A 56738-nucleotide genomic window follows, 5' to 3' on the forward strand; every position below is an offset into this window, starting at 1 on the left:
GGTTCCGGACCGCGTCGGTGATCTCCACGCGGCCGTCGTAGCCGATCGCGACGGTGAGGTGGAAGCCCCGGTCCCGGTCGCGGGTGGCGTCCTCGGCCAGCTTCAGCGCGTGTCGGGTCGATTCGGGCAGGACCTCGGTGCGGCCGGCCACGTGCAGCCGCCACGGGCTGTCCGGTCGGAGCAGCGGCTCGGCGATCACCTCCTCGACCAGCCGCATCAGGTGGGCCACCTCGCCGGATTCACGCTTGCGCACGTTGTCGACGGACGCGACGAACAGGGTGATCTGGCGGATCCCCAGCTCGGCACACCAGCCGGCCACCTCGTGCAGGTGCGCGGCGCCGTACCGGTGGCCCACCGACGGGTCGTCGAAGCCCATCTGCCGGGCCCACCGGCGGTTGCCGTCCATCACCATCGCCACGTGCCGGGGCAGTGCCGCGCCGACGAGCCGCGCCCGCAGGCGGCGGGCGTGCAGCCGGCGAACCAGGTCGGTCAGCACGGTCACCGGGGGGAGGAGAGGGAGCGGTACCAGGTCTTCTCGGTGCCGGCCAGGCTGAACGTCTGCTTGCCGTCGGTCTGCTCGACCACCACCAGGCCCGGGCGGTCGACCAGGCGGGTGGTGCCCGGCGGGGCGGCGAAGGAGGCGTCCCGGGTCCGCCAGGACAGCACCGCGAGCGACTGCCCCGGCAACGGCAGGTGATAGGCCTGCAACGTGGTGGAGCGGTCGGCGGGGGAGACCACCGGGGTGCCGCCACCGGCCGGGCGGTAGAGCACCGCGGTCATCGTCCCGCTCGGGGTCTCCCAGGTCAGCTGCTCCAGGTCGCCCGGCTCCCCGCCACCGAGGGCCACCGAACCCAGCGACCGGGTCGCGATCTTCGCCATCGGCCAGGACTCCGGTGCGGAGCGAGGCGCCTCGCGGTCGCCGATGCGGCGCGGCGCACTGCCGAACGGGCCCCGCTCACCGGCCAGCACGCAGGTGTCCAGGCCGGTCAGGGCACGCTTGCCGGCGCCGGTCTCGTCGCGAACCAGCGGGTAGCGGGGCGCCTCGGTCGCCGTACCCAGGTCGAGGACGCGGTCGGCGGCCCGGCCGCGCGGCAGCGACGGCGTGGGCCGCAGCGTCGCGGTCAGCTCGACGGCCCGGCAGGCCGGCACGGCGACCGGCTCGGTGACGCCGTCGCCGCCGGCCACCGCCCTGCCGTCCGGACCGAGCAGGCGCTCCACCCGGGCGGAGGTGAGGTAGCGGCGGCCGGTGGGCTCCCGCACCGGCAGCACGTCGGAGTAGACCAGGTAGCCGGGTTCGGTGTACTCGGTGGCGTGGGCCACCCGCCACCGCTGCCCGTCCCGGTCGAGCTGCAGCAGCCAGGAGGTGGAATCCCCGGGCACGTCGGCGGCGACCAGTGCCAGCGGGGCGCCGCCGACCTGGCCGGAGAAGAGGATGCCGGAGGAGGGCAGGTGCGCGCGGTCGTCCACCGGCGAGCGCCAGCCCCGCACCGCGGCGGTGATCGCGGCGGTCGCGGCGGCGTCCTTGGCCAGGCTGCCGCGCGGCGGCCAGACCGCCAACGTGCCGTCCAGGCTGTCGTAGCCGACCCGCAGGTCCGCCGGCTGCCGCTCGGCGACCGGCCCACAACCGACTGTGACCAGGAGCAACGCGGCCAGCGCGGTGCCCGGCACAGCGCCTCGGCGGGCTGAAGCCACCCTGATCCCCTCGCCGGTCGTCGGTCGGAAGCCCACATGGTACGAGACGGCCCGGCACCCGGGCGCGCCCGGCTCTCCCTCTCGTCGCGGAACGTGACGCGCGATTCGTGGGTCAATATCCGGCTCCGGTAGACTCCGCCGACTGTGACGCCTGCCGAGACCCGCGGCGCCTCGACGCCGGCCGCCGACGCCCCGACGGGCTCCCGATCCGTCACCCTCGATCCACCGCCGGTCACTCGCCGTGAACCTCCGGCCGAGCCGCGCGAGCCCGCGGTCCCCACCACCGAACCCGTCGCGCCGGCCGCGCGCCGCCGGTGGCGCTGGCGGTGGACCCGCCGGCGCATCGACCTGGTGGTGTACGCCGGCTTCCTGCTCGCCGCGATCTGGGTGACCAGCGGCATCTGGGCCGACCCGGCCGGCCGGGTGGCCGCGCTCTACAGCAGCGACCCCGCGCAGGTGCAGTTCTTCCTGGCCCACTCGGTGCGGGTGGTGCTGCACGGCGAGTTCCCGTTCTTCACCGAGCAGTTCAACTACCCCGACGGGGTCAACCTGATGGCGAACACCGCCATCCTGGCGCTCGGCATCCCGATGGTGCCGGTGACCCTCCTGTTCGGACCGGCGGTCTCCTTCGTCGCGCTGGTCACGATCGGCCTGGCCGGCACCGCCGCCGCCTGGTACCGGGTGCTCTCCCGACACCTGGTCCGGCACCGGCCGGCCGCCGCGGTCGGCGCCTGGTTCTGCGGGTTCTCCCCGGCCATGCTGTCGCACGCCAACTGGCACCCGAACATCATCAGCCAGTTCCTGCTGCCGTTCATCGTCTGGCGGGTGCTGGTGCTGACCCGGTCGGCCCGGCCGGTGCGCGACGGCGCGCTGCTCGCCCTGCTGGTGGTCGTGCAGGCGTTCATCAACGAGGAGATCCTGCTCTTCACCGCGCTGGCCCTGGGCGTGTTCCTGCTCGCCGTGCTGGTGCAGCAGCGCGAGCGGTGGGCCGCCGCGTGGCGCCCGCTCGGCGTCGGGCTGGCGGTCTGCGCGGTGCTGGCCGGCGCGCTGCTGGCGTACCCGCTCTGGGTGCAGTTCGCCGGGCCGATGGCCTACCACGGACTCAGCGACGCGGTACGCGACTACGGCAACGACATCGCCGCGTTCGTCGCCCCCGGCTCGCCCACGTTCGGCGGCAACGAGCGGGCCAACGTCAACCTCGCCCCGAACTACTCCGAGGAGAACGCCTTCTTCGGCTGGAGCCTGTCGCTGCTGGCCGTGGGCATCGTCGTCTGGCTGCGTCGGGACGTGATGGTCCGGGCGCTCGCCGCGACCGGCCTGTTCTTCGCGGTGCTCTCCCTCGGCGAGCGGATCTCCTGGTGGGACCGGGACCTGGCCGCCGGCCCGTGGGAGCTGCTGGTGCGGCTGCCGCTGCTGGACGCCGTGGTGCCGACCCGGTTCGGCCTGATCACCAGCGTGACCGTCGCGGTGCTGCTGGCGTACGCGGTGCGCAGCGCCTGGGTGTTGCGCGGCGTGGAGCGTCGCACCGCGCGGACGCTGACCGCCGCGGGCCTGGTCTTCGCGCTGCTGCCGATCGCGCCCATGCCGTTGCGGGTCACCACCCGCCCGCCGGTGCCGGAGTTCATCACCGCCGACCGGTGGCGGCAGTACGTCGGACCGGACCAGACCCTGGTGTCCGTGCCGGTGCCCGCGATGGGCAACACCGACCCGATGCGCTGGGCGGCCAGCACCGACCTCGACTTCAAGATTCCCGGCGGCTACTTCCTCGCCCCGCGCAACGGCGTCACCGGCGACCCGGGCCGCTTCGGCGGCCGACGCAGCGGCATCGGCGAGGTGCTGGCCGACGTGGCGTCGACCGGGCGTACCCCGAAGCTCGACGACCGGCAGCGCCGCCGCTTCCTCGACGAGCTGCGGCACTGGAACGCGGCGGTGGTGGTGCTGCCGGTGGACGAGCAGAATGCCGAGCCGCTGCGTCGCACCGTGGAGCAGCTGGTCGGGCCCGCCCGGCAGGAGCTGGACGTGTGGGTGTGGGACGTCCGGACACTGACCGGCCGGTCCGCCTGACGACCGCGGCGGCGGTCCGCCCGGTCACGGCCCGCCCGGCCCCCGAGCCCCGGTGGCGCCCGGTCGACGCGCTGGTGGTGGCCGGCTATGTCGCGCTGGCCGTGCTGCTCACCGCCGACCAGTGGCGCCGGCCGGACCGGCTGTTCCACCAGGCCGGCGACCAGATGCTGTTCGAGTGGATGCTGGCCCGGGCCGCCCGCGCGGTCACCGGTGGCGAGAACCCGCTGCACAGCGCCGCGCTGAACGTGCCGCACGGGGTGAACCTGATGGCCAACACCTCGGTGCTCGGGCTGGGCGTGCCGCTCACCCCGGTGACCGTGGCGTTCGGCTCCCAGGTGGCCTTCCTGGTCGCCGTGGCGCTCAGCCTCGCCGGCACCGCCACCGCCTGGTACGCGCTGCTCGCCCGCCGGCTGGTCCGCTCCCGGGCCGCCGCCGCGGTGGGCGGGCTCTGCTGCGGCTTCGCCCCCGGGATGGTGGCGCAGGCCGGCGCGCACCTGCACATGGCCGCCCAGTTCCTGGTCCCGGTGATCCTCGCGCTGGTGTTCCGGCCGGCCACCGACCGGGTACGCCGCGACGGCGTGCTGCTCGGGCTGGCGGTCGCCTACCAGGTGTTCCTCGGCGAGGAGGTGCTGGTCTTCCTGGCGCTGGCCGCCGGCGTGCTGGCCGGGGCGTACGCGCTGGCCGACCGGGCCGCGGCGCGCCGGCTGGCGCCCGTGGTGGCGCGCCGGCTGGGCGTCGGCGCGGCGGTGGCCGGCGTGCTGCTGGCGTACCCGCTGTGGTTCCAGTTCTTCGGGCCGGGCCACTACACCGGGATGCCGTTCCACACCCGCGGCTACCGGCTGGACCTGGCCTCGTTCACCGCCGCCGCCCGGCAGACCGTGGCCGGGGACGGCCACCGCGCCGGGCTGCTCTCGCCGAACCCGACCGAGCAGAACTCGTTCTTCGGGCCGTTCCTGCCGCTGCTGGCGCTGCTCGTGGTGGTGCGGCTGTGGCGCCGGCCGCTGGTGCGCGCGCTGGCCGCCTGCGGGCTGCTGTTCGCGGCGCTCTCGCTCGGCGCCACGGTGGTGGTGAACCGGCACGACACCGGGCTGCCCGGCCCGTACCGGCTGCTCGCCGGCGTGCCGCTGCTCGACCTGGTGGTGCCGGCGCGGTTCGCGCTGGTCTGCGTACCGGTGGCCGGGGTGCTGCTGGCGCTGGCCGTGGACCGGGTGCGGCGCGGCGCCGTCCGCGCCTGGGCGCCGTGGGCCGGCGCGGTCGCCGCCGCGCTGCTGCCGCTCGCGCCCACCCCGATCCGCACCGTGCCGGTCACGCCGGTGCCGGCCGTGGTGGCCGGCGGCGGCTGGCGGGCGTACGTCCCGCCGGGCCGGACGCTGGTGCCGGTCCCGCCGGTCACCGGCGCGGCCGCCAGCCCGGCCATGTTCTGGTCGGCGCGCACCGGGCTCGCGTTCGACGCGCCGGGTGGCTACTTCATCGGACCGCGCTCGGCCACCGACCCGACCGCCCGGTGGGGCGCGCCGGACCGGCCCACCGCGCTGCTGCTGCGCCGGGCCGCCGAGACCGGTCAGGTGCCGCCGGTCGGCGACGCGGAGCGCCGGCAGGCGGTGGCGGACCTCCGGCACTGGCGGGCGGCGGCGCTGGTGCAGGCCGACTCGTCGCCGGCCGACCCGGTGCGGGCCACCGTGGACGCCCTGGTCGGGCCCGGCCGGGACGTCGCCGGCGGGCACCTGTGGGACGTCCGCCCCCTGCTCGGCTGACGCCCTACACGCGGTCGCGGACGTCCCAGAGCCACACGTCGTCGACCCGCTGCGCGGGGCCGAGCAGCGCGGTCATCAGGTCGCGCAGCACCGCCTCGCGCGGGTTCGCGCCGAGCACCACCACCGACGCCCGCCAGAAGCGCAGGTCCTCGATCGCCTGACGGCGGTTCTCGGGGGTGATCTCGGGGACCTCGTCGGCGTCCATGGTGGAGTAGATCAGCGTGCTGGTCGGGCGGTTCGGCGCGCCGAAGACACCCTCGCCGGCGGCGTTGGGGCCGATGAAGTAGCCGGCCGGGATCGGGAACTCCTGCGCGGTCAGCGCGCTCCAGCGCAGCGTCGGCAGCCCGTGCACGTTGCTGGGGATCGGCACCGGCACCAGCGTCCGGCCGGCCGGCACGTAGGGCCGCCAGCCGCCGGCGGTGATGAAGTGCGGCGGCGGGTCGATCCGCTGCGCCGGCAGCGGGCGCGGGAACAGCGGCAGCAGGGCGGCCACGATCGCGGCGTACCCGACCAGGCGCACCGCCCGCCGTCGGCCCGTCGCGGCCCGGTCCCCGTCGCGCGCGCCGGTCGTGCCGTCCGCGTCGGCCGTGCCGTCGGGGTCGGCGTCGTGAGCGCCGGAGCGGGGCGCGGGCACCGTCGGCCGGGCGGTGCGGGCCAGCGTGTCCCAGGCCAGCGCCAACAGCACGCCGATCGCGCCCACCACCACCAGGCTCAGCCGGGTCGGCATCATCATCTCGACCAGCGGCAGGTCGTCCGGCACGTACGCCCACGGCCCGGCCACGTCGGTCTCCGCGCCGTCGAAGCGCACCACCGGACCGATCGAGGCGACGGTGAAGAGGACCACCAGCACGGCCAGGATCCGGGCCGGCACCGAGCGGCGGACCAGCAGCACCAGCGCGACCAGCGCGACGAGCACCAGCGGCCAGCCGAACCAGGTGTTCTGCTCGGTCAGCCCGATGGTCTTCTCCACCGCCTCGTCCCCGGCGACGGTGTCCCGGGCGAAGGTGACGAAGGCCATCAGGTCCTCGCCCCAGTTGTGGAAGACCCCGCCCTGCAACCCCCGGTAGGACTGCGGGCCGTTGAACTGGAACCAGATCGGGTACGCGGTGAGCAGCAACGCCACCCCGCCACCGACCCCGATCGCGGCGAGGAACGCCCCGGCCCGCTCCCGGGCCGCGCGCGGCCGCTGCACCACGTACGCCACCACGACGACCAGGCAGGCCAGCGCGGTGAGCAGCAGCATCTCCTCGTTGACGAAGATCTGGTACGCCACCAGCAGCCCGAGCGCCAGGCCGTTGCGCCGCCAGCGGCCCGGCTCGCCGAGGCGCAGCACCCGGGCCACGATCAGTGGGAGCAGGAAGTTCGACACGAAGTTCGGCTGCCCGTTGGCGTGGTGCACGATGCCCGGCGCGAAACCGAGGAACGCGCCACCGACGAACGCCGCCGCCCGGGAGCGGACCAGGTGCCGCGACAGCGCCCAGTAGGACGTGGCGGCGGTCGCCGACAGCGCCGCGCCCAGGTAGAGCGCGTACATCACCTGTGGGCCGAGCAGCATGGTCAGCGGCGCCAGCGGCAGCGTCACCCCGAGCAGCGAGGTGTTCGCCATCATGTTCACCCCGTCCGGCGCGTTCTGCCGGGCGGTGAAGAGCGGGTTCTCCAGGTGCCGCACCGAGTACGCGCCGTGCGCGAACAGCCACTCGAACCAGCTGTGGTCGGTCGGCAGGTGCGACGACACCCGGTGCTGCACGTCGCCCCAGTAGTTGAGGCAGACGAGAACACCGAGCAACGCATAGGCTCCGATGGCCAGCACGTCGGCGCGAGCCGGTCGGCGACGGGGCCGTCGTGGCGGATCCGCCACGACGGCGTCCACCTCGACGGACGAGGAGTTCAGAGGGGGATCCACCACCGGCACGGCCACGACGGGCCATCGTACAGGCGGCTCGGCCTCGGTCCGGTCACGGTCGGGCGGCGGCACGGCGGCGCGGGAAGGGATGGTCGTGACCGTCATCGATCTGGGCGAGCTGCGCGACGACGCCCCGGCGCCCGGGCCGCCGGCCCGGCCGCCGCGCGCCGTCGGGCGGCCGTTCCGCGCCGCGGTGGTGCTGCTGGTGGCGCTCGTCACGCTCGCCGCCGCGGCGCCGCCGCCCCGGTCCGCGGCGCACCGGCTCCCGGGCGGCACCGGGGCCTCCGCGTTCCTCTCCGGCGACCGGGTGTACGTGGTGCTGCGGACCACGCAGCGGCCGGGCTGGGAGGTCGTCGCGTACCGCGAGGGCCGTGAGCGGTGGCGGGCCGGGATGCCCGGCACGGGCGACGTCGTCGGGTTGTGGGAACAGGGCGGGCGGGTGCTCGCCGTGGCAACCGGTGACGGCGAGGGATGGGAGACGGTGGCGTTCGACGCCGGCACGGGTGCCCGCCGCTGGCGGCGGTCCGGCTTTGCGTTCCCGGCCGGCGACGCGGTGCTGCTGCGCCCGGTGGGTGGGCCGGGCCCGCAGTCGGTCCGCCGGTTGGCGGTGGCCGACGGGCGGACGCTCTGGACCGCGCCCGCGCCGGACGGACAGGACGTGCAGTTCAGCTATGGACCGTCCGGGGTCGAGAGGATCCTGCTGGTGCCGAACGCCGGCCGGACGGTGGTGCTGGACGCGGTGACCGGCGCCCGGCTGGCCGCCCGGAACCTGCACCCGGAGGAACTGCCCGGCCCGCGCACGATGCAGGGCACCGGCGGGCTCTTCCTGGAAGCCGTCCAGACCTCGGACGCCGGCGCGACAGTGAATGCGTACGAGCTGGACACGCTCCGGTTGCGGTGGACCGTCGAGCTGCCGCTGGTCGATCACCTGGAGCAGTGCGGGGGGCTGCTCTGCGCCGCCCGGCAGAACGGCGGGATACGCGCGCTCGACCCGGGCACCGGCGCGCCGCGCTGGACCGCCGAGCGGTGGCAGAGCGTGCTCCGGGCCGACGCCGGCCGCCTGCTGGTGGCCACCGGCGGCACCACCGGCGACCACCTGGCGGTGCTGGACGAGGCGGACGGGCGGCTGGTCACCGACCTCGGCGACTGGGCGGTGCTGCCGCAGGACGAGTCGACCGGGCGGATCCTCCTGACCCGGCCGTTGGGTGGCGGCCGGCAGCTCCTCGCCGAGCCGGACCTGTCGGGCGGCCCGCCCGTGGTGCGCGACGTGCTGACCGGCACCGACTGCCGGGCCGGTACGACGCTGCTGATCTGCCGGCAGGTCGGTGGCGACTTCACGCTGCGGCGGCTGCCGTGAGCCCGGTCATCGAGCTGGGCGAGCTGCGGCCCGCCGAGGACGGCGACGAGCCGCTTCCCGCGCCGCCCCGGCGACCTCCCGGCCGGGCCGCCCGCGCGGTGGCGCTCGGCTGCCTGCTGCTGCTCACCATGGCCGGCGCGGCGCGGCCGGCGGGGCGGCCGGTGCCGGTCCGGGTGCCCGCGCCGCAGGGTGCCGTCTTCGTGGCGCTGGCCGGCCGGCTGGTGGTGGCCGACGGTCCCGGTGCGGTGAACCGGGGCGGTCGGGAGGTCACCGCCTTCCGGCTGCCCGGTGGTGAGCCGGCGTGGCGGTTCACGCTGCCCGCCGGCGACCACGTGCTGGGGCTGACCGGCGCCGCCGAGGGACTGCTGGTGACGAGCAGTCCGACCGGTGTCGGCGACACGCTCGCCACGCTGCTCGATCCGGCGACCGGCGCGGTCCGCTGGCGGCAGCCCGGTTACCCGATCGCGACCGCGGCGGGCGGGCTGCTGGTCGAGAACCCCCGCCCGGGCGGCACCGGCAGCGTGCGGTCCGTCGACCCGGCGTCGGGCGCGGTGCGCTGGTCGCTGCCGGTGCCCGCGCAGGGCGTGTCGTACCGGCGCGACGCCCGGGGGGTGACGCAGCTGGTGCTGGTCGAGCCGGACGGCCGGGTCGCCGTGCACGACGCCGGTTCGGGCGCGCGGGTGCGCGACGGCCGGGTGTCGTCCGCGCCGGACGGCGTCTCCCACCGGTTCGCGCAGGTCGTCGGCGATCTGCTGCTGGTCGACGACGGCGCCGGCGCGGTCACCGCGTACGGGCTGGACCGGCTGGAGCGGCGCTGGACGGTGCCGGTGGACCCGCGCGCCGGCATCTGGTTCACCGACTGCGCCGGCGTGCTCTGCCAGCGCGACCAGGTCGGCGGGGCGAAAGCCCTCGATCCCGCCACCGGCCGCCCCGCGTGGGCGGAGGAGCGGTGGATCGGGCTCGCGCCGGTCGGCGGCCGGTTGATCGCCGCGGCGACGGGCGACGGCCCCGAGCTGGAGCTGTGGGCGCTCGAAGCGGCCACCGGCCGGGTGCTCGCCCGGCTCGGCCGCTGGCGCGTCACCGGCCGCGACGACGGGTCCGGCACGCTGGCCGGGCTGCTCGGGCTGCGTCGACTCACCGGGGACCGGACGCTCGTCGGCGCGCTGGACGTGCCGGCCGGCGAGGCACGGATCCGGGCGGTCCTGCCGGGTTCCTGGGACGAGTGCGCGGACGCCGGCCAGGCGCTGGTGTGCCTGCGCCCGGCCGGCGGCCTGACGGTCTGGCCGGTCGGCGGGTGATCACCAGTTGGCCTGCCCGGGCGCCGGGGGCAGCGGCACCGACTCCGGCCGCAGCACGTACGTGATCCCGCCGCTGCCCGCCTGCCAGGCCGCCTCGAACGGCGTGCGGGGCACGGTCCGGCGGACCCGCTCGTCGTCCGGCGCGTACGGGTCGTTGAGCACCGGGTCGCCGTCGGCGCTGAAGCCGACCAGCACGATCAGGTGCCCCCGGGTGTCGTAGTCCAGCCCGGGCACCTGCCCCCGGGTGAACGCCGCCGAGACGATCAGCGGGATGCCGGCGGCCACGAACCGTTCCGCCTCGGCCAGCGAGCGCAGCCGGGTGACGAACGCGTCCACCCCGTGCGTCGCCGCGTACGCGGTGTTGAACGGCCAGTTGCCCGCCCCGCCGTAGGCGTGGTCGTAGCAGTGCCGGGCGGCGTGCACCACGACCGGCCGGGGGCCGGGCGGGTCGACCCAGGCGTACCGGTCCGGGGTGGGACCGGCGTGCCAGAAGTCGAGCACCATCGACACGCAGGTGGGACTGCACCAGGAGTCGCCGCCGCCACCCCAGCGGGTCTCGCCGCCGCCGTGCAGCCGTTGCGCGTAGCGCGGCACGTCCAGCACCCGCCCCCACGCCCCGCCGCCCGTGCCGCCGGCCGCGCCGTCGCCCTCGCCGGTTGAGCCGACACCGTCGTCGGCGGCGGCGGCGGCGACCGGGGCCGGATCGGTGGAGGCGACCACGCCGACCGAGCGCAGCACCGGGCCGGCCGGGGCGTCGGCGTGGCGGAACAGCGTCACCCGGGCCTGCCAGCCGGTCACCGTCGCGCCGGTGACCCGGAGCGTGTCCGCGGCCACCCGGGCCCGCCCGTCGGCCTGCCCGGGCACGGAGGAGCGGTGCACCGCGCTGTCGTCGGCCGCCCAGTCGCCCAGCGCGTACCAGCCGGTGGTGGCCGCGTCGGCGCCCCAGCCGCGCAGCTCCACCCGTAGCCAGCAGCCCGGTGGCGTGTCGGCGGTCCACGACGGCACCAGTTCGGTGGCGGCGAAGCCGACCGGCACCACCGGCGAGGTCCAGGCGCCGGCGGCGTGGTCGGCGGTGTTCCCGGAGTGCCGGTCGGTCTGCGTGAGCCGGTCGGCCGCCGCGTCCGGCGCCAGCCCGTCCGGGCCGACCCGGAGCCCGTCGGCGCGGCCCCGGTCCCGGTCGGCGGGGAAGCGGAAACGGCGGTACGCGACGTCCCGGCCGGGGTGCACGGCGCTCATCGGGGCTCCGCTCGGCTCGGCCCGGCCGGTCCGGCGCGGGTGGTGGTCGATCGTTGCCGGCGAGCATCGCGTACCCGAAGGTTTTCTGCAACGCCCGGCGCGTGCCGGCCGTTTGGTCGCCGGCACTAGGTTGTGGGAGGTCACGAGGTGGGAGGCCGGGATGCGGGTACTGGTGGTCGAGGACGAGCGCAACCTCGCCGACGCGATCGCGCGCGGGCTGCGCAAGCGCGGGATGGCGGTGGACGTCGCCTACGACGGCGACGCCGGGCACGAGGCGGCGTTCGTCACCCGCTACGACGTGGTGGTCCTGGACCGGGACCTGCCGGGCGTGCACGGCGACCGGATCTGCGCCGACCTGGCCGCCTCCGGCACGCTCACCCGGGTCCTCATGCTGACCGCGAGCGGGACCGTCGCCGACCGGGTCGAGGGGTTGCAGCTCGGCGCCGACGACTACCTGGCCAAGCCGTTCGCCTTCGACGAGCTGGTGGCCCGGGTGCAGGCGCTGGGCCGGCGGGCCACTCCGGCCGCGCCGCCGGTGCTGGCGGTGGCCGACCTGGAACTCGACCCGGCCCGGCGCGTGGTGACCCGGGCCGGCGTGCCGCTCGAGCTGACCAACAAGGAGTTCGGCGTGCTCGCCGAGCTGCTCAAGGCGCGCGGCGCGGTGGTGTCCAGCGAGGAGCTGCTGGAGCGGGTCTGGGACGCCAACACCGACCCGTTCACCACCATCGTCCGGGTCACCGTGATGACCCTGCGCAAGAAGCTCGGCGACCCGCCGTTGATCGACACCGTGGTCGGCGCGGGCTACCGCGTCGGCGAGCCCGCCTGATGGGCGCCCGGCGGGTACGACCGACGCTGCGGCTGCGGCTGACCCTGCTCAACGGCGTGCTCCTGGTCGGCGCCGGGGCGATCCTGGTGCTGCTGGCCTGGCTGCTGGTCCGCGACGCGCTGCGCCCCACCGACGAGCTGCTGCCCGGCACCACAGTGGTGCTCACCGACGGCCGCACCCTCGACGCCGGGCAGTGGCAGCGGCAACTCGTCGACGCCGCGTCGCGGGAGCTGCTGGTCAAGGGGCTGCTGGCATTGCTGGCGATCAGCGTCGTCGGGGTGGCCGGGGCCTACCTGGTGGCCGGTCGGGCGCTGCGCCCGCTGCACCAGGTCACCGCCACCGCCCGGCGGCTCGGCGAGACCACGCTGGACGAGCGGATCGGCTGGTCCGGGGCGGACGACGAGGTGGCCGAGCTGGCCGAGACGTTCGACGCGATGCTGGACCGGATCAGCGCCGCGTTCGAGGCGCAGAAACGGTTCGTCGCGAACGCCTCGCACGAGCTGCGGACGCCGCTCGCGGTGATGCGTACCGAGATCGACGTGACGCTCAGCGACGACGACGCGGACCTCGGCGAGTACCGCCGGATGGCCGGCGTGGTGCGGGAGGCGTCCGAGCGGGCCAACGGGCTGGTCGACGCGCTGCTGGTGCTGGCCAGCAGCGAGGCGCAGACCGGCCGGCGGCTGGCCCGACGCGCCGAGAGCGACCTCGCCGTGGGCACCGCCAACGCGCTCTCCGCGGTGGCCCGCGAGGTGGAGCGGATCGGCCTGAAGGTGCACACCTCGCTGCGCCCCGCGCCGGTGGTCGGCGACCCGGGGCTGCTCGACCGGCTGGCCGGCAACCTGGTGGAGAACGCGGTCCGCTACAACCACCTGCACGGCCGGATGTGGGTGCGCACCGGCACCGACGGGCAACGGTCCTGGCTGGTGGTGGGGAACACCGGCTTCGAGGTCGCCCCGGCCGAGGTGCCCGGGCTGTTCGAGCCGTTCCGGCGGGGCGGGCAGGAACGCACCGGGGCCCGCGGCTCCGGACTCGGCCTGTCCATCGTGCGGGCGGTCTGCGACGCGCACGGCGGCACCGTGAAGGCGGTCGCCCAGCCCGGCGGCGGCCTGGAGGTGACCGTGACGCTCCCGTCGGCCGACCCGCCGGCGGCCACCTGACCGCCGATCCGCGCCCGTCCGGGCGTACCCCCGGGGTCACCTGATCGTGCGGCCCGGCCCGGCTGTCCCGGCCGGCGCGGCGGGTGGTCGGGCGTGGCGGCGCGGTGGTCGGTCAGAAAGCTTGCCGGGCGCTGGACGGCGGTGCGGGCGTGGCCCAGGGTGAGCGGAGCGACACGCCTCCCCGTCGATCCTACGGAGCTGCCCGTGACCCACCCCTCGGCCCCGCGCCGCCGCGTCCTCGCGGTCCTCGCCGCCGTCGCGCTCACCGCGGCCGGCCTGGCCCCGGCCGCCCCCGCCGGCGCCGCGCCCAACCACACGACAGTGGTCAAGGCCACCCCCTCCACCGCGTCACCGGACATCATGGACGGCACCGTCGACGCGATCCACGACGCCGGCACGAAGATCATCGTGGCCGGCTCCTTCAGCACCGTGCAGAACCGCAACTCCGACACCGACATCCCGCGCAACTACCTGCTCGCCTTCGACAAGGCCACCGGCGTCGTCGACACCGCGTTCGCGCCGACAATCGACAACGAGGTGTACGCGGTGGTGGCCGGCCCCACCGCCGGCACCGTCTTCGTCGCCGGCAAGTTCAACACCGTCAACGGGGTGACCCGGCGCAAGGTGGCGCTGCTGAACGTCGCCACCGGGGCGCTGGTCACCGGCTTCGCCCCGCCGGCGTTCAACGGGCTGGTCAACGACATCGCCGTGGTCGGCAACCGACTGCTGGTCGGCGGCATCTTCACCACCGCCGGCAACACCACCCCGCGCGGCGGGCTGGCCTCGCTCAACGCCACCACCGGCGCGGTGGACACCTATGTCACCACCGCGCTGACCGAGCACCACAACTACGACGGGGTCAGCGGCTCCAACGCCGGCGTCGGGGTGGAGAAGATGGCCGTCTCGCCGGACGGCACGCGGCTCGTGGTGATCGGCAACTTCAAGAAGGCCGACGGCGTGCTGCACGACCAGATCGTCCAGCTGGACCTGGGCGCCACCGCGGCCACCGTCGCCGACTGGAACACCAGCCGCTACACACCGCGCTGCAAGTGGCAGGCCTTCGACTCGTACATGCGGGACATCGCGTACGCGCCGGACGGCGGCTACTTCGTGGTGGTCACCACCGGCTCGCCGTACGCCGGCACGCTCTGCGACGCCGCGGCCCGCTTCGAGGGCGGCACCACCGCCGCCGACGCGCAGCCGACCTGGATCGACTACACCGGCGGCGACACGTTCCTCTCGGTCGCCGTCAGCGAGCAGGCGGTCTACGTCGGCGGTCACTTCCGCTGGCTGAACAACACCGCCGGCGCCGACAACGCCCGGGCCGGCGCGGTCGGCCGGGCCAGCATCGCGGCGCTCGACCCGCGTACCGGCCTGCCGCTGTCGTGGAACCCGGGCCGGCACCCCCGCGGCATCGGCGCCTCCGAGATGCTGGTCACCCCGGCCGGGCTCTGGGTCGGCGGCGACACCTCGTGGATCGGCAACTTCCAGTTCCGCCGCGAGCGGATCGCATTCTTCCCGCTGGCCGGCGGCACGGCGCCGCACCCGACCACCTCGGCCACCCTGCCCGGCAGGGTCTACCAGGCCGGCGTGCCGAAGCCGACGAACGTGCTGTACCGGGTGAACGCCGGCGGCCCGGCGGTGCCGGCCACCGACGGCGGGCCGGACTGGGCGGTCGACGACGGCGGCAACCCCAGCCCGTACCACAACACCGGCAGCTCGGCCGCCGGCTTCGCCGCGGTCGGCTCGCTGGACGCCACAGTGCCGGCCGGCACGCCCGCCGCCCTCTACAGCGACGAACGGTACGACCCGGCCGGCGCGCCGGAGATGACCTGGCAGTTCCCGGTGCCCGCCGGAACCGAGGTGCAGGTGCGGCTCTATCTGGCCAACCGGTACGACGGCACCGCCGCCGCCGGCTCCCGGGTCTTCGACGTGGCGCTGGAGGGCACCACCGTCCTCGACGACCTCGACCTGTCCGCCGGCGTCGGGCACAACGTGGGCACCATGCGGGAGTTCACCGTGGTCAGCGACGGCACCGTCGACCTGGAGTTCCGGCACGTGGTGGAGAACCCGCTGGTCGACGGCATCGAGATCGTCAAGACCGGCCCGCCGCCCGCCGGCACCGGCGACGAGGTGCAGGCCCGCCCGTACGACGGGGCGAGCGCGGTCGGCGCGGCGAGCCCGGTGGCGAACCCGGACGGCACCGCCTGGTCCACCGCGCGCGGCGCGTTCTGGGTCGGCGGCACGCTGTTCTACGGGATGGACGGCGCGCTGTGGCGGCGGAGCTTCGACGGGACCACGTTCGGCACCCCGGCGCTCGTCGACCCCTACCACGACGCCTACTGGGACACGGTGATCACGGACTCCGGGCCGGCCGGTCAGACGTACGTCGGGGTGACCACGAGCTTCTACGCCGAGATCCCGAACGTGACCGGCATGTTCCACGCCGACGGGCGGCTCTACTACACGCTCTCCGGGCAGAGCGGCCTGTTCTGGCGCTGGTTCACCCCGGACAGCGGCACGGTCGGCGCGGACCGGTTCCCGGTCACCGGCTCCGGTGGGCTCGCCGACGCGGGCGCGGTCTTCGTTGCCGGCAACACGCTCTACAAGGTCAACCGGAACACCGGTGACCTGTCCGCCACCGACTGGGCGAACGGCGCGCCGGGCGCCACGTTCACGGTGCGCAGCGGTCCGGCGGTGGACGGCACCGACTGGCGCGCCCGCGCCGTCTTCCTCGGCCCGTGAGGGTGTAAGGAGGGGCCCCTTCTTAACGTTTTCGGTAGAGGAGGGGCCCCTTCTTAACAACCTTGCGAGCGGGCGGCGAGGGATGGAAGGATCATGACGTCAGCCGAGAGGTGGAAGGGGGTGTGGTGATGTCCGTTCGCAACGATCCCGCGCCCCGCGTTCCCCGCTGACCCTCGCACTCCGCCGGGGCGCACCCCCACAGGAGGAAGCACCATGAGTGCAGAGATCCACTGCGTGACCGTCGAATCCGACGACCCCTACACCCTGGCCACCTGGTGGGCCCGGGTGCTCGACCGCAAGCTGGCCGACGACGACGTCCCGGGCGACCCGGAGGCGGTCCTCGTCGCGCCCGGTGGGCACGGTCCCGACCTGCTCTTCGTCGAGGTGGGCGAGCGGCACGGCAAGGGCGCGTTCCACCTCGACCTGCATGCGGCCGAAGGCACCCGGGACACCGAGGTCGCGCGACTGCGTGACCTCGGCGCCACGGTGGTCGCCGACCGGCGCCGACCGGACGGCGCCGGCTGGGTGGTGCTCGCCGACCCGGAGGGCAACGAGTTCTGCGTCTGCCGCAGCCCGGCGGAACGCGCCGCGTCGGCCTGACCCGGACACGGCGCCGGGCCCCCGCCGACGGCGGGGGCCCGGCGCTCCGAGCGGGATCAGTCCTGCTTCTCGACCTCGCCGCGCAGCGTGACGAACTCCGACTGGAACTCGGTGGCGCTCTTGAAATAGACCACCATCATGCCGAGGCTGCCCTTGTCGGCCCAGACGCAGACGCCCACCGGGACGTCCTGCGCCTTGCCGTCGCTGCACTTGGCGTCGCCGCCGAGCGGGCCGGCGTCGACAGTCTTGAAGTCCTTGGTGCCGAGTTGCGGGGTGACCGCCGTGATGGCGTCCGCCATCTCCTTCTTCGGGTCGGCGATGATGCCGGAGACACCGACGACCATGACCAGGTCCTTCTTGGCCGGATCGCCGTAGAAGGCGCCCGCCGTGCTGGTCGCGTTCGGCACGTCCTTGCCGAGCTCGGACTTCATCTGCACGGCCGCGTTCTGCAGCGTCGGCTCGGTCACCTTCGGCCGGCCGCCCAGCGTCGCGGGCTCGACGACCCGGGTCTTGCTGGCGTTGACGGCGTCCTTGACCTCGTCCCCGGCGGCGGCCCAGATGGCGATGCCACCACCGACGCAGAGCACCAGGACGACGGCCAGGACGATCAGCAGGATCTTGCCGACCCCGAACTTCTTCTTCGGCGGCACCGGCGCGCCGAACTGGTCGCCGCCGTACGGCGGCTGAGACGGGTAGTCACCGCCGTACTGGGGCTGTTGCGGCGCCGGCGGGTAGCCGCCGTCGTACTGCGGCTGCTGCGGCGGCTGGTAGCCACCCGGCTGTTGCGAGGGAGGGGGGTTGTTGCCGGGGTAGGGGTTGGACGGCGGCTGGGACATGAAGGCGGCTCCTGTGAGAATTCTGGACGCGTGATGGTAGCCAGGTCCGCCGACACTCCGCTGTCCGCCCAGGACCGGTGTGACGAAACCGGGACCCATCCGTGACCGGGCCCGGAACGCCGATCGCGGCGGCCGAACCGTCCGGAACGGACGGCCCGGCCACCGCGATCGATGGCCTGTCGGTCAGCGCAGGCTGGCCACGCCGCGCGGCAGGAACCGTCGGCCGGTCACCCGCTCGGAGGTCCCGGTCCGGTCCAGGTACGGCGTGACGCCGCCCAGGTGGAACGGCCAGCCGGCGCCGAGGATCATGCACAGGTCGATGTCCGGCGCCTCGGCGACGACGCCCTCGTCGAGCATGAGCCGGATCTCCTCGGCCATCGCGTCGAGCGCGTTCTGCCGCACCTGCTCGGCGGTCAGCGGCTGGTCGCCGACCACCAGCAGCTTCGCGACCTCGTCGTTGATCTGGTCGTCGACCACGATCGGCTGGCCCGAGTCGGCGATCCGCTTGAGGTTCTCGCTGACGTCGAACCGGTCCGGGAACGCCGCGTGCAGCGTGCCGCCCACGTGGTACGCCACGGCCGGCCCGACCAACTGGAGCAGCGCGAGCGGGCGCATCGGCAGGCCCAGCGGGTCCAGCGCGCTGTTCGCCACGTCCAGCGGGGTGCCGGCGTCGACGGCGGCGAAGACGGTGCCCAGGAAGCGGGTCAGCAGCCGGTTGACCACGAACGCCGGGGCGTCCTTGACCAGCACCGACGACTTCCTGAGCTGCTTGCCGACCGCGAACGCGGTGGCCAGGGTGGCGTCGTCGGTCCGCTCACCGCGGACGATCTCCAGCAGCGGCAGCACCGCGACCGGGTTGAAGAAGTGGAAGCCGACGACCCGCTCCGGGTGCTCCAGGTCGGCCGCCATCTCGGTGATCGACAGCGAGCTGGTGTTGGTGGCGAGCACCGCCTCCGGCTTGACGATCTTCTCCAGCTCGGCCCAGACCTGCTTCTTGACACCCAGGTCCTCGAAGACGGCCTCGATGACGAAGTCGGCGTCCGCGAAGACGGACTTGTCGACCGAGCCGCTCACCAGACCGTAGAGCTTGGCCGCGGTGCCCTTGTCCATCCGGCCCTTGCTGACGGCCTTCTCGATCTGGGTGTGCACGTAGCCCACGCCCTTGTCCACCCGGGACTGATCAAGGTCGGTCATGACGACCGGCACCTGGAGCCGCCGGGCGAACAGCAGCGCGAGCTGGCTGGCCATCAGGCCGGCGCCGACGATGCCCACCTTCGTGACCGGCCGGGCCAGGCCCTTGTCCGGCGCGCCGGCCGGGCGCTTGGCCCGCCGCTGCACCAGGTCGAACGCGTACAGGCCGCTGCGCAGCTCCTCGGAGAAGACCAGGTCGGCGAGCGCCTCGTCCTCCGCGGCGGTGCCGGTGGCGAAGTCCGCGTCCTTGGCGGTCTCCAGCAGGTCCAGGGCCTTGTACGCGGCCGGGACCGCGCCGTGCAGCCGCTGGTCGAGGGTCTGCCGCGCGAAGTAGAGCACGCCCGCCCACATGTCCTTGTCGACCTCGGGACGGGTCACGGTGACCTCGCCCCGGACGACCCCGGCGGCCCACTCCAGCGACCGCTCCAGGAAGTCGGCCGGCTCCAGCAGCACGTCCGCGACACCCATCTCGGCGGCCTGCTTCGGCTTGAGCATCTTGTTCTGCATCAGCGGGTTCTGCAGGATCACCTGGGTGGCGGCCGGGATGCCGATCAGGTTCGGCAGCAGCTGGGTGCCGCCCCAGCCGGGCACCAGGCCGAGCGAGACCTCGGGCAGCGCCAGCGCCGCCGCACCCGCCGACAGCGTCCGGTAGTGGCAGTGCAGCGCCAGCTCCAGGCCACCGCCCATGGCCGCGCCGTTGACGAACGCGAACGTCGGCACGTCGCTGTCCTTCAGCCGGGCGAAGACCCGGTGGCCGAGCCGGCCGATCTCCAGCGCCTGCTCGCGGCTCTCCAGCTGCGGCAGGCTGGTGATGTCCGCGCCCACGCAGAAGATGTACGGCTTGCCGGTGACCGCGACGAACGCCGGGTTCGCCGCCAGGGCGGCGGTGATCGCCTCGTCCAGGCTGGTCAGCCCGCCCGGACCGAAGCTGTTCGGCTTGGTGTGGTCGAAGCCGTTGTCCAGGGTGATCAGTGCGGCGGGCCGGTCCAGCCCCGGTACGTTCACCTGCCGCAGCAACGCCTTGGTGACGACCTCGTTCGGTGCGGCCAGGCTCACTTGTCTCCACCCTCCCAGTTCGGGTTCTCCCAGATGACCGTGCCGCCCATGCCGATGCCGATGCACATGGCGGTGAGGCCGTAGCGGACCTCGGGGTGCTCGGCGAACTGCCGGGCGAGCTGGGTCATCAGCCGGACGCCGGAGGACGCGAGCGGGTGCCCGATGGCGATCGCGCCGCCCCAGGCGTTGACCCGGGGGTCGTCGTCGGCGATGCCGAAGTGGTCGAGGAACGCGAGCACCTGCACCGCGAACGCCTCGTTCAGCTCGAACAGGCCGATGTCGTCGATGCTCAGGCCGGCGATGCGCAGCGCCTTCTCGGTCGACGGGATCGGGCCGACGCCCATCACCTCGGGCTCGACGCCGACGAACCCGTACGACACCAGCCGCATGCCGACCGGCAGGCCCAGCTCGCGGGCGGTCTCCTCGGCGACCAGCAGCGCGGCGGTGGCGCCGTCGTTCAGGCCGGCCGCGTTGCCCGCGGTGACCTTGCCGTGCGGGCGGAACGGGGTCTTCAGCCCGGCCAGCTTCTCCAGGGAGGTGTCCCGCGGCGCCTCGTCGACGGTCGCCAGACCCCAGCCGCCCTCGTCGTCGCGGATCGCGACCGGCACCAGGTCGCCCTGGAGCTTGCCGTTGGCGTACGCCTTGGCGGTCTTCTGCTGGGAGGCGAGCGCGAACGCGTCGGTGCGCTCCTTGGTGACGTGCGGGACGCGGTCGTGCAGGTTCTCCGCGGTGGCGCCCATCACCAGGGCGGACGGGTCGACCAGCTTCTCCGCGACGATGCGCGGGTTGGGGTCGACGCCCTCGCCCATCGGGTGGCGGCCCATGTGCTCGACGCCGCCGGCGATGGCCACGTCGTAGGCGCCCATGGCGATGCCGGAGGCCACCGTGGTGACGGCGGTCATCGCGCCGGCGCACATCCGGTCGATGGCGAAGCCGGGCACGGTCTTGGGCAGGCCGGCCAGCAGGGCGGCGGTGCGGCCGATGGTCAGGCCCTGGTCACCGATCTGGGTGGTGGCGGCGATCGCCACCTCCTCCACCTTCTCCGGCGGCAGCTGCGGGTTGCGGCGCATCAGCTCGCGGATGCAGCGGATCACCAGGTCGTCGGCGCGGGTGTTGCCGTACATCCCACCCGCCTTGCCGAACGGGGTACGGACGCCGTCGACGAAGACGACATCTCGAACTTCACGGGGCACTGGGAGCCTCCCTCGGCACTGGCCATTTCCCCGGATGCTACTCGTCAGTAACCAACCGCGTCACCACCCCCCGTGTGGCAGACCCCACACCCCGCCCCGCCGCCGGGTCAGGCGGCGGGCGTGCGCAGCGCCTCGGTGAGCGCGGGCAGGAGCAGGCCGAGCTGCCACTCGCGGGCGCCCATCGTGCGCAGCGTCTCCGCGACCGTCTCGTCGGTGATCTCCTCCGGCGGCTGCCAGGCCAACCGGCGGATCGAGTCCGGCGTGATCAGGTTCTCCGCCGGCAGCCGGCGCGCCGCGGCGGTGCCGACCACCACCTCCCGGCAGCGGGCCAGCCGGCCCGCCGCGACCGGGTCGCGCTCGGCCCACCGGTGCGGCGGGGGCGGGCCCTCCACCGTCGGACTCACCGGCAGCGCGTCGTCCGGCAGTTGGCGTGCGTCGTCCAACGCCGCCAACCAGGTACGCGCCAGCCGGCGCACCGAGCGCCCCCCGAACCCGGGCAGGGTGAGCAGCGTCTTCTCGTCCTTCGGGTCCAGCTCGGCGGCCGCCACGATGGCCGAGTCGGGCAGCACCCGGCCCGGTGCGGCGTCCCGCCGCGAGGCGATCTGGTCCCGGGCGTACCAGAGGGACCGGACCCGGGCCTGGGCGCGGGCCCCGCGGACCCGGTGGATCCCGGACGTCCGGCGCCACGGCTCGGCGCGCACCCGGGGCGGGCGTGCCCCGTTGCGCACCAGCGCGGCGAACTCCTCCGCCGCCCAACCGGACTTGCCCTGCCGGTCGAGCTCGGAGTCGAGCGCGTCGCGCAGGTCCACCAGCAGCTCCACGTCCAGCGCCGCGTACGTCAGCCAGGACTCCGGCAGCGGCCGGCTGGACCAGTCGGCGGCGGAGTGGTGCTTCTCCAGGCTGAAGCCGAGCAGCTGTTCGGTCAGCGCGGCCAGGCCGACCCGCTCGAAACCGGCCAGCCGGGCGGCCAGTTCGGTGTCGAACAGCCGGCGCGGGCGCAGCCCCAGCTCGGCCAGGCAGGCCAGATCCTGGCTGGCCGCGTGCAGCACCCACTCGGCCTCGGCGATCGCCGCGTCGAGGGCGGACAGGTCGGGCAGCGGCAGCGGGTCGACCAGCGCGGTGCCGGCGCCGGCGCGGCGCAGCTGCACGAGGTAGGCCCGCTGGCTGTAGCGGTATCCGGAGGCGCGTTCGGCGTCCAGGGCCACCGGGCCGGTGCCGGCCGCGAAGCGGGCCACCACCTCGTCGAGCTGGGTCGAGGTGGCTACCGGCGCGGGGGTGCCCTCGCGCGGGGCGGTCAGCGGGACGGCTGCGCCCGTGTCGGTCTCGGTCCCCGCGTCCGCCGGCTCCGGCACGGCCGACGACGGATGCGGAGACACCTCTCCCGTACGGCTTTCGGCGGCCCGACGGCGCAGGGGTGGTTCGTCGGTCACCTGACAACCCTAGTGGGCCGGACGATCCGGTGCGCGCAGCCGGTCCGGTGCGTGTCGACGAGATGTCCGCCGGGTGTCCGGAACGGGTCGGGTTGCGCGGGGGTGAGAGGGTCGGACAACGGGGGAGACAAACCCCGTTCCCGCCGGTACGGTCCATCGAGCCGTGAGCGGAGCGGGGGCGACCGGGCGGCGGTCGGTGCGCCGGCGGAGCCGGCGGGGAGGACGGACGATCATGGCAGGCGGCTACGGAACCGGCGACGGCGTCCCGGGGCGGGACGGCGACGGAACGGCCGACCGGCCGGGGCCGCTGCCGCCGCGCATCGCCCCACCGGGCGCGAGCCGTCCGGCGGCCTACCCGACGTCCGGCGCCGACCACCCGACCGCGTCGCCGTACCCGGCGGCCTACCCGACGTTCGGCGCCGGCCACCCGGGCGCGTCGCCGTCCCCGGCGGCCTTCGGCGCGACGTACCCGGCCCGGAACGCCGCCGCCGGCCCCTCGCACGCCGCCACCGCCCGCGCGGCCTCACCCGTCGTGCCGGCCCAGCCGAACCCCGGCCCGGCGTACCCGGGTTCGGCCGGCTCGTCCTTCCCCGGCCAGTCCGCGCCGGGTTCGTCCTCCTCGGGGCAGCCCGCGCCGGGCGCGTCGTATCCGGGGCAGCCCGCGCCGGGCTCGTCCTATCCGGGACAGTCCGCCTCGGGCTCGTCCTATCCGGGGCCGCCGGGTGGTGGTCCGGCCTATCCGGCGTCGGTCGGCGCCGGGGTGTCGTACCCGATCCAGCCCGCGTCCCACCAGGCCGGCCCGGCCTCCGCCCCGTACCCGGGCCACCCGGTGTCCGGGCCGGCGTTCCCCGGTCAGCCGAACTCCGGTCCGGCCTACCCGGGCCAGCCGGTCGCCGGCCCGGGACAGCCGGGCTTCGGCGCGCCGCCCGGCGGCCGCACCGACCCGTCCGGCCGCCGCAGTCGCCTGTCTCTGGTCGCGCTGGCGCTGGCCGGCGTGCTGGCCGTGGTGACCGGCGTGCAGGCGTACCAGATCCACCGGCTGGACGACCGACTCGCCGCCGCCGACCGGCGGACGGTCGAGGCGCAGGGCGCGGACGCCCGCCGGCTCGACGGGCTGGAACAGCGCGCCGGGAGCCTGGAGAAGCAGGCCGGCGCCGCCTTCAATCCCGAGGCCGTGGCGAGCGCGGTGCTGCCCAGCGTGTTCCGGGTGCGGGCCGGTCAGTTCACCGGCACGGCGTTCGCCCTCGGCAAGGCCCCGTCCGGCGGTGGCACCACGCTGCTCACCAACTTCCACGTGGTGGAGTCGGTCTTCGCCGCCGGCGAGCGCACGGTGTTCCTGGAGCGCACCGACCAGCGGTTCGAGGCGACCATCGTCGCCACCGACAAGGAGAAGGACCTGGCGCAGCTGCGCACCACCGCGAAGTTCGGCGGGCTGGTCGCGGCGCGTACGCCGGTCAAGTCCGGCCAGCAGATCGTGGTGGTCGGCGCCCCGCTCGGGTTGCAGGACAGCGTCACCACGGGCGTGGTGAGCGCGTTCCGCCAGGACGAGGGGGGCTCCGGCCCGGTCATCCAGTTCGACGCGCCGATCAACCCCGGCAACTCCGGCGGTCCGGTGATCAACGGGTCGAAGGAGGTCGTCGGCATCGCCACGGCCAAGGCCCGCGACGCCGAGGGCATCGGGCTGGCGGTGCCGATCAAGACCGCCTGCGACCGGTTCAAGCTCTGCTGACGGCGCGGTCCGCCCGCACGGCGCGCCACGGGTGCCCGCGTCGCCGGGTACGGCCCGGGCCGCGCCACCTCGACCCCGGCCCATCGGGCCACCCCGCGGGGACCAGCACATCTGGAGGAACGACATGTCCCAGCCACCGAGCGGAGCGGGTGATCACCCGCCCCAGCCGCCGGGCGGCACGGTCTACGGGGGCCGGCCCGCGCCCTCGCCGGACGGCCCGGCCCAGCCCGACCCCACCCGGCCCCAGCCACCCGTGCCCGGCCAGTACGCGCCGGGCGCCGCCCCGGTCCCCGCGCCGGGGCAGCCGATGTCGGCGCCGCCGGTCTCCGGCGCCGGTCATCCGCCGATGTCCGCGCCGCCCGTCTCGGTTCCCGGTTACGGCCCGCCGCCGGCCGCCGGTTACCCGCCGATGTCGGCCCCGCCCGTCCCCGGTCCCGGACCGCAGCCCATGTCCGGGCCGCCCGTCTCGGGCCCGGGTTACGGGCCGCCCGTCTCGGGCCCGGGCTACGGGCCGCAACCGATGTCCGCGCCGCCCGCCGCCGGTACGCCCTACGGGCCGGCCGGGTACGGCCCGTCGGCGGATGCGCCGGCCGGGGGCGGCCGGGGCCGGAGCACGGTGGTCCTCGCCCTCGTCGCCGGGCTGCTCCTCGTGCTCGGCGGCGTGATGACCGGTCTCTACGTCACCACCGACGGCAAGCTGGACCGGGCCGAGCGGCAGGTGAGCCAGCGCGACGGCACCATCTCGGCGAACCAGCGGGAGATCGAGAAGCTCAGGGGCGAGATGAAGACGGTCCAGGACCGGCTGGCCGACACCGAGCAGGACCTGACCGGCACCAAGAACGACCGCGACGAGCAGGCTCGGCAGAAGAAGGTCATCGCGAGCTGCCTGGACAAGCTGACCACCGCCATCGCGGCGGCGTCGCGCGGTGACAAGGCGGCCTTCGAGGCGGCCAACAAGGGCCTCGACAAGGTCTGCGACGAGGCCGAGAACTATCTCTGAGTCCTGCCTCGGTCGATCATGAAGTTGGCGGCGTTCCGGATCTCCGGGACGCCGCCAACTTCATGATCGACGAGACCCGGGGCGCCCGGGTGGGTGTCAGGCGGCGCCGGCGGAGCGGCGGGTGGGCAGCGCGGTCACCCCGGGCGGGGGCAGGCCGGCCGTGGAGGCCAGCAGCGTGCACCAGCCCAGCAGGTGCGGGCCCAGGTCGGCCCGCAGCGGCGTCCAGGAGGCGCGGATCTCGATGTCACCGGCGGCCGGTGGCCCGGCCAGCTCGCCGAAGCGGGTGGAGAGCGTCTGGGTGACCGTGCCGCCGATCGCCCGGTGCCCGGCGCCCTGCGCGTCCAGCGCGTCGGTCAGCCAGGTCCAGCCCACGCCGGGCAGCAGCGGGTCGCTGGCCAGGTCGACCTCCAGCTCGGCGGTGACGTAGGTGACCAGCCGCAGGGTGCCCTGCCAGGCCTCATGCCCGGCCGGGTCGTGCAGCAGGATCAGCCGCCCGGTGGCCACCTCGTCGTCGTCGCGCAGGACGGCCGCGGAGAGGGCGAAGGCGTACGGGGCGAGCCGCTGCGGCGCGCCCACCTCCTCCAGCACGATCTCCGGGCGGGGTGTGGCCGACCGCAGCCCCGCGACCGCGCGAGCGAACGTTTCCGGGAGCGCGATCGGGGGGGCCATGCCGGCAGCCTATGCCGCCTGCGCCGTGCGGTGGGTGACGGCGCGCCGGGCGCGTCTGTGTGTGAGAAGGGGGCCCCTCTCTATCGGAGGCGTTAACCGGGGGCCCCTCCTTCTACGTCACAAATGCGGGCGGCGCGGGTGGGCGCCGGTGGGGGGCGTGGCACGATTGCCGCGATGACCACCGACACCACGGGCACTGCCGCCCGAGACGGAGAACCCCGCCGCGGCGGGCCGGCCGACTCGCCGTTCGTGCGCGCCTGCCGGCGTGAGCCGGTCCCGCACACCCCGGTCTGGTTCATGCGCCAGGCCGGCCGGTCGCTGCCGGAGTACCGCGAGATCCGGGCCAGCGTGCCGATGCTGGAGTCCTGCCGCCGCCCCGAACTGGTCACCGAGATCACCCTCCAGCCGGTCCGCCGGCACGGGGTGGACGCGGCGATCCTGTTCAGCGACATCGTGGTGCCGGTGGCGGCGGCCGGGATCGACCTGGACATCGTGCCCGGCACCGGGCCGGTGGTGGCCGAGCCGGTGCGCACCGCCGCCGACGTGGAGCGGATCAGCCCGATCGGCCGCGACGAGGTGTCCTACGTGGACGAGGCGGTCCGGCTGCTCGTCGCCGAGCTGGGCGACACCCCGCTGATCGGCTTCGCCGGCGCGCCGTTCACGCTCGCCAGCTACCTCGTCGAGGGCGGGCCGTCGCGGACCCACGCGAGGACCAAGGCGATGATGCACGGCGACCCGGAGCTGTGGCACGCGCTCTGCGCCCGGCTGGCCGAGGTGACGCTGTCCTTCCTGCGGGTGCAGGTCGACGCGGGCGTCTCCGCCGTGCAGCTCTTCGACTCCTGGGCCGGCGCGCTCTCCGAGGCCGACTACCGCCGCTTCGTCATGCCGCACTCGTCGTACGTGCTGGGTGGGCTGGCAGACGCCGGCGTGCCGCGGATCCACTTCGGGGTGGGCACCGGCGAGCTGCTCGCCGCGATGGGTGAGGCCGGCGCCGACGTGGTCGGCGTCGACTGGCGTACGCCGCTGGACGTCGCCACCGGCCGGATCGGCCCGGACCGGGCGGTGCAGGGCAACCTCGACCCGACCGTGCTGCTGGCGCCCTGGCCGGTGGTGGAGGCCGAGGTGCGGCGGATCGTCGAGCAGGGTCGGGCCGCGCCCGGCCACGTGTTCAACCTCGGCCACGGCGTCCTGCCGGAGACCGACCCCGACGTGCTGACCCGGGTGGTCGCGCTGGTGCACGAGCTGTCCGCGCGACCGGCCCGCTAGGGGTCGTCGTGGCGCGACCGTGGCGGGTGGCGATCGTCGGCGGCGGGATCACCGGGCTGGCCGCCGCCGTCCGGTTGCGCGACCGCGCCCCCGCCGGCACCGAGATCACGGTGTACGAGCAGTCCGGCCGCCTCGGCGGCAAGCTGCGCACCGGTGAGCTGGCCGGCGGCCCGGTCGAGTTCGGGGCCGAGTCGTTCCTGATGCGCGACCCGGCCGGCGGGGAGTCGGCGGCGGTGACCCTGGCCCGCCGGCTCGACCTCGACGCCCGGATCGTGCACCCGAGCGTCGGGCAGGCCGCCCTGCTCGTCGACGGCGGGTTGCGCCCGGTGCCGGGCGGCACGCTCGTCGGCGTACCCGGGGATCTGGCGAAGGTGGCGGCGGTGGCCCGGCCGGCGGCGGACGCCGACCGGGACGCGGGCCGCCCGCTGCTGGCCCCGGGGGAGGACCTCGCGGTCGGCCGGCTGGTCCGGGAGCGGCTCGGCGACGCCGTGGTGGACCGGCTGGTCGACCCGATGCTCGGCGGCGTCTACGCCGGCCGGGCCGACGACCTGTCGCTGGTCACCACCATGCCGGCGCTGGCCCACGCGGCCCGTCGGGAGCACACGCTCGTCGGCGCGGTACGCGCCGCGCAGGCCGCCGCGCCGCGCGCGCCCGGCGCGCCGGTCTTCGGCACCCTGGCCGGCGGCCTGAGCACGCTCGTCGCGGCGGCGGCGACGACCAGCGGGGCCACGATCCGCCGGGACGCCGCGGTGCGGGAGCTGCGCCGCACCCCGACCGGTTGGCGGCTCACCGTCGGGCCGACCCGGGACGCCGAGCTGGTGGACGCCGACGCGGTGGTGCTGGCCGTGCCGGCCCGGCCGGCGGCCCGGCTGCTCGCCGTCGAGGCCGCCGAGGTGGCCGACACCGTCGGCGCGTTGGACTACGCCAGCGTCGCGCTGGTCACGCTCGCGCTGCCCGGGCCGGACCTGCCGGAGCTGTCCGGCTTCCTGGTGCCGGCCGCCGAGGGCCTGCTGATCAAGGCGGCCACGTTCTTCACCACGAAGTGGGGGCACCTGCGCCGGCCCGACGGGTTGGCGCTGGTGCGGGCCTCGGTGGGCCGCTACGGCGACGAGACCTCGCTCCAGCTCACCGACGACGACCTGGCCACCGCCGTACGCCGGGAGTTGTCGGCGGCGCTGGGCACGGCGTTGCCCGACCCGGTGGCCCGCCACGTGCAGCGGTGGGGTGGAGCCCTGCCGCAGTACACGCCCGGGCACGCGGCCCGGGTGGCGGCGGTCCGGACCGCGCTGCGCGGCGCCCACCCGACGCTGGCCCTGGCCGGGGCCGGCTACGACGGGGTCGGCATACCGGTCTGCGTCCGCTCCGGCGAGACGGCGGCCGAAGAGATCATCACGGCACTGGGAGGATCGGCAGCATGACCGAGCAGACCAACGCGGCGCGGCTGCGGGAGCTGAACGACACCATCCGCTACACCATGTGGTCGGTGTACCGGGCCAGCAGCCCGCTGCCCTCGCTGCGGGAGAACGTCGTCGACGAGGTCGAGTCGCTCTTCACCGAGCTGGCCGGCAAGGACGTGACGATCCGGGGCACGTACGACGTGGCCGGGCTGCGCGCCGACGCCGACCTGATGATCTGGTGGCACGCCCCGAGCAGTGACGCGCTGCAGGACGCGTACCTGCGGTTCCGCCGCACCACGCTGGGTCGGGCCCTCACCCCGGTCTGGTCGCAGATGGCGCTGCACCGGCCGGCGGAGTTCAACCGCAGCCACATCCCGGCGTTCCTGGCCGACGAGGAGCCGCGCGCCTACCTCTGCGTCTACCCGTTCGTGCGCTCCTACGAGTGGTACCTGCTGCCCGACGCCGAGCGGCGGGAGTTGCTGGCCGAGCACGGGAAGATGGCGCGCGGCTACCCGGACGTGCGGGCCAACACGGTCGCCTCGTTCGCCCTCGGCGACTACGAGTGGATGCTGGCGTTCGAGGCCGACGAGCTGCACCGGATCGTCGACCTGATGCGTGACCTGCGGGCCTCCCGGGCCCGCCGGCACGTGCGCGAGGAGGTCCCGTTCTACACCGGCCGCCGCCGCCCCATCGCCGACATCGTCACCTGCCTGGTGTGAAAGGCGGGGGCCCCGCTTAACGCTTTCGGTAGAGGCGGGGGCCCCGCTTAACACGCGGTGGTTAAGCGGGGCCCCCGCCTAACCGGCGGGAGGGGTGGTCAGGCGGTGGTGGTGCAGGAGAGGATCCCCGGCACCGGGTTGGTGCCGGTCGACGTGCCGGTGAAGCCGAACGAGGTGCTCGCGCCCGCCGACAACGCCCCGTTGTAGGCGACGTTGCGCGCGGTGACGAGCGTTCCGCTGGTGGTCACCGTGGCGTTCCACGCCGAGCTGACCTGCTGGCCGTTCTGGTAGTTCCAGCTCACCGACCAGCCACGGATCGGCGAGCCACTGCCGTTTGTCACCTTCACCTCGGCCTGGAAGCCGCCGCCCCACTGACCGGTGATCTGGTAGGTGGCGGTGCAGCCGCCGGCCGGGTTCGGCGTCGACGGCGGGGTGGACGTCGGGGTCGGGCCGGCGGTCGGGGACGTGGTGGGGGACGCGGTCGGCGAGGTGGTCGGCGTCGCCGTCGGGGACGGGCCGGCGCCGCCGAAGTCCACGTCACTGCACAGGTAGTAGGACTGGTCCAGGTGGCTGGCCTGCCAGATGGTGTAGACGATGTGCCGGCCGGTGCGGCCCGGCGCGTTCGCCGGCACCTGGATCGACACGCCCGACGTCTCCGGCGTCCACTGGCTGGCCGGGGTGTTGCCGATCGAGCCGACCTGCTCCAGGTCGCTCCAGCGCAGCGGCGTGGTGAGCGCGTTGAAGCCCTGCTTGGTCACGTACACCCGGATGTAGTCGGCACCGTGGCTGGCCTGGTCGAACAGCTTGATCCGGAAGTTGTTGGAGATCGACGTGGTCTTCCAGGCGCCGACGGTGTCGAGGGCGTTGTAGCGGCCGGCGGAGGTGCGCCCGCCACTGCACAGCTGGCCGTCCGGGATGGCACCCTGGTGGTTGCCGGCCACGCCCTCGCGGAACAGCCCGTTCCAGTTCCACATGGCGCTCGGGTCGGCCTGCCAGGCCTGCCAGCACATCGGGTCCTGGGTGGCCATCGCCGGGTTCTGGAAGTCACTGCCCCAGCGCTGCCAGCAGCCGTAGTTGCGGGATGCGGGGTCGACCACGGACCCGTGCGCCGAGGCCGGGCCGGAGAATGCGGTGGTGAGCAGCGCGGCGACGACCGCGCAGACGCCGAGGATCGCCGCGCCGAGCGGGATCCGACGGCGGTACGGAGTGGACATGGGAAGCCTCCGGGTGGGGGTCGGTGCACGACGCCCGGACTGTCGGGAGTTGCCCTCTCCCGCGTGGCGGCTCGGTCCGCACGCTGCCACATGAAGCGACACACGTCAATTAGTTTGGATTCCGGCGCATCGGCGTGTGCGGGATGCCGTCCTCCACGTAGCCGGGGCCGCTGACCGTGAAGCCGTGCCCGGCGTAGAGGTCGACCAGGTGCGTCTGCGCCTCCAGCACGCACGGCCGGTCACCCACCGCGGCGAGCGCCTCGGTCATCAGCGCGCCGGCCAGGCCCGCGCCCCGGGCCGCCGGCGCCACCACCACCCGGCCGATCCGGGCCACGTCGCCGGGGTCGGCCAGGATCCGCAGGTATGCCACGACGTCGCCGTCGCGGGTCAGCCAGAGGTGCCGGGTGCCGGGCTCGACGTCCCGGCCGTCGAGTTCCGGGTACGGGCAGGACTGCTCCACCACGAACACGTCGATGCGCAGCCGGAGCAGGTCGTGGAACGTGCGGGCGTCCAGCTCGGCGAAGCCGGCCAGGTGGGACTCGACGGACATCCCGCCAGGCTAGGCCGTGGCCGGCGGGCGCGCGGCCCCGGCCCGGCGCGTGGTCAGCGTGGCGCCCGCAGGCCGGCCGCGGTGGCGAGCACGGCCCGGTCGAACCACGTCCCGGTGGTGGCGGCCGACCGGGTCCAGACCCCCACGCACCGGGTCACCCGGCCCCGGTGCACGCAGCCGTAGCGGTGCGGAAAACGGGTGCCGTCCGGGAGCGTCATGGTCGCGGCGACCACCCGGCCCGGCACGCCCACCCCGGTGGGCAGGTCGGCGGCGGAGTGCCCGGCGGTCACCTGCCCGTCCTCCTCGTCGCGGTCGCAGGCTTCGAGCAGGTCGAAGATCCGGCGTACGGCGTCGGCAGCGGTGGCGTCGTCCGGGTAGACAACGGTCTCCTGGGCCAGCTCCACGAACTCCTCGGGCGGGGTGCCCTTCGGCGTGCCGAAGACGCGGGTGGAGACAGCCTCCCGCTCCAGAAGGGGCAGGGGCTGCCCGCAGGCGACCCCGTCCGAGTCGAGTCGCTCGCTGGCGTGCTCGGGCTTCTCGGCCAGGCCGACGAGACTGCCGGTGGCGGCGTGCCGGTCCCGCAGCGCGACGGCGGCCCCGCCGTCGGTGGGCGAGGGCGCGGCCAGGGCCGGCGCGACGATGGTCGGCGGCTTCTCCGGATCGGGTGCCGGAGCGCAGCCGACGAGCGCGATGAGCAGGGTCGCCGCAACGATCGGCCGTCGAGTCACCGGGGGATGGTAGCCGTAGGTCGACTTTGGAGGCGGCCCCGGCCGCCCTTGATCCACACCGGTTCGCCGAGATGGCTGCATCGAAGGTGGTGGGATGCCACCACCTCGGCGGAATGGCGTGGATCAAGTCGGCGGAATCCGCCATGTCCGCGGAGCGGCGTGGCTCAGGCGGGGCGGGCGCCGACCGCGTCGCGGATCTCGGCACCCTGGTCGCCCTCGACCGCCCGGGCGCAGTGGGCGCAGCAGAAGAAGCGGCCGGAGACCTCCACGCCGTGCCCGACGATCTTGATCTGGCAGTGCTCGCAGATCGGTGCCATCTTGTGCACCGCGCACTCGAAGCAGTCGAACGTGTGTCGGGCCCCGTCGACCGTGCGCACCTCGAAGGACATCCAGTAGTCGTTGCCGCAGACCTCACAGCTGGCCATGCCAAACCCCCCGAAAACGGACTTGTCTCCCCAGGGTCGGGCAGTGGACCTGCGGAGGCAACCGGAACCGGTGAACCCGGCCCCGGTCAGACGGCGAGTCGCCCCGGCGTGTCGCGACGGTCGCTCCGCCCGGCGGCGTGCGGCGTGGCGAGACGGCCGGCCGCGCCGCCGACGCGCCACGGCCCGCCGGCCGCGACTGCCCCGCCGGCCGCGACTGCCCCGCCGGCCGCGACTGCCCCGCCGGGCCGCGCCGGGCCGCGACTGCCCCGCCGGGCGGCGACTGCCCCGCCGGGCTGCGACCGCCCAGCCGGCTGCGACCGCCCCGCCGGGCCGCGACCGCCCCGCATTCCAGGGCGACGCGGCCCAGCAGGCCGGTGACGAAATCCGACGGGTCAGCCGGCGCTCGGCTCCAGCCGTACCGAGATCGAGTTGACGCAGTGCCGGGTGTCCTTCGGGGTGAAGCCCTCGCCCTCGAAGACGTGACCCAGGTGGCTGTCGCAGCGCGCGCAGCGGATCTCCACCCGCCGCATGCCGAGCGTGTTGTCGGGGATCTCCTTGACCGCACCCGGGATGGCGTCGTCGAAGCTCGGCCAGCCGCAGTGCGAGTCGAACTTGTCGTCGCTGCGGAACAGCTCCAACCCGCAGGCCCGGCAGTGGTAGACGCCCGGGGTCTTGGTGTCGACGTACTCACCGGTCCAGGGCGCCTCGGTGCCGGCCTGACGCAGCACCCGGAACTCCTCCGGGCTCAGCCGGACCCGCCACTCGTCCTCGGTGCGGGGCAGTTCGTTGTCGGAAAGACTCACCACCCAACGGTACGTCGACTGTCGGTGCCATCGCATATGGTCGCCTGATGGCGGGCAGCAGAAGCGCCGTCGAGGAGATCGAGGTCTCCGGGCGGGCCGTGCGGCTCAGCAGCCCGGACCGGGTGATCTTCCCGCAGCGCGGCTTCACCAAGGCGGACGTCTTCCACTACTACCTCGCGGTGGGCGAGGGCATCACCCGGGCCCTGCGCGACCGACCCACCACCCTGCAACGCTTCCCCGAGGGCGTCGAGGGGGAGATGTTCTTTCAGAAACGGGTGCCGACGCGTGGCGTACCCCCGTGGATCCGCACCGCGGAGATCAGCTTTCCCAGCGGCCGCAAGGCCGACGAGCTCTGCCCCGCCGACCTGGCCCACGTCGCCTGGGCGGCGCAGATGGGCACCGTGGTCTTCCACCCCTGGCCGGTGCGCGCCGCCGACACCGACCGCCCGGACGAGCTGCGGGTCGACCTCGACCCGCAGCCCGGCACCGACTTCACCGACGCGGTGACCGCCGCCGGCGAGCTGCGCGGGCTGTTGGACGAGCTGGGCGTGCCCGGTTGGCCGAAGACCTCCGGCGGCCGCGGGGTCCACGTCTACCTGCGCATCCAGCCGCGCTGGACGTTCGTCGAGGTGCGCCGGGCCACCATCGCGCTGGCCCGGGAGCTGGAGCGGCGGCGGCCCGAGCTGGTCACCACCGCCTGGTGGAAGGAGGAGCGGGGGCGGCGGGTCTTCGTCGACTTCAACCAGACCGCGCGGGACCGCACCATCGCCTGCGCCTACTCGCTGCGGGCCAACGCGCGTGCCACCGTCTCCACCCCGGTCGACTGGGACGAGCTGACCCAGGTCGACCCGGACGACTTCCACCTGGGCACCGTGCCGACCCGGTTCGCCGAGCGGGGCGACCCGCACGCCGGCATCGACGACGCCCCGTGGGACATCACCCCGCTGCTGGAGTGGGCCGAGCGCGACGCCGCGGACGGTCTCGGTGACCTGCCCTACCCGCCGGAATATCCGAAGATGCCCGGCGAGCCGAAGCGGGTCCAGCCCTCCAAGGACCGCGACCGCCCGCGAGACGCCTGACCGGGACGCCGCACGAGCGGCGGGCGTCCGGCTGGCCGACGACCGGGTCGAGGCGTACGCCCAAGTGGTGCTCGGCATCTCCCTGCACCGCTACGCCGACGCGCGGCACCATCCGGAGTTGGCCTCCGACGAGAGGTGTCGGCCGTTGACGGAGCTCGCCGTCCAAGCCCGCTGAACCGGTCCCGCTCCGCTTCTGCGTCGATCTTGGAGTGGGGGCTCCGTGGATGTCCGGTGCCACAATTCCAAGATCGACGAGGCGGGCGGCGTGGGGCGGTCAGGGCGTGGTGAGAAGGAGGCGGAGGGACGTCTGGATGTGACTCGGACGGCGGTAGAGGTCGATGGCGGTGTAGATGCGCATGCGCCAACCCTGCTCGGCCAGCCAATTCAGGCGTGCGCGGTCATGGTGCATGCGGCCGGGGTCGAGGTGGGAGCGGCCGTCGTACTCGACGCCGACCCGCTGCCGGCGGTAGCCCAGGTCGAGCCGATGGACGGGCACACCGTCCTCGTCGAGGACCCAGAGCTGCGGCTCCGGCGGGGGTAGCCCGGCGTCGATCACCAGCAGGCGCAACTGGCTCTCCTGTCGGCACTCCGAGCGCGGGTCGGCCAACTCGACCAGGCGAGCCGCCTGCCGTACGCCGCGCAGGCCGGCGTGCCATGCCAACTCCTCCAGGAGATCCTCGCGCCGGCACGCGCCCACCCGGAGGCAGAGATCCAGCACCGGCAGCGCGTCCGTCCGGCGTACCGCCCGGGCCAGGTCGACGGCGCAGCGTGCGGCCGGCGCGCACGGCACCCCGGCTATCTCCACCACGCCGGTGACCGGCAGGACCGACTGATGCGCGGCGACGCCCTGGATGCACGGCACCGACCCGCCGGCCGGCACGATCACGTGCACCTTGTCGCTGGTGGCGGCCCCGAACCGGTGCAGCCGGGCACCGGTGTGGAACCCCGCCACAGTGCCGGGCGGCAGCCGACGAAACAGGGCCCGCAACCGGCTCGTCTCGTCGTCGGCGAGCCCGTAGACGCCTCGGGACAGTCGTCCCAGCCTTCCCGCCTCCACCTGGTGCCGGACCGCCCCGCGAGTGACCCCGCCCGCCCGCAACTCGTCATACCGCCACACCCGCCCAGACTCCCGCCCCACCCACCCCGCCGTCCGCCCCTGTGGACAAGCCCCACCCACTCCGCTGATCTTGGAGTTGCGGCACCTGGCAATCCGTGCATACCGGAAATCCGCGGCGCCAAAACTCCAAGATCGACGGACCGGGCGGGGTCGGGCGGGCCGGGCGGGCCGGGCGGGCCGGGCGGGTGGGAGTAACGATCATGTAACGGGCGCGAACCTTTTCCTGGGGCTGGTGGGTCTTCCTGGTCATCGGCTCACCCGGGCCAGGAGAGGACGTCGGATGAAGCTGGTGTGGAGGAGAGCGGTCGAGGCCCGTGGGCTGCTGCTCGCCGCCGCGGTCGCGGCGCTCGTCGCGGTCGGGCTGGTCACCGGGCTCTCCGACTACAACCGGCGGGCGGTCGAGGCGGGCGCCCGCGCGGTGCTCGACGCCGCCCCGGCGGAGGAGCGCAGCCTGCTGGTCAGCGGCTCCGGCGGCGCCGACGCGAAGGCGTTCGCCGAGCGGGACCGGGCGGTCCGGGCACAATTCGCCGGCGGTCTGGGCAGCGCACCCGTGGCCGTGACCGCCGCCCGTTACGGCACCGGGCGGGAGCTGACCGGCGACGTGGGCGCCGCCCGCACCAGCGACGCCCCGATGTTCGCCAGCCTGGGCACCCTGGACGACCTGCCGGCGCGCGCCGAGCTGACCGCCGGGACGTGGCCGACCGCCGGCGCCGACCCGTTGCAGGTGACCGTCCCGGAGAAGGTCGCCGCGCGGCTCGGCCTGGAGGTCGGGGAGCGGGTGCCGCTCTTCGACCGGGCCGCGGAACGTGGCAGCGAGGTGACGATCGCCGGCACGTGGCGACCCCGGGACGCCGCCGACGCGTACTGGCGGCTCGCCCCGGGCGTCGGCGACGGCCAGGGCGACGCGGCCAGCACGTCGTACGGGCCGTTCGCGTTGGACCCGGCGGACTTCGCGCGTACCTTCCCGGGGTCGGTCTCGGCGGCCTGGGTGGTCGCGCCGGACCTGGTCGGCGTGGAGCCGGCCCGGCTCTCCGCCGTCACCGCCGCGCTGGCCGACGTCACCGACCGGCTGCCCGGGGCCACCGGCCTGGGCTCCTCCGCGCAGCAGGTCGGCCACCTGGACCGGCTGGTCGACCGGCTCGGCCGCGCCGACCTGGTGGGTCGCTCCGCCCTGCTCACCCCGCTGCTGCTGATCGTGGTGCTCGGCGGGTACGCGCTGGTGCTGGTCGCCGCGCTGCTCAACGAGGACCGGCGGGGGCAGACCGCGCTGCTGCGGGCCCGGGGCGCCGCCCGCGGCCAGCTCGCCGGGCTCGCCGTACGCGAGGCGACGCTCGTGGTGGCGCCGGCCGTGCTGCTGGCCCCGGCGCTGACCGGGCAGGCGGTGCGGCACCTCGGCGCGGACCTCGGGCTGACCGACGGCAGTGTCGCCCGGGTCTGGCTGGTCGCGGTCGGCGCGGCGGTCGGCTGCCTGCTCGCCATGGTGCTGCCGGCCCTGCGCCGGGCCGGCACCTACGTCGCGGACATGGCGGCCCGCTCCCGCCCCACCCGGGGCGCGGCGGTGCAACGCGCCAGCGTCGACCTGGCCCTGGTGGTGCTGGCCGTGCTCGCCTGGACCCAGTTGCGGCACTACTCGTCGCCGCTGGCCGGCGCGAACGGCGGCCTCGGCATCGACCCGCTGCTCGCCGCCGCGCCCACCATCGGCGTGCTGGCCGGCGCGGTGGTCGCGCTGCGGCTGCTGCCGCCGACCACCCGGCTCGCGGAACGCTTCGTCGACCGGCGGCCGTGGAACGCCACCATGTTCGGCATGTGGCAGGCCGGGCGCCGTCCGCACGCCGGCCCGGTGCTGCTGCTCGCGCTCGCCGTCGGCGGCAGCACGCTGGCCTGGTCGCTGGTGGCCTCCTGGGAGCAGTCGCAGCGCGATCAGGCGTGGCACACGGTCGGCACCGACCTGCGGCTGACCGAGCGCGACGGCACCGCCCCCGACGACCGGGCCGGCGTACTGGCCGCCGCTCCCGGGCTGGACCGGGTGCTGCCGGCCTGGCGCGACGACCTGCGCCTGGGCCGGGAGTCGCGGCCGGCCACCGCGGTCGCGCTGGACGCCGCCGCCGCGCGCGGAATGATCAGGCTCGACGACGCCGACGGCGGCACGTCCACCGCCGGCCTGCTCGACCGGCTGGTCGGCGCGCGGGGCGCGCCCGCCGGTGCCGTCCTGCCGGCCGGGGCGCGGTCGCTCGCCGGCACCGTGCGCACCCCGGTCGACACCGAGTACACGCCGCCGAAGGTGACCGTGAGCGCGCTGTTCACCACCGACACCGGCACCGCCTGGCGGCTGCGGCTGGCCGAGGCGGGCGGGGACGGCCGCCCGGTGCGCTTCGCCGTCGCGCTGCCCGACAGCGGCGGGGCGCCGCTGCGGCTGGCCGGCTTCGAGGCCGACGGCGGCGACATCATCGGCTCCGCCTACCGGCTGGTCCTGGACGGGCTGCGACTCACCGACGCCGGCGGGGCCGCGCTGCCGCTGCCGATCGACGGCGCCTGGCGGGTGATCGACCCGGCGGAGGGCCCGCGCGGCGCCGCGCGGGTCACCCCGACCGCTGTGGACGTGGTGCGGACGTTCGACGTGCCGGAGGGCCTGCTCCAGTTCGCGGTCACGCCGCCGTCCCGGTTCGCCGTGGTGCCGCGCGGCGACGCCCCGCCCGTGCCGGTGCTGATCACACCGGGGGTGGCGGCGGCGCTGAGCGTGGGCACCGGCGACACCTTCACGCTGGCGCTGGCCGAGGTGACGCTGGAGGTGAAGGTGGTCGGCCGGGTCGCCGCGGTGCCCGGCACCGAGGGCGACGGCGTGCTCGTCGACCTGCCCGCCGCCACGAACCAGGTGCTCCAGCAGCGCGGCGGCGTCCGGTCGGTGGCCGAGTGGTGGCTGCGGACCGGGCCCGGCGGGCACGCCACCGCCGCTCAGGCGCTGTCCACTCTGGACGGGACCGTCCTGCACGACCGGCAGCGGGTGGCCGAGGAGGCCGCCCGGGACCCGTACTGGCGGGGGGCCCGCACCGGGCTGCTCGCCGCCGCGCTCGGCTCCGTGCTGCTCGCCCTGGTCGGTCTGGCGGTGGACGTCTGGGCCACCACCCGACGCCGGCTCACCGAGTTCGCCGTGTTCCACACGCTCGGCGCGGGCCCTCGGCTGCTGGGCCGCGCGTACCTCGCCGAGCAGACGTTCCTGGCCGCCATCGGGGTCGGCGTCGGTCTGCTCGTCGGCGCCCTGGTCGCGGCGACCATGGTGCCGCTGGTGATCCTCACCCCGGCCGCCGGCCGGCCGGTCCCCGAGGCGGTCTTCGTCGTGCCCTGGTCACCGGTCGGGCTGACCGCCGCCGGGCTGCTGCTCGCCGCGCTCGCCTTCGCCGCCGTCATCACCACCGGGATCCGTCAGCGGGTCGCCGCCGTGCAGCTCCGGATCGGGGGAGAACAATGATGAGGCTGCCAGGTGCCGCGGGCCGGGTCCGGGCGTACGGGGGACAGTTCCTGCTGCTCGCCGTCCTGACCGTGGTGACCGCCCTGCTGATCACCGGGGTGCCGCGGGTCGCCGACCGGCTCACCGGTCAGGGGCTGCGCGAGTACGTCGCGAACCAGCCGCCGGCCCTGCGTGACCTCGGGTACACCCAGGCGCCGCCCACGTTCGCGTCGACCGTGCAGCCGGCCGTCGCCGCCCAGGCGGACCAGCTCGACACGATCGAGAACCGGATGCCCGCCGCGGTGCGCGAGGCGATCGGGCAGCGGTGGTACACCGCCGACACCATGCCCGGCCGGTTGCGCGGCCCGACGCTCGACAGCGGCAAGGGGCTGATCGACCTGATGTTGCGCACCGGCAACGGCCTGCGTGCGGCGGCCACCCTGACCGGCGGGCGGTGGCCGGAGAGCGGCGTCACCACCGCCGGTGCGGTGGAGGTGGCGCTCGCCGACACCGTCGCGACGAGCCTGGGCGTCGCCCCCGGCGACCGGTTCAGCCTGTCGGTGCTGGACCCGACCGACCCGACCGGCCGGCCGCTGAAGTCCCGCCCGGTCGAGCTGGTCGGGGTGTGGCGGCCGAACGACGAGCGCGACGGGGTCTGGGACGGGTTGCCGTCGATGCTGCGGCTCACCCCGCCGGAGGGCGACGGCAAGCCGTACGTGGCGGTCGCCTACGCCGCCGACGCGGGCGTGGACGCCGTCGGCGCGACCGGCTGGCCGGTGAGCTTCGGCTGGCGCTACCGGATCGCCCCGGAACGGCTCGACCCGGGCCGGCTGGACGCGCTGATCGCCGGCCTCGACGGGCTGGAGCGGGTCCGTCCCGCCTCGGTACGGCTGACCCAGGGCGTCGACATCGCGTTGCGCCGCTTCGCCTCCGCCCTCGCCGCCGCCCGCACCCTGCTCGCGGTCATCGCCGCCGGGCTGCTCGCCACGCTGGCCGGGCTGTCCCTGCTGGCCGCCCGGCTGGCGGCGCGCCGCCGGCGCGCCGAGTTCCACCTGATCCGGGCGCGCGGCGGCTCGACGGCCGACGTGCTGCGCCGGGGCCTGGCCGAGTCGGCGCTGGTGCTGCCGGCCGCGGCCGGGATCGGCTGGCTGCTCGGTGGCCTGCTGCCCGGCACCGGGACGTCGGCGCGGTGGGTGCTGCTGGCCGGGCTGCTGGTCACCGTGCTCCCGCCGCTGGCGGCGCTCGCCGTCGGCCGGGGCGTCGCCGGCCGGTCCGACCTCGGTGGCCGGTCGCCGGCCGTCCGGCTCACCGTCGAGGTGGTGGTGCTCGGGGTGGCCCTGCTCGGGGCGTTCCTGTTGCGCCGGCGCGGGCTCACCGCCGGCTCGGTGGACCCACTGCTGGTGTCGGTGCCGGTGCTGCTGGCGGTGGCCGCGGCCCTGCTGGCGCTGCGCGCGTACCCGTGGCCGTTGCGGCTGCTCAGCCGCGTCACGGCCCGGGCGCGCGGCAGCGTCGCTTTCCTCGGCACCGCCCGCGCCGGCCGGGCTGCCAGCACCGGGCCGCTGGTGGTGGTGGTGCTCGCCGTCGCCACGGCCGCGTTCTGCGGGGTGGTGGCGACCGGCATCGAGACCGGCCGGGACACCGCCGCGGCCCGCGCGGTGCCCGGCGACGTCCTGGTCACCGGCGAGCGCTTCGCGCCGGACACCGCCGCCCAACTGGCCGCGCTGCCCGGCGTCCGCGCGGTGGCCCCGCTGCTGACCGTGCCGGCCGAGCGCCCGACGGCCGACCGGGCCGGCCGGCCGAGCCCGATCCGGGAGCTGCGGGTGCTGCTGGTCGACGCCGCCGGCTTCGCCGAGGTGGCCCGCCGTGCCGGCGTACCGGCGAGTGTGCCCGACCCGCTGCTGGCCGGCGGCGACGGCAGCACCCCACTGCCGGCGCTGGTGTCCCCGGCGGTCGCCGACGAGCTGGCCGAGGCCGGGCTCGCCGACGCGCAGGGGCGCCGCCCGGCCTGGCTGAACGTGCAGGGAAACCGGCTGCCGGTGCGGGCCGCCGCCACCGTCGACGGCTTCGCGCTCGTCGACCGTTCGGTCACCCGGTTCGTGGTGCTGCCCTGGCCGGCGCTGCCGGCCGACGCGCTGCACCCGCTCGCCCCCACCGGTTTCGTCCTGGCCGGCCCCGGGGTGGACCCGGCCGAGGTGGACCGGGTGGCGGTCGAGGGGCAGCGCCGCTACCTGCGGATCGGCACGGTCGAGACGTCGGACAAGGCGCGCGCGCCGGAGGTGACCAGCCGGGCCGAGGTCCGGGCCGAGCTGGGCGGCAGCGGCGTGAACGGGCTGCTGGTGTTCGGGTTCGCGCTCGGCGCCGCCGGCGGCGCGGTGCTGGGGCTGCTCGGGCTCGCGTTCGCGGTGCTCGCCGGGGCCCGCTCCCGCGGGCAGGTGCTGTCCCGGCTGCGCACCATGGGCCTGTCCCGCCGGCAGTGGCGCGGGCTGCTGCTGGTCGAGCTGACCCCGCTGGTGCTGGTGTCGGTGCTCACCGGCGCGGTGGTCGGCGCGTTGCTGCCGCTGCTGCTCACCCCGGTGCTCGGCCTGCCCGCCTTCACCGGCGGGGTGACCGTACGTCCCCGGTTCGAACCCGGCCTGGTGGCCGGGGTGTCGGCCCTGGCCCTGCTGGCCCTCGCCTTCGCGATCACCGTGGAGGCCGTGAACAATCGCCGGATGCGCCTCGGAGAGGTGCTGCGGCTCGGAGAGGAGAGCTGATGACCGCGACCACGGAGGCTGCGCCGGACCTGGCCGCCCTGCAACGGCGGGCCGCCGAGCGCGCCGCCGAACGGGCCGGCGGGCGGGACCGGTTGCGCGGGCACATCGTCTGCGACGGCCTGGTGCGCATCTTCAAGACCGAGGGCGTCGAGGTGGTCGCCCTGCAGGGTCTCGACCTGGTGATCGACCGGGGCGAGCTGGTCGCGATCGTGGGTGCCTCCGGCTCCGGCAAGTCGACCCTGCTCAACATCCTGTCCGGGCTGGACACCCCGACCGCCGGCATCGCCCGGGTCGCCGAGTACGACCTGCTCGCCCTGTCCCACAAGAAGCGGCTCGCCTACCGCCGGGAGATGGTCGGCTTCATCTGGCAGCAGACCGGCCGCAACCTGCTGCCGTACCTGACCGCGGTGGAGAACGTCGAGCTGCCGATGAAGCTGGCCGGTCGGCACGGCGGCCGGCGGGACCGGCGGGAGCGGGCCCGCCGCCTGCTCGACCTGGTCGGGGTCGGCTACTGCGCGGACCGGCGGCCGGGCCAGATGAGCGGCGGTGAGCAGCAGCGGTGCGCGGTGGCGGTGGCGGTGGCCAACGACCCGGAGATCCTCTTCGCCGACGAGCCGACCGGTGAGCTGGACGAGGCGACCGGCGCCGAGGTCTTCGCCGCCCTGCGCACCATCAACGCCGAGCTGGGCGTGACCATCGTGGTGGTCACCCACGACCACGCCGTGGCCGGCCAGGTCCGCCGGACCGTCGCCATCCGCGACGGCCGGACCGCCTCCGAGGTACGCCGGACCGCGCGGGCCACCGCCGACGGCGGCACCGAGCTGGTCAGCGAGGAGTACGCGGTGCTCGACCGCACCGGCCGGATGCAGTTGCCGGCGCCGTTCGTGGAGGCGCTGTCGCTGCGCGACCGGGTCCGGCTCAACCTGGAACCCGACCACGTCGAGGTGCGCCCCGGCGACCGGACGCACGCCGAGGAGAGTGAGTGATGACCGAGCGGGCCGCGGTGCTGCCGGCGACGACCGTCGAGGACGTGGTGCGGGTCGAGGGGGTGAGCCGCACCTTCGGCCGGGGTGAGCACGCCGTGCACGCCGTGCGGGACGTCTCCTTCAGCGCCGGCCGCGGTGAGCTGGTCGCGGTCCGGGGCCGGTCCGGCGCCGGCAAGACCACGCTGCTGAACCTGGTCGGCGGCCTGGACCGGCCGGACGCCGGGACGATCCGGGTGGCCGGGCACGACGTCACCTCCGCCGGGGAGCGGGAGCTGCTGGCGTTGCGCCGGGGCACCGTCGGGTTCGTCTTCCAGACCTTCGGCCTGGTGCCGATCCTGTCCGCGGCGGAGAACGTCGGGGTGCCGTTGCGGCTGGCCAAGGTGCCGGCGGCGGAGCGGGAGCAGCGGGTGGCGGTGCTGCTGGAACTGGTCGGGCTGGGCGCGCACGCCGCGCAACGCCCGTACGAGCTGTCCGGCGGTCAGCAGCAGCGGGTGGCGGTGGCCCGGGCGCTGGCGAACGAGCCGGACCTGCTCATCGCCGACGAGCCGACCGGGCAGCTCGACTCCGAGACCGGTCGCTCGATCATGGACCTGCTGCGTGCCGTGGTGCACGCCCGGGGGATGACCGCACTGGTCGCGACGCACGATCCGGCGCTGATCGAGCTGGCCGACCGGACGCTGGTCCTGCGCGACGGCCAGTTGGTGGCCGACTGACCTAGGTGCCCGAGCGGCGGCGGTGGTAGGCCCAGGTGACCGCGAGCAGTAGCGGGCCCCAGAGCAGCAGCGGGGCATAGCAGGCCACCAGCAGGGCGAAGCCGCCGGCCGGCAGCCCCAGGTCGTTGCCGTCGACGAGCACGCCCCACGACGCGTACCCCCAGATCAGGGTGAGCGCGACGGCGCCGGCGGTGGCGGCGGTGACCGCGAACGCCGGTGGCACCCGCCGGAGGCCGACCAGCGGGAGCCGGCGGGCGAACACCTCGCCCCACGGGCGGACCAGGCCCAGGCAGAGCAGCGCCAACCCCTCCGAGACCAGGCTGAGCGCGACGATGTAGACGCTCTCGCCGAACCCGGGCCGGATCCGGTCGCTGGCCACCACCGCGCCGATCGGCAGGCCGGCGACCAGGGCGATCCGCCACAGCCCGGACGGGAGCACGACGAGCGGGATCAGGTGCGCGGCGCGGACCGCCCACGGTTGCGGCGGGCGGCGGTCGTGCGTGGGGACGACCGGCGGGGACAGCGTGTCGGTGGGCATACCGTCAGCCTGGTCGTGGGCCGGGCGCGCGCCCTCCCCCGCCGGAGGGACCGGTGCCCCTCTACAGGGCCAGCTTCATCCCCTCGTGGCTGGCCACGAAGCCCAGGTCGCGGTAGAACCGGTGCGCGTCGGCGCGCTGCTTGTCGGTGGTGAGCTGCACCAGCGCGCAGCCGCGCTCGCGCGCCTGGTCGATCGCCCAGCGCATCATCGCCCGGCCCAGCCCGCGTCCGCGCCGGTCGGCGCGGACCCGCACCGACTCGATCAGCGACCGCTCCGCGCCGTGCCGGCCCAGACCGGGGATGTAGGTGATCTGGAAGCAGCCGACCAGCTCGCCGCCGTCGTCGGCGACGATCATCAGGTTGCGCGGGTCGGCGTCGAGGTCGGCGAACGCCCGCTCGTACGCCTCGTCGACCTCGGGCAGATCGCGGGTGCGGCCGAGCACGTCGTCGGCGAGCAGGGCGAGCACGGCGGGCAGGTCGGCCCGGACGGCCTCCCGGAAGATCACGTCAGTCACCCGGGGAGCCTGGCACGGCGGCGGTGCGGCCGTCCAACCAGCTGCGCAGCGCCCACCACCAGTGGATCGCCTCCGGCACGGTGCACCGCGCCCCCTCCTCGACCGGCGGCCCGCCGGTCACCTCCCGGAGCCGGCGCAGCCGGTAGCGCACCGTGTTCGGGTGTACGTGCAGCGCGGTGGCGGTCTGGTCCAGCCGTTGACCGTGGTCCAGCCAGGCGAGCGCCGTGGCGGCCAGCTCCCGGTGGAACTCGTCGGCCGGGTCGAGCGCGCCGAGCAGGGTGCCCCGCAGCAGCTCGGCCAGGGCCGGCTGGGCGGCCAGCGCGGTCTCCCCGGCCAGGTCGGTCACCCGACGCAACCCGCGCAGCCGCCGGTGCGCGGCGGTGCGCAGGGCCGCCAGGCAGAGTGTGTACATCGCCGGGGCCCGCTCCAACGGTTGCGCCGGCGCCACCAGCGCCAGCAGGTCGGCCGGCGCGGCCCCCGGCAATCGGGGGAGCAGACCGGCCAGCCGGTCCTCCACGGGGGCGAGCAGGCCGCCGTGCCGGGTGAGCTGCCGGTGGAGGGCGTGCGACCGCACCGGATCGGGACGGGTGGCGACCAGGCAGTGGTAGCGGCCCTCCGGCCGTAACCCGAACCGGGCCAGCTCCGCCGGGGGCGTGTTGGCCGGCCCGTCGAGCAGCAGCCGGCGCAGCAGGCGGGCCCGGGCCGCCGCGCCGCCGTCGGCCAGCTCCCGCTCGGCCGCCCGGTGCCCGTCCACCACCGCCCGTTCCACCGCGGCGGCGTACCGGCCGATGACGAGCAACCCCTCCAGCAGCACCTCGTCCGCGACGCCGGCGGCCCGGCCGTGCCGGACCACCAGTTCCACCGCCCGGTCCCGGCCGGCCTGCACGCCGCGCAGCAGGCCGGCGACGGTGATGCCCTGCGCCGCCCGGTCGGCGCCCAGCCGGCGGGCCTCGGTGAAGTCCCGCCCGGCGGGATCCTCGTGGCGCTCCAGCGCGCCGAGACCGCTGGTGAGCAGCAGGACGACCTGGCGGCGGACCTCACCGGCGGGGAGTCGGGCGACCTCCGGCGAGGCGGTCCGGGCGGCCCGCGCCACCTCGTCCACGGCGACCCGATCGGCGGCCAGGTCGCGCAGCAGCGCGCCGAACGTGGGGGCGTTCGGAGTCCGCGTCATCGGCGCCCGCCGCCTCCCGTTGTCGTCGCGGCACAACCGGGCCGGTCGGGCGTTGGCGTCCGGCCCCTAGTCCGGGCTGCCGGCCGGTTGCTCTCCTGGTTGTTACCGCAAGGTAACACCGATCGATCCACCGAGGAACGTCGATGTCCCACTCGGCTGTCAGGAGGCGTCCATGACCCCCGTGCCACCCCGCCCGTCCCGATCCCGCCGCCGCGCCGGACTGGCCGCGCTGGCCGCCCTCGCGCTCGCCGTGCCGACCCCACTGGTGGCGGCGCCCACGCCCGCCCACGCCGCCGCAGCCCTCCAGGAGGTGATGTTCGTCGGCAACAACTGGGACGGCACCGCCGACGTCATCCGCTCCCGCGGCGACTACGCCAGGCTCGGCCGGATCAACGTGATCCCGGACCGCACCGCGCGGCTGCGCGAGATCTACCTCAACCCGATCAAGCTGGCCTACTTCCTCGGCATCCGGCAGGGCCCGGGGGAGGGCCACGACCAGTTCGTCGACGACATGTACACCACGCCGGACGGCAGCGCCCTGGTGGTGTCCCGGCCCAGCTTCGCCGACGTGGTCTCGATCGACCTGGCCACCGGCGCGGTCCGGTGGCGCTTCCCGGTCTCCGGCTACCGCGCCGACCACATGGCCGTGTCGCCGGACGGCACCCGGGTGGCGGTCTCCGCCTCCACCTCCAACACCGTGCACGTGCTGGACATCCGCACCGGGGCGCAGCTCGGCTCGTTCGGCACCGGCGACAAGCCGCACGAGAACATCTTCACCGACGGCGGCCGTCGACTGTGGAACATGTCCATCGGCGAGGTCAACACCGACCTGGACGCGCCCTGGCTCGACTGGACCAAGGGGGACCGGAAGATCACCGTCGCCGACACCACCACGTTCGGCGTGGTCAAGGTGATCGACATGCGGGACCGGCTGGACGCCGCCGGTCGCCGCGACCTCTCCGACGCGGTCCGCCCGGCGGTGTTCACCCCGGACGGCAGCCGGCTCTACTTCCAGGTGTCGTTCTTCAACGGCCTGGTCGAATACGACGTGGCCGCCGACCGGGTCACCCGGGTCGCCACCCTGCCGAAGAACCCGGCCACCAGCGAGGACCGCACCACCTGGGTCAACGACTCACGCCACCACGGCCTGTCGGTCAGCCCGGACGGCTCGCGGCTCTGCGTCGCCGGCACGATGGACGACTACGCGACGGTGGTGGACCGGGCCACCCTGCGCGAGGGCCCGCTCGTGCCGGCCAGCAAGCCGTACTGGGCCACGGTCAGCGGCGACGGCCGGGACTGCGTCATCTCCGAATCCGGCGCCGACCAGGTCACCGCGATCAACTTCGCCACCGGCCAGAAGGTGGCGAGCGTCGCGGTCGGCGACCACCCGCAACGGGTCCGCATCGGGCACCTGGCCGAGGGCTGGACGCCGCCGGCCGCCGGCTGATCGACCGCCGTACCGTCACCGGGCGGGGCAGCGCAGCCCCTCCCGGGGGACGGTGAGCGAGATCAGATACGCGTCGACGGCCCTGGTCACGCACGCGGTCTGCGGGTAGGCGGTGTGCCCCTCGCCCTCCCAGGTGAGCACCCGGCCGACACCGAGCATCGAGGCGAGCGCGGCGGTCTGCTCGTAGGGCGTGGCCGGGTCACCGGTGGTGCCGACCACCAGGATCGGCGGCGCGCCGGCCGCCCGGCCGGTCGGGTAGGGGTCACGTTCGCCCGGCCACTCCACGCAGCCGAGCATGCCCACCGCCAGCGCCGGACCGAACAGCGGATATTTCTGCCGCCACTGCGACTGCAGCGATCGGACCTGCTCGCGGGTCGGCTTCTCGGTCTCGTCGGCGCAGTTGACCGCCATGTTGGCGTCGAACAGGTTCGAGTAGTGCCCGTCGTCCTCGCGGCCGGCGTAGGCGTCGGCGAGCTTGAACACGCCCGCCGGGTCGCCACCCTGCAACTCGTCGATCGCCCGGGCCAGCTCCTGCCAACCCTGCTCGGTGTAGAGCGAGGAGATCACCGCGTAGAAGACCCAGCCGGCGGTGGCCTCCCGGCCGTCCGCGCCGCGCACCGGCGAGACGTTCGCCTTGTCGATCGCGGCGGTGACCGCGCCGCGTGCGTCCGGCGCGATCGGGCAGCGCCCGGCGTTCGCCGTGCACCACCGGGAGAAGTTGTCGAACGCCCGCTCGAAGCCCTTGGCCTGACTTTCCGAGCCGGCGACCAGCTGCTGCCTCGGGTCGACCGCGCCGTCGAGCACCAGCGCCCGCACCCGCTGCGGATAGAGCTGGGCGTAGGTGGCGCCGAGCAACGTGCCGTAGGAGTAGCCGAGGTAGGTCAGCTTCTCGTCGCCGACCGCCGCGCGCACCGCGTCCATGTCCCGGGCGGCCTGCTCGGTGCCGTAGAGCGGGAGCTGGTCGCCGTACTTCCCGCCGCACCGCGCGCCGATGCGCCGGTTGAGGTCGACGAAGCCGTCGAAGGACGCCTGGCTCTCCGGGTCGGGGTCGTAGCCGAAGCTGGCGTCCAGGTCGGCGTCGGGGATGCACTTGACCGGGCTGGACCGGGCCACCCCGCGCGGATCGAAGCCGACGATGTCGAACCGGTCGGTGATCGCCGTGGGCAGGCCGCCGAACGCCGGGCCGAAGGAGAGGTAGACCGCGGTGTCCACCCCGGAGGCGCCGGGACCGCCCGGGTTGACCACGAGCGACCCGATCCGGTCCCGTTGCTTGGTGGAGCGCGCCCGGATCAGCGCGATCTCGAACGTCTCGCCGGTGCCCGGCCCGGTGGTCGCGCCGGTGGCCGCCCCGGCGCCCCAGTTGCGCGGCACCGCGATCCGGGCGCACTCGTAGCGCATGTCGGCGGCGCCGCGGCCGACCAGCTCGTCGGGCACCTCCGGGCAGGCCCGCCAGGTGGGCGCGCTGCCCGGCGGCGCCGCCTCGCCCTCGCTCTCGGCACGCGGGGCGAACGCCGGCAGCGTGCAGCCGGCGGTGAGCACCACCGCCGCGACGAACGCGGCCGGCGTGGGCCGGACCCGGCGGGGCCGGTCGGAGAAGCCTGTCACGTGGGCGCCTTCCATGATCGGGTCGACCGCCAGGCTACGCCCGGCCGCCGCTGTCGCTCACCGTCGCCGCCGGATCCCCGCGCAGCACCTCGTCGACGTCGAAGCGGACCGGGCGGTCGAGCTGCCCGTAGTCGCACGAGCGGGGGTCGCGGTCGGGGCGCCAGCGCAGGAACCGCGCGGTGTGCCGCAACCGGTCACCCTCCATCGCGTCGTAGGCCACCTCGACCACCAGCTCGGGGCGCAGCGGCTCCCACTCCAGGTTCTTGCCGCCGGTCCACCGGCTCACCCCGCCCGGGATGCGTTGACCCCGCTCGTGGTCGCCGTGCACCCACGGGTGGTCGCCGCCGACGTCGCGGTAGGGCTCCAACTCGTCGAGCAGCTCCTTGCGGCGGGCCATGGTGAACGAGGAGCTGACCCCGATGTGGTGCAGCAACCCGTCGTCGCCGTAGAGACCGAGCAGCAGCGAGCCGACCACCGGGCCGGACTTGTGCCAGCGGAAGCCGGCCACCACCGCGTCGGCCGTGCGGGCGTGCTTGACCTTGGACATCAGCCGCTTGCCCGGCTGGTAGGGCAGGTCGGCCGGCTTGACGATGAGCCCGTCCAGCCCGGCGCCCTCGAACACCTCGAACCAGCGCCGGGCCGTCTGCGGGTCGGTGGTCACCTGGGTCACGTGCACCGGCGGCCGGACCCCGGCCAGCGCCCGCTCCAGCCGCTCCCGGCGCTGCGGGTAGGGCCGGTCGGTGAGCAGCTCGTCGTCGAGGGCGAGCAGGTCGAACGCGACGAAGTCGGCGGGCGTGGTCTCGGCCAGCAGCTTCACCCGCGACGCGGCCGGATGGATGCGCTGCGCCAGCAGCTCGAAGTCGAGCCGCGGCTGACCGCCCGGACCGTCCCGTCGGATCACGATCAGCTCGCCGTCGACCGCGCACCGGGGCGGGAGCTGGCGGCGTGCCTGCTCCACCACCTCGGGGAAGTAGCGGGTCATCGACTTGCCGCCCCGGCTGGCCAGCTCGACCTCGTCGCCGTCGCGGAAGACGATGCAGCGGAAGCCGTCCCACTTCGGCTCGTAGGTCAGGCCGGGGTCGGTGGGCAGCTCGGCCACGCTCTTGGCCAGCATCGGCTCGACCGGCGGGTTGATCGGCAGGTCCACGGCGACCAGTCAACCAGACCCCACCGACACCCGTGAGCCAGATCACCGGCGGCGCCGGACGGCGTGTCCCGGCCCGGGCCGCTTCGTCACCCGCGCCCGGATGGTGACGCCGCAGGTCAGAGCTACCGTCGCGAGGTGCCGGAGTGGAGCTGCGGATGCTGCGGGCGCTGGCGGGTCAGCGTGGAGCTGGTCCGCGGGCGGTACCGCTACCGGCTCGCGCACCGCTACCCGCCGGAGCACGGCGGCGGCGCGAACGTGGTCGGCGAGGCGGGCTCGGTGGCCGAGCTGGAGCGCCTGCTCCGCCGGTACGCCCCGGTCGGCCTGGCCGATCTCCACGAGGCCGCCTGAAGCGGGTCGCCGGTCGCCGGCCGAGCAGGTCGACCGCCCCCTGAGCGCCTGCAAACTTGATGGCGTGGATGACTCACACCCGTGACTCATCCGTGCCATCAAGTTTGCAGGCCTCGGAGAGACCTCAACCGTTGGCTGCGGAACCGTCCCCAACCGCACGGACAACCGCGCATCGACGCCCGGCGTATTCTCGGCGGACCGGCTCCGAGGAGGAACCACATGCGCTTCGTCGAGACCGTGGAGATCGCCGCCGACGTCGAGCGGGTCTGGGCCGTGCAGAGCGACGTGGAGCGCTGGCCCGAATGGACGCCCTCGGTCAGCGCCGCCCGCCGGCTGGAGCCCGGTCCGCTGGTCCTCGGCTCGACCGCCCGGCTGACCCAGCCCCGGCTGCGCCCCGCGGTGTGGCGGGTCACCGAGATCGACCCGCCGCACGCCTTCGTCTGGGAGTCCACCGCCCCCGGCGTGCGCAGCCGCGGCGAGCACCGGCTGGTCCCGCTGGGCGACGGACGGACCCGCGCCGAGCTGGTGCTGACCCAGACCGGCCCGCTGGCCGGGCTGGTGGGGCTGTTCGGCGGCGCCACCATGCGCCGCTACCTGCGCCAGGAGGCGGACGGGCTCAGGCGCCGCTGCGAGCCGGGCTGACCTTCTCCAGCACCGCCAGCCGGTTGCCGTTCTCGTCCGCCCGGTGCGCCACCACCCGATAGCCGCGCCGGGCGTACAGCCCCAGGTTGTCGGCGCTCTGCGCGCCGGTGAACAACGCGAACCGCGCCACCCGGCCGGCGCACGCCTGCTCCACCGCGGTCAGCAGTCGCCCGCCGACGCCGGCTCCCTGCTGGTCCGGTGCGACCGAGAGCCGGCCCACATGGGCGGTGTCGCCGTCCAGGCGGGCCCGCACCGACCCGACCAGGCGGGTCCCACGCCGGGCGGCGAGCACCACGCCCGGACCGGCAAGCGCCGCCCGGACCTCGTCCAGCGTCTCGGTCAGCGGGGGCAGGAACGGGTCCCGGTAGCGCTGCGCCTCCACCAGGTACGCGGCGCGTTGCACGGTGAGGATCTCACCGGCGTCCGCGACGACGGCGGGGGCGATGGTCACGTCGTCGGTCACCGGCTCAGCTCACCACACCCGCCCCGGACGGTCGTACCCTGGCGGGTGTCCCCACGCGAGGAGGTGGCCGACGTGGCCGAGCTGACGTACCCGGAGGTGGGCGCGACCCGCGACGGCGACCTGCCGGCCGGCTACCACCACCTGCGCCACCGGGTCCGGCTGCCGGACGGCGGCTTCCCCGCCGCGGCGGACGCGGTGCTCGGCTGGCGGCTGCACCGCGCCGCCGGCGTGGTGATGCGCGCCGACGCGCCGCGCGCCGCCCCCGGGGTGCGGGTCACGCCGGGCCTCGGCGTCGGGCCGGCGCGGGTCTGGGGGCCGACCGAGGTGGTCTGGGCGGTCGACGAACCGGACCGGGCCGGCTTCGGCTACGGCACGCTGCCCGGGCACCCGGAGATCGGCGAGGAGGCGTTCCTGGTCACCCGCGGCCCCGACGGGACCTTCTTCGAGGTGACCGCGTTCAGCCGGCCGGCGCACTGGTACGTGCGGGCCGCCGGGCCGGTCACCCGGGGCTTCCAACTGGCCTACGCCTGGTGGCTGGGGCGCACGCTGCGCCGGCTCGTGACCGGTCAGTAGCGGGCGAAGGAGCGGATCGGGGCGCGCGGCCCGTACTTCGGCGCCTGCACGCCGGCCGCCTCCAGCAGCACGCACACCCGCCCCCGGTGGCCGGTGAACGGCGCCAGCAGCGCCAGCATCCGGGCGTCGTCGCCGCGCGGCTCCCCGGCCAGCGCCCAGGCCACCGTGTTCGGCACGTGGTAGTCGCCGACGCTCACCGCGTCCGGGTCCCCGTACGCGATCCGGACCACCTCGGCGGCGGTCCACGGCCCGATCCCGGCGATGGCGGTGAGCCGGCGGGTGGCCTCGGCCGCGTCCGCGCAGCGTTCCAGCCGGTCCGCGACGGCGGCCGCGCGGCGCAGCGTGTCCGCCCGGCGCTGCTCCACCCCGAACGGGTGGAACACCCAGTACGGCGTGGCCGCCACCGCGGCCGGCTCCGGCGGCAGCAGCAGCGGTTGCAGCGGACCCGGCGCCGGCTCGCGGAAGTGCCGCACGGTCGCCGCGTACGCCCGGTAGGCCTCCTTGCCGGTCACCTTCTGCTCGAAGACGGCCCGCAGCAGCCGGGGGAAGACCTGGCCGGTGGCGGGCATCCGCAGCCCGTGGTGCTGGTGGGCCAGCCGGGCGACGAGGGGGTGCGTGGCGGCCAGCGCGGGGAACCCGGTCAGGTCGTCGCGCAGCCCGGCGACGCCGTCGGCCCGGTCGACCACCCACGCCGCGCCCGGCCCGTACCCCTCGGCGACCAGCTCGCCGGCCTCCGGGCGCAGCGCCAGCGTGGCCGGGCCGTCCGGGGTGCGGGTGGCCCACCAGAAGCTGCCGGCGGCGATCCGCGCGCACGGGTCGTACGGGCTGAAGGTCAACGCCCGCACCGAGGCGGCGAGTCGGTAGCCGGCCGGGGGGCGCAGCGTCCGGCGGGCGGCGGGCGAGGTCACCCCGCCACTCTGCCACGCGGGGCCGCCGTGACGGCGGACACCGCCGCACGCTGCGCGCGTGCGACGGTGTCCGTGCCGGGAGGCGGGGCGATGCCGGTACGCCCCGCCTCCCGGGTCCACGACGGTGACCGGCCGCGCCCTCCCCGGCGGCGGCCGGTCACCGTGTTCCGGTGCGGTCAGTACGAGTAGTCCGAGCCGCCACCCGAGCTGCCCGAGTCACCCGACGCCGGCGGGGCGACCGCCTTCGGGGTGCCCGTCGGCAGGCAGGTCAGGTTCTTCTTGCCGTTCGGGTCGACGACGAACCAGGTCCCGCCGACGCCCTGGCCCTTCCACTGGCCCGGCTTCTTGTCGCCGATGTAGCGGTAGACCGGCCAGTCGCCGATGGTGATCTGGCGGGTGCCGTCCTGGCGGGTGACGGTGCCCACCTTGTCGTCGGAGACGCCCTGCAACTGCGGGTTGCCGTCGGTCAGCGCCGGCGGCCAGACCTCGGCGCACTTGTCCACGCAGTTGGACTGCGCCGGGTTCGACGAGTCCTTGTCGAACCGGTACAGCACCCAGCCGTCCTGGTCGGTGACGACCTTGCCCATCCGGGGCAGCTTCTTGCCGACCAGTTCGTCGGTGAGTTTCACGTCCGACGGGGGCGCCTTGTCGGCGGCCGGTTCCTCCGGAGCGGCCGACGCCTCCGGTTCGGCGGCCGCGGTGGGCTCGGCCGCGGCGACGGCGACCGGCTCCGCCGCGCCCGAGTTCGCCCCGTTGTAGCCCGCGGGGGCGCAGGCCGTAAGTGCGACCATCGCGCTCGCGACGATGACGGTCGTCCGCATGTGGTGTGCCACGTGCCCTCCTCGTTCTTGGCAGTTCGCCGGGTAGTACGGGCGGCAACGCTGTCAAGGTTGAATCGAGAAGGGTGGTCCATTTCACAGTGGACCGGTTGAACCGTTCCGGGCCGCCGCGCGTGCGGCACCACAGGGGGAGAGTCCGCAGACGACGCGACGGCGCCGGGCGGCCAGGCCGCCCGGCGCCGTCGGCGCGGTGGATCAGAGGTCGGCGACGGTCACCAGCGGGCTGGCCACCCCGTTCACGTCCACCGACTGCACCTGGACCTTCTGGATGTCGCCGAGCGGCGCCGAGGTGGACGCGCTCAGCAGCAACGACAGCTGGTTCTGGTTGGTGCCGTAGCCGCTGCCCGGCACCGACCACGTGCCGACCACCTCGGTGGTGGAGTTCTTGCGCACCACCAGCAGCCGGCAGGTGCGCGGCCCCGGCAGCCGGCTGAGCTGCACGCTGATCTGCGTGCCGTACTCCTTCTTCGCCAGCCACATTGTGGTCTTCACCCCGGTGCCCGCGTCGGTGGCGTTGTGCTGGTCGCCCTCGATCTCCTTGTCACCGCCCAGGCCCGGCTGGTTGGGATCGGCCGGCCCGCTGCTCGGCGCCGCGGTGGGCACGCTCGGCGTCGGCGCGGCCTGCGGCGTCGGCGGCGCGTCGTCGCCCAGGAACCCGGCCGCCACACCGCTCAGGCCGCCGAACACCACCACGGCCGCCGCGGTGGCCAGCAACTGCCGCACCCGGGTACGCCGCCGGTCCCGCCGCACCGCCACCAGCGTCCGGTCCAGCAGCGCCGGATCCGTGTGGGTCTGCTCCAGCGCGGCCATCGCCTCGCCGTCGATGCCGGCGAGCATCCCCACCACCGGCACCATCGTCTCCAGCTCCGCGGCACACGCCCAGCAGGTGGCCAGGTGCTCCTCGAACCGCTCGGCGTCCTGTGCGTCCAGCACGCCGAGCGCATACGCGGCGACGTCCATGTGGTCGGCCCGGCTCATTCCGTCACCCCCCTCTCCTGCAGAGCGGTGCGCAGCGCGCGCAGCGCGTAGTAGACCCGAGACTTGGCGGTGCCGAGCGGAAGACCCAGCTCCTCCGCCGCCTCGGGCACGGTCCGACCCCGGAAGTACGTCGCCACCAGGATCTCCCGGTGCGACTGGCTCAGCGTACGCAGCGCGTCCGCCACGGTCATGGTGCGCAGCACCCGGTCGGTGCTGTCCGACTCGGCGAACGCGGTCAGGTCCCGGTCGTACGTCTCCGCCGGGCGGGCCTGCTCGCTGCGGTGCTCGTCGATGGCGATCCGCCGGGCCACCGTGACCAGCCACGGTCGCAGCGAGCCCTGGCCCGGCCCGCCGAGGCGGTGCGCGTTGCGCCAGGCCCGCAGCAGCGTCTCCTGCACGATGTCCTCGGCGCGCTGCCGGTCCCCACCGGTCAGCCGCATCACGAACATCAGCAGCGGGCCGGCGTGTTCGGCGTAGAGCAGGCGGATCAGCTGGTCCGAGTGACTGGCCTCGGCGGAGGTCGCCTGGTGGCGTCCGGGTGCGGGTCGCGGGGGCGGCACCGGGTCATTCTGGCGATCGGCGGGACGCGCGTCGACCCCCCGGGTCGAGCGCGACGCGCGCGAGTGCGGCTGTGCCCGGGCGAACATCCACTCGGGCCTCGCCACCTCGCCGTGCCAGCCGGCCGCCACCGCATGCATGCAGACCTCCGCTGTCCAATGACATCAGCCGGCCCCCCACGGGCATGGCCGCCCGGGGATACGCACCGACCGTGCGATCGGATCAACGTTTGACGGAAAAAATTCCTGGCGGAGGTGGGGTGGAGTCGACGGCGTCCGCGTCGTGCACCACCGGGACCCCGCCGGCGAACCGGTCCAGCTCGGCGCCGGCCACCACCCGGCCGGGGAACCAGTCGCCGGCCGCGCGCCGGGCCAGCTCCGGCACCGGCGGCTCCACCCGGGACGCCACCAGCACCAGGTTGCCGTACCGCCGGCCGCGCAGCACCGCCGCGTCACCCACCAGGCAGGCCCGGGGCAGCACGGTACGCACGGTGGCGACCTGCCCGCGGGCGTGCCGCAGCGGCGGCCCGTCGGCCACGTTCGCCAGGTAACAGCCGTCGGGCGTCAGCACCCGGGCCACCTCGGCGGCGAACTCGACCGAGGTCAGGTGGGCCGGGGTGCGGGCGCCGGCGAAGACGTCCGCCACGATCACGTCGTACCCGCCGTCGCGGCTGGACGACAGCGTGGCCCGGGCGTCGGCCACCCGCACCCGCAGCCGGGGATCGGACGGCCAGGGCAGTTCCCGCCGGACCAGCTCCACCAGCGCGCCGTCCACCTCGGACACCCGCTGCGTCGAGCCGGGCCGGGTGGCCTGGACGTAGCGGGGCAGGGTGAGCGCCCCGCCGCCCAGGTGCAGCACCCGCAGCGGCGTGCCGGCGGGCGCCACCAGGTCGATCGCGGCGGCCAGCCGCCGGACGTACTCGAACTCCAGGTGCGTCGGGTCGGCCAGGTCCACGTGCGACTGCGGCGCGCCGTCCAGCAGCAGCGTCCACGAGCCGGGCCGGTCCCGGTCCGGCACCAGCTCGGCCCGGCCGGTGTCCACGTCCGCCACCAACCGGTCGGCGTCGCGCCGCCGGCCCATCAGCGCCGGATCCCGCGCGCCGCCGAGGCGAGCACCCGCTGCAGCAGCCGCGCGTCGCCGAGCATCCCGCGCAGCCGGCGTTCCAGCCCGGCGATCGGCACCAGGTTCTGCGGGGCCCGCGGATCCTTGTACGGCGTGGACGCGAACCGGGGCAGCGTGACCAGCGACAGGTCGGCCAGCGCGATCGCCTCCGGCACGGTCAGCTCGGCCGAGCACTCCACCCGCACGATGCCCGCCCACGGCGCGCCGGCGGCCACCGGCAGGCGCAGATACCACGACCAGCCGCCCCACGCCGTGCCCAGCCGGAACACCGGGCAGCGCTGACCCGGCGCCAGCCCGGTCACCACCGCGGTGAGCCGGGCGTCCAGATACTGGCTGTGCTGGGTCTTGATGTAGCCGAGCGTGCGCGGCAGGTTCCGCCGGCTGCGCAGCGGACCGTCCACCACCAGCAGGTCGCCGTCGGCGCGCACCGCGTCGGAGACGTCCACCTCCAGCGCGGTGAGCGGGCCCTGCACCGCGGCCGGCAGCTTGCTCAGCTCGCCGGTGCCGCCGACCCGGTGCACCGGGTAGCGGATCGCGCCGGCCACCACGTCCTGCGCCGACGGGCTGGCGGTGAACAGACCCCGGCCCACCCGGGCCCCGGCCAGCTCGGCGGCGCCCCGGTCCAGGTCACAGCGGACCACCCCGGCCGCGTACGAGGCGGCGATGCCGGGGAACGAGCCGCCGTCCTCCTCGGCCGTCCAGACACTGGCGTCGATCCGGCGTACCCCGTCGACGAGCAGCACCACGTCCGGCGCCCGCACCCCCGGGCGGACGTCGATCGCCCGCCAGTCGGTGACCGGCAGCTCGACGTCGGCCTCCACCTGGGCGCTGCTCGGCGCCGCCGGCCCGGCCCCGCCCGCGGCCTCGAACGACGCCCCGTACGCCGGATCCCACGAGTCGACGAAGAACCGGGCGCCGGCCCGGGTCGGCCCGGTCACGCGGCGCCCGGCCGCG

Annotated in this window: 49 protein-coding genes (1 of these 49 cut by a window edge); 22 read left to right on the forward strand and 27 right to left on the reverse strand. The window is 75.3% G+C overall.

The genetic code is table 11. The features are described from left to right. Window positions 1-502, reverse strand: partial view of a polyprenyl diphosphate synthase gene (gene uppS / locus GA0070213_RS26645; RefSeq protein ID WP_091070561.1) — the 5' portion only. It extends 263 nt beyond the left edge of the window; 502 of the gene's 765 nt are visible here — the first part of the coding sequence; the start codon lies at window positions 500-502; its stop codon lies off the left edge, out of view. Next, window positions 499-1692, reverse strand: coding sequence for a hypothetical protein (locus tag GA0070213_RS26650; RefSeq protein ID WP_091070564.1), 1194 nt, complete (start codon window positions 1690-1692; stop codon window positions 499-501). Before GA0070213_RS26650 ends, uppS begins: the two co-directional genes overlap by 4 nt. 144 nt (window positions 1693-1836) lie before the next feature. Between GA0070213_RS26650 and GA0070213_RS26655 the strand changes: the two genes are divergently transcribed. Further along, window positions 1837-3756 carry a DUF6311 domain-containing protein gene (locus GA0070213_RS26655; RefSeq protein ID WP_091070567.1) on the forward strand — a complete coding sequence of 640 codons (1920 nt, stop codon included), beginning with the start codon at window positions 1837-1839 and terminating at the stop codon, window positions 3754-3756. Further along, window positions 3714-5510 carry a DUF6311 domain-containing protein gene (locus tag GA0070213_RS26660; protein WP_091070730.1) on the forward strand — a complete coding sequence of 599 codons (1797 nt, stop codon included), beginning with the start codon at window positions 3714-3716 and terminating at the stop codon, window positions 5508-5510. The genes GA0070213_RS26655 and GA0070213_RS26660 overlap by 43 nt, the downstream gene beginning before the upstream one ends. Before the next feature lie 4 nt (window positions 5511-5514). On the opposite strand, the gene GA0070213_RS26665 is transcribed toward GA0070213_RS26660, so the two are convergent. Then, window positions 5515-7485, reverse strand: a complete 1971-nt coding sequence (locus GA0070213_RS26665; protein ID WP_425412868.1) for a DUF6311 domain-containing protein — start codon at window positions 7483-7485, stop codon at window positions 5515-5517. A 16-nt stretch (window positions 7486-7501) separates the two neighbouring features. On the opposite strand from GA0070213_RS26665, the gene GA0070213_RS26670 reads away from it, so the two are divergent. Together GA0070213_RS26670 and GA0070213_RS26675 are read left to right on the forward strand one after the other, a co-directional pair. Continuing rightward, a complete protein-coding gene (locus GA0070213_RS26670) occupies window positions 7502-8770 on the forward strand; it encodes an outer membrane protein assembly factor BamB family protein (protein ID WP_425412866.1) in 1269 nt (422 codons plus the stop codon). Next, complete coding sequence (locus tag GA0070213_RS26675) at window positions 8767-10068, forward strand: outer membrane protein assembly factor BamB family protein (RefSeq protein WP_091070569.1); 1302 nt, start codon at window positions 8767-8769, stop codon at window positions 10066-10068. The genes GA0070213_RS26670 and GA0070213_RS26675 overlap by 4 nt, the downstream gene beginning before the upstream one ends. Here the strand turns inward: GA0070213_RS26675 and GA0070213_RS26680 are convergent, their stop codons facing one another. Beyond that, window positions 10069-11304, reverse strand: coding sequence for a peptidase C39 family protein (locus GA0070213_RS26680; RefSeq protein ID WP_245716561.1), 1236 nt, complete (start codon window positions 11302-11304; stop codon window positions 10069-10071). A gap of 160 nt (window positions 11305-11464) precedes the next feature. On the opposite strand from GA0070213_RS26680, the gene GA0070213_RS26685 reads away from it, so the two are divergent. The 4 genes from GA0070213_RS26685 to GA0070213_RS26700 all read left to right on the forward strand — a co-directional run bounded on the left by GA0070213_RS26685 (window position 11465) and on the right by GA0070213_RS26700 (window position 16632). Then, complete coding sequence (locus GA0070213_RS26685) at window positions 11465-12130, forward strand: response regulator transcription factor (protein ID WP_091070572.1); 666 nt, start codon at window positions 11465-11467, stop codon at window positions 12128-12130. Continuing rightward, a complete protein-coding gene (locus GA0070213_RS26690) occupies window positions 12130-13287 on the forward strand; it encodes a sensor histidine kinase (RefSeq protein ID WP_091070575.1) in 1158 nt (385 codons plus the stop codon). The genes GA0070213_RS26685 and GA0070213_RS26690 overlap by 1 nt, the downstream gene beginning before the upstream one ends. Before the next feature lie 204 nt (window positions 13288-13491). Further along, the gene (locus GA0070213_RS26695; protein WP_091070578.1) at window positions 13492-16032 is read left to right on the forward strand and encodes a malectin domain-containing carbohydrate-binding protein; all 2541 of its coding nucleotides are present in this window, start codon (window positions 13492-13494) and stop codon (window positions 16030-16032) included. A 213-nt stretch (window positions 16033-16245) separates the two neighbouring features. Next, window positions 16246-16632: a VOC family protein gene (locus GA0070213_RS26700; RefSeq protein ID WP_091070580.1), complete on the forward strand. Its 387-nt coding sequence runs from the start codon at window positions 16246-16248 to the stop codon at window positions 16630-16632. A 56-nt stretch (window positions 16633-16688) separates the two neighbouring features. Here GA0070213_RS26700 and GA0070213_RS26705 read toward each other — a convergent pair whose 3' ends face one another. The 4 genes from GA0070213_RS26705 to GA0070213_RS26720 form a co-directional block, all read right to left on the reverse strand. Next, window positions 16689-17468 (reverse strand): hypothetical protein, encoded by a 780-nt coding sequence (locus GA0070213_RS26705; protein ID WP_091070581.1) that lies wholly within the window; start codon window positions 17466-17468, stop codon window positions 16689-16691. Window positions 17469-17651: 183 nt separating this feature from the next. Continuing rightward, complete coding sequence (locus GA0070213_RS26710; RefSeq protein ID WP_091070582.1) at window positions 17652-19715, reverse strand: 3-hydroxyacyl-CoA dehydrogenase NAD-binding domain-containing protein; 2064 nt, start codon at window positions 19713-19715, stop codon at window positions 17652-17654. Beyond that, a complete protein-coding gene (locus GA0070213_RS26715) occupies window positions 19712-20908 on the reverse strand; it encodes a thiolase family protein (protein WP_091070584.1) in 1197 nt (398 codons plus the stop codon). The genes GA0070213_RS26710 and GA0070213_RS26715 overlap by 4 nt, the downstream gene beginning before the upstream one ends. Window positions 20909-21015: 107 nt before the next feature. Beyond that, window positions 21016-22338, reverse strand: coding sequence for a ribonuclease D (locus tag GA0070213_RS26720; RefSeq protein WP_091070587.1), 1323 nt, complete (start codon window positions 22336-22338; stop codon window positions 21016-21018). A 232-nt stretch (window positions 22339-22570) separates the two neighbouring features. Here GA0070213_RS26720 and GA0070213_RS26725 point away from each other — a divergent pair, with 232 nt between their 5' ends. Continuing rightward, a complete protein-coding gene (locus GA0070213_RS26725; protein WP_091070590.1) occupies window positions 22571-24067 on the forward strand; it encodes a S1C family serine protease in 1497 nt (498 codons plus the stop codon). 520 nt (window positions 24068-24587) lie between these two features. Continuing rightward, window positions 24588-25067 carry a hypothetical protein gene (locus GA0070213_RS32335; RefSeq protein WP_245716562.1) on the forward strand — a complete coding sequence of 160 codons (480 nt, stop codon included), beginning with the start codon at window positions 24588-24590 and terminating at the stop codon, window positions 25065-25067. A 96-nt stretch (window positions 25068-25163) separates the two neighbouring features. On the opposite strand, the gene GA0070213_RS26735 is transcribed toward GA0070213_RS32335, so the two are convergent. After that, complete coding sequence (locus tag GA0070213_RS26735) at window positions 25164-25736, reverse strand: DUF3000 domain-containing protein (RefSeq protein WP_091070596.1); 573 nt, start codon at window positions 25734-25736, stop codon at window positions 25164-25166. Window positions 25737-25910: 174 nt separating this feature from the next. On the opposite strand from GA0070213_RS26735, the gene hemE reads away from it, so the two are divergent. From hemE to hemQ, 3 genes are read left to right on the forward strand one after another with little or no spacing between them, the layout of a single operon-like run. Further along, on the forward strand, window positions 25911-27002 hold the full coding sequence (gene hemE / locus GA0070213_RS26740) for a uroporphyrinogen decarboxylase (protein WP_091070598.1): 1092 nt from the start codon (window positions 25911-25913) through the stop codon (window positions 27000-27002). A gap of 8 nt (window positions 27003-27010) precedes the next feature. Continuing rightward, on the forward strand, window positions 27011-28420 hold the full coding sequence (gene hemG / locus GA0070213_RS26745; protein ID WP_091070601.1) for a protoporphyrinogen oxidase: 1410 nt from the start codon (window positions 27011-27013) through the stop codon (window positions 28418-28420). After that, on the forward strand, window positions 28417-29118 hold the full coding sequence (gene hemQ, locus GA0070213_RS26750) for a hydrogen peroxide-dependent heme synthase (RefSeq protein ID WP_091070604.1): 702 nt from the start codon (window positions 28417-28419) through the stop codon (window positions 29116-29118). The genes hemG and hemQ overlap by 4 nt, the downstream gene beginning before the upstream one ends. A 98-nt stretch (window positions 29119-29216) precedes the next feature. Here the strand turns inward: hemQ and GA0070213_RS26755 are convergent, their stop codons facing one another. From GA0070213_RS26755 to msrB, 5 genes are all read right to left on the reverse strand, one after another. Then, entirely contained in the window at window positions 29217-30332 is a 1116-nt protein-coding gene (locus GA0070213_RS26755) for a lytic polysaccharide monooxygenase (RefSeq protein ID WP_091070607.1), read from the reverse strand. 109 nt (window positions 30333-30441) lie between these two features. Continuing rightward, window positions 30442-30882: a GNAT family N-acetyltransferase gene (locus tag GA0070213_RS26760; protein WP_091070608.1), complete on the reverse strand. Its 441-nt coding sequence runs from the start codon at window positions 30880-30882 to the stop codon at window positions 30442-30444. Window positions 30883-30935: 53 nt separating this feature from the next. Further along, on the reverse strand, window positions 30936-31610 hold the full coding sequence (locus GA0070213_RS26765; protein WP_091070611.1) for a hypothetical protein: 675 nt from the start codon (window positions 31608-31610) through the stop codon (window positions 30936-30938). Window positions 31611-31774: 164 nt separating this feature from the next. Then, window positions 31775-32035 carry a Prokaryotic metallothionein gene (locus GA0070213_RS26770; RefSeq protein ID WP_091070614.1) on the reverse strand — a complete coding sequence of 87 codons (261 nt, stop codon included), beginning with the start codon at window positions 32033-32035 and terminating at the stop codon, window positions 31775-31777. A 392-nt stretch (window positions 32036-32427) separates the two neighbouring features. Further along, window positions 32428-32838, reverse strand: coding sequence for a peptide-methionine (R)-S-oxide reductase MsrB (gene msrB, locus GA0070213_RS26775; protein WP_091070737.1), 411 nt, complete (start codon window positions 32836-32838; stop codon window positions 32428-32430). 47 nt (window positions 32839-32885) lie between these two features. Between msrB and ligD the strand changes: the two genes are divergently transcribed. Further along, window positions 32886-33917 carry a non-homologous end-joining DNA ligase gene (gene ligD / locus GA0070213_RS26780; protein ID WP_091070616.1) on the forward strand — a complete coding sequence of 344 codons (1032 nt, stop codon included), beginning with the start codon at window positions 32886-32888 and terminating at the stop codon, window positions 33915-33917. A 274-nt stretch (window positions 33918-34191) separates the two neighbouring features. On the opposite strand, the gene GA0070213_RS26785 is transcribed toward ligD, so the two are convergent. Further along, the gene (locus GA0070213_RS26785) at window positions 34192-35034 is read right to left on the reverse strand and encodes a hypothetical protein (RefSeq protein WP_091070619.1); all 843 of its coding nucleotides are present in this window, start codon (window positions 35032-35034) and stop codon (window positions 34192-34194) included. A 280-nt stretch (window positions 35035-35314) separates the two neighbouring features. On the opposite strand from GA0070213_RS26785, the gene GA0070213_RS26790 reads away from it, so the two are divergent. The 4 genes from GA0070213_RS26790 to GA0070213_RS26805 are packed head-to-tail and all read left to right on the forward strand — an operon-like array spanning window position 35315 to window position 42931. Then, window positions 35315-38500, forward strand: coding sequence for an ABC transporter permease (locus GA0070213_RS26790; RefSeq protein ID WP_091070622.1), 3186 nt, complete (start codon window positions 35315-35317; stop codon window positions 38498-38500). Beyond that, window positions 38500-41232: an FtsX-like permease family protein gene (locus tag GA0070213_RS26795; RefSeq protein ID WP_091070624.1), complete on the forward strand. Its 2733-nt coding sequence runs from the start codon at window positions 38500-38502 to the stop codon at window positions 41230-41232. The genes GA0070213_RS26790 and GA0070213_RS26795 overlap by 1 nt, the downstream gene beginning before the upstream one ends. Next, window positions 41232-42218: an ABC transporter ATP-binding protein gene (locus GA0070213_RS26800; RefSeq protein WP_091070626.1), complete on the forward strand. Its 987-nt coding sequence runs from the start codon at window positions 41232-41234 to the stop codon at window positions 42216-42218. Before GA0070213_RS26795 ends, GA0070213_RS26800 begins: the two co-directional genes overlap by 1 nt. Continuing rightward, a complete protein-coding gene (locus GA0070213_RS26805) occupies window positions 42218-42931 on the forward strand; it encodes an ABC transporter ATP-binding protein (RefSeq protein WP_091070629.1) in 714 nt (237 codons plus the stop codon). The genes GA0070213_RS26800 and GA0070213_RS26805 overlap by 1 nt, the downstream gene beginning before the upstream one ends. Window position 42932: 1 nt before the next feature. On the opposite strand, the gene GA0070213_RS31710 is transcribed toward GA0070213_RS26805, so the two are convergent. The 3 genes from GA0070213_RS31710 to GA0070213_RS26820 form a co-directional block, all read right to left on the reverse strand. Further along, window positions 42933-43469: a hypothetical protein gene (locus GA0070213_RS31710; RefSeq protein WP_175441515.1), complete on the reverse strand. Its 537-nt coding sequence runs from the start codon at window positions 43467-43469 to the stop codon at window positions 42933-42935. A gap of 61 nt (window positions 43470-43530) precedes the next feature. Continuing rightward, entirely contained in the window at window positions 43531-43983 is a 453-nt protein-coding gene (locus GA0070213_RS26815; protein ID WP_091070634.1) for a GNAT family N-acetyltransferase, read from the reverse strand. Then, on the reverse strand, window positions 43976-45154 hold the full coding sequence (locus tag GA0070213_RS26820; RefSeq protein ID WP_091070637.1) for a PucR family transcriptional regulator: 1179 nt from the start codon (window positions 45152-45154) through the stop codon (window positions 43976-43978). The genes GA0070213_RS26815 and GA0070213_RS26820 overlap by 8 nt, the downstream gene beginning before the upstream one ends. A gap of 172 nt (window positions 45155-45326) precedes the next feature. Between GA0070213_RS26820 and GA0070213_RS26825 the strand changes: the two genes are divergently transcribed. Then, the gene (locus tag GA0070213_RS26825) at window positions 45327-46601 is read left to right on the forward strand and encodes a YncE family protein (RefSeq protein WP_091070640.1); all 1275 of its coding nucleotides are present in this window, start codon (window positions 45327-45329) and stop codon (window positions 46599-46601) included. A gap of 15 nt (window positions 46602-46616) precedes the next feature. Here GA0070213_RS26825 and GA0070213_RS26830 read toward each other — a convergent pair whose 3' ends face one another. Together GA0070213_RS26830 and GA0070213_RS26835 are read right to left on the reverse strand one after the other, a co-directional pair. Continuing rightward, entirely contained in the window at window positions 46617-48143 is a 1527-nt protein-coding gene (locus GA0070213_RS26830) for an alpha/beta hydrolase (protein ID WP_425412869.1), read from the reverse strand. Window positions 48144-48240: 97 nt separating this feature from the next. Next, window positions 48241-49353, reverse strand: a complete 1113-nt coding sequence (locus tag GA0070213_RS26835) for an ATP-dependent DNA ligase (RefSeq protein WP_091070643.1) — start codon at window positions 49351-49353, stop codon at window positions 48241-48243. 135 nt (window positions 49354-49488) lie between these two features. Here GA0070213_RS26835 and GA0070213_RS26840 point away from each other — a divergent pair, with 135 nt between their 5' ends. Further along, window positions 49489-49701: a hypothetical protein gene (locus tag GA0070213_RS26840; RefSeq protein WP_091070645.1), complete on the forward strand. Its 213-nt coding sequence runs from the start codon at window positions 49489-49491 to the stop codon at window positions 49699-49701. Window positions 49702-49920: 219 nt separating this feature from the next. Continuing rightward, the gene (locus tag GA0070213_RS26845; RefSeq protein ID WP_091070648.1) at window positions 49921-50343 is read left to right on the forward strand and encodes an SRPBCC family protein; all 423 of its coding nucleotides are present in this window, start codon (window positions 49921-49923) and stop codon (window positions 50341-50343) included. Here the strand turns inward: GA0070213_RS26845 and GA0070213_RS26850 are convergent. Next, the gene (locus GA0070213_RS26850) at window positions 50318-50806 is read right to left on the reverse strand and encodes a GNAT family N-acetyltransferase (RefSeq protein ID WP_091070651.1); all 489 of its coding nucleotides are present in this window, start codon (window positions 50804-50806) and stop codon (window positions 50318-50320) included. The two genes, GA0070213_RS26845 and GA0070213_RS26850, sit on opposite strands and share 26 nt — an antisense overlap. 45 nt (window positions 50807-50851) lie before the next feature. On the opposite strand from GA0070213_RS26850, the gene GA0070213_RS26855 reads away from it, so the two are divergent. Further along, window positions 50852-51379: a DUF1990 domain-containing protein gene (locus tag GA0070213_RS26855; RefSeq protein WP_245716563.1), complete on the forward strand. Its 528-nt coding sequence runs from the start codon at window positions 50852-50854 to the stop codon at window positions 51377-51379. On the opposite strand, the gene GA0070213_RS26860 is transcribed toward GA0070213_RS26855, so the two are convergent. The 6 genes from GA0070213_RS26860 to GA0070213_RS26885 all read right to left on the reverse strand — a co-directional run bounded on the left by GA0070213_RS26860 (window position 51373) and on the right by GA0070213_RS26885 (window position 56722). Then, the gene (locus GA0070213_RS26860; RefSeq protein ID WP_091070654.1) at window positions 51373-52287 is read right to left on the reverse strand and encodes a DNA-3-methyladenine glycosylase family protein; all 915 of its coding nucleotides are present in this window, start codon (window positions 52285-52287) and stop codon (window positions 51373-51375) included. The two genes, GA0070213_RS26855 and GA0070213_RS26860, sit on opposite strands and share 7 nt — an antisense overlap. Before the next feature lie 176 nt (window positions 52288-52463). After that, a complete protein-coding gene (locus tag GA0070213_RS26865; protein WP_091070656.1) occupies window positions 52464-53120 on the reverse strand; it encodes a COG4315 family predicted lipoprotein in 657 nt (218 codons plus the stop codon). A gap of 201 nt (window positions 53121-53321) precedes the next feature. Then, window positions 53322-54104 (reverse strand): anti-sigma factor family protein, encoded by a 783-nt coding sequence (locus tag GA0070213_RS26870; RefSeq protein ID WP_091070659.1) that lies wholly within the window; start codon window positions 54102-54104, stop codon window positions 53322-53324. After that, entirely contained in the window at window positions 54101-54802 is a 702-nt protein-coding gene (locus tag GA0070213_RS26875) for a sigma-70 family RNA polymerase sigma factor (RefSeq protein WP_091070661.1), read from the reverse strand. Before GA0070213_RS26875 ends, GA0070213_RS26870 begins: the two co-directional genes overlap by 4 nt. A gap of 82 nt (window positions 54803-54884) precedes the next feature. Beyond that, entirely contained in the window at window positions 54885-55742 is an 858-nt protein-coding gene (locus GA0070213_RS26880; protein WP_091070664.1) for a spermidine synthase, read from the reverse strand. Continuing rightward, on the reverse strand, window positions 55742-56722 hold the full coding sequence (locus GA0070213_RS26885) for a hypothetical protein (RefSeq protein ID WP_091070745.1): 981 nt from the start codon (window positions 56720-56722) through the stop codon (window positions 55742-55744). Before GA0070213_RS26885 ends, GA0070213_RS26880 begins: the two co-directional genes overlap by 1 nt. Between the last annotated feature and the right edge of the window lie 16 nt (window positions 56723-56738).

Source organism: Micromonospora humi (assembly GCF_900090105.1).
In the GTDB taxonomy this organism is placed as follows: Bacteria; Actinomycetota; Actinomycetes; order Mycobacteriales; family Micromonosporaceae; genus Micromonospora; species Micromonospora humi.

Excerpts from the sequence above, each read along its gene's own strand:
- GA0070213_RS26725 (WP_091070590.1), top strand. The coding sequence starts at position 22,571 with ATGGCAGGCGGCTACGGAACCGGCGACGGCGTCCCGGGGCGGGACGGC.
- GA0070213_RS26735 (WP_091070596.1), bottom strand. The coding sequence starts at position 25,736 with ATGGCCCCCCCGATCGCGCTCCCGGAAACGTTCGCTCGCGCGGTCGCG.
- hemQ (WP_091070604.1), top strand. The coding sequence starts at position 28,417 with ATGACCGAGCAGACCAACGCGGCGCGGCTGCGGGAGCTGAACGACACC.
- GA0070213_RS26820 (WP_091070637.1), bottom strand. The coding sequence starts at position 45,154 with ATGACGCGGACTCCGAACGCCCCCACGTTCGGCGCGCTGCTGCGCGAC.
- GA0070213_RS26760 (WP_091070608.1), bottom strand. The coding sequence starts at position 30,882 with ATGTCCGTCGAGTCCCACCTGGCCGGCTTCGCCGAGCTGGACGCCCGC.
- GA0070213_RS26825 (WP_091070640.1), top strand. The coding sequence starts at position 45,327 with ATGACCCCCGTGCCACCCCGCCCGTCCCGATCCCGCCGCCGCGCCGGA.
- GA0070213_RS26770 (WP_091070614.1), bottom strand. The coding sequence starts at position 32,035 with ATGGCCAGCTGTGAGGTCTGCGGCAACGACTACTGGATGTCCTTCGAG.
- GA0070213_RS26790 (WP_091070622.1), top strand. The coding sequence starts at position 35,315 with ATGAAGCTGGTGTGGAGGAGAGCGGTCGAGGCCCGTGGGCTGCTGCTC.
- GA0070213_RS26670 (WP_425412866.1), top strand. The coding sequence starts at position 7,502 with ATGGTCGTGACCGTCATCGATCTGGGCGAGCTGCGCGACGACGCCCCG.
- GA0070213_RS31710 (WP_175441515.1), bottom strand. The coding sequence starts at position 43,469 with ATGCCCACCGACACGCTGTCCCCGCCGGTCGTCCCCACGCACGACCGC.
- GA0070213_RS26870 (WP_091070659.1), bottom strand. The coding sequence starts at position 54,104 with ATGAGCCGGGCCGACCACATGGACGTCGCCGCGTATGCGCTCGGCGTG.
- GA0070213_RS26795 (WP_091070624.1), top strand. The coding sequence starts at position 38,500 with ATGAGGCTGCCAGGTGCCGCGGGCCGGGTCCGGGCGTACGGGGGACAG.
- GA0070213_RS26700 (WP_091070580.1), top strand. The coding sequence starts at position 16,246 with ATGAGTGCAGAGATCCACTGCGTGACCGTCGAATCCGACGACCCCTAC.
- GA0070213_RS26705 (WP_091070581.1), bottom strand. The coding sequence starts at position 17,468 with ATGTCCCAGCCGCCGTCCAACCCCTACCCCGGCAACAACCCCCCTCCC.
- GA0070213_RS26755 (WP_091070607.1), bottom strand. The coding sequence starts at position 30,332 with ATGTCCACTCCGTACCGCCGTCGGATCCCGCTCGGCGCGGCGATCCTC.
- hemE (WP_091070598.1), top strand. The coding sequence starts at position 25,911 with ATGACCACCGACACCACGGGCACTGCCGCCCGAGACGGAGAACCCCGC.
- GA0070213_RS26805 (WP_091070629.1), top strand. The coding sequence starts at position 42,218 with ATGACCGAGCGGGCCGCGGTGCTGCCGGCGACGACCGTCGAGGACGTG.
- ligD (WP_091070616.1), top strand. The coding sequence starts at position 32,886 with ATGGCGGGCAGCAGAAGCGCCGTCGAGGAGATCGAGGTCTCCGGGCGG.
- GA0070213_RS26880 (WP_091070664.1), bottom strand. The coding sequence starts at position 55,742 with ATGGGCCGGCGGCGCGACGCCGACCGGTTGGTGGCGGACGTGGACACC.
- GA0070213_RS26875 (WP_091070661.1), bottom strand. The coding sequence starts at position 54,802 with ATGCATGCGGTGGCGGCCGGCTGGCACGGCGAGGTGGCGAGGCCCGAG.
- GA0070213_RS26680 (WP_245716561.1), bottom strand. The coding sequence starts at position 11,304 with ATGAGCGCCGTGCACCCCGGCCGGGACGTCGCGTACCGCCGTTTCCGC.
- GA0070213_RS26845 (WP_091070648.1), top strand. The coding sequence starts at position 49,921 with ATGCGCTTCGTCGAGACCGTGGAGATCGCCGCCGACGTCGAGCGGGTC.
- GA0070213_RS32335 (WP_245716562.1), top strand. The coding sequence starts at position 24,588 with ATGTCCGCGCCGCCCGCCGCCGGTACGCCCTACGGGCCGGCCGGGTAC.
- GA0070213_RS26800 (WP_091070626.1), top strand. The coding sequence starts at position 41,232 with ATGACCGCGACCACGGAGGCTGCGCCGGACCTGGCCGCCCTGCAACGG.
- GA0070213_RS26690 (WP_091070575.1), top strand. The coding sequence starts at position 12,130 with ATGGGCGCCCGGCGGGTACGACCGACGCTGCGGCTGCGGCTGACCCTG.
- GA0070213_RS26685 (WP_091070572.1), top strand. The coding sequence starts at position 11,465 with ATGCGGGTACTGGTGGTCGAGGACGAGCGCAACCTCGCCGACGCGATC.